The organism is Paenibacillus sp. FSL H7-0716, from assembly GCF_038002705.1.
GTDB classification, from domain to species: domain Bacteria; phylum Bacillota; class Bacilli; order Paenibacillales; family Paenibacillaceae; genus Paenibacillus_AQ; species Paenibacillus_AQ odorifer.
Window position 1 is genome coordinate 1 of sequence record NZ_JBBODA010000038.1, and the last position, 52,972, is coordinate 52,972.

The following is a 52,972-nucleotide window of genomic DNA, read 5'->3' on the forward strand; positions in this document are numbered from 1 at the left end:
TCTAACCTGTGACCGGTACATTAGAAACAAGAAATACGGAGCCCCAATCAGCATAATAATAAGGCCTGAAGGGATTTCTTTCGGCGCCATTATGGTTCTTCCGAGCGTATCGGCAATGACGAGCATCAAGCCGCCAAGTAATCCTGACAAAACAATCGAGCGTCTCGTATGATGACCAATCATCATCCGCACCGCATGCGGCGCCATGAGTCCGAGAAAGCCAATTGTTCCCACACTTGCAACGGCTCCCGCTGCAAGCAAAACGCCGATAATCATAGCCCAAAGCCGCGTTCCTCGAACCGGCAAGCCCAATCCTGTTGAACTCTCGTCACCAAATGCCAACAAATCGCATTTTCGACCCAAATAGTATGCAATCGGAACAAGTACAAGCAGGAATACAAATAAGATGTAAAATTGATTCCAGCTTCGTCCATAAGTCGAACCCGTTAACCAAATTAAGGAGCTACTGCTCCATAAACTTCCTTTGACGATCATGACCTGGATTCCCGCAGAGGCAATTGCAGAGACTGCGATTCCAAGCAAGATCAGAACCGATGGATTCAAGGACCTGCGCCAAGCCATAGAAAAGACAAAAGCTGCAGCCAGTGCCCCACCCACGATTGCGGCAAGCGGAACTGCGAATACCGTTAAGGCTGGCCAAACGATCATTACGGCCAAAGCACCAAAGCCAGCCCCTGAGGTCACACCAATAATAGAGGCATCTGCCAATGGATTTCGAACAGCACTTTGAATCAGTACACCACTGATTGCAAGTGCGATCCCTCCTGCAGCCGCTACGAGTGTACGGGGAAGTCTTAAATTCAGCAGGACGGAATAGGATTGATCCCCCCTATGGAACAGACTGCTCAGCAATTCGCTGATCGGTATTTTTGTTCCCCCAAACGATAAGCTTACGAGGATAATAACAATCAGCAGCACGGTCATAAATATAGCCGTCGGCACAAAGCGCAGACGCAGTCCCGCCCCACCGATACTCATCGATGATTGGCCAGTGCCTGAGCCCGATATATTTTTCATCTTGGTGAGTACCAGCCAAATGAGCCACGGAGCTCCAATAATCGCCATAACTGCACCAACAGGCATTTCACCCACACTGCTTCGCACTACACGCGCAAGCGTATCCGCTGCCGTGATGAGCAATGCTCCCCACAACGCGCTTGCAGGAATGAGCAGGCGATGCTTGCGAATCCCACTAAGTCTGACGAGATGGGGAGCCACTAAGCCGACGAAGCCAATCGGTCCAACTACGCTGACTACAACCGCAGCCATTAATACCGATAGGCCAAGTCCTGTCGCCCGAATTAACCCTACTCGCTGTCCAAGTGAACGGGCGGTTGACTCATCGAGCTCCAGCGCATCAAATTGTCTGCCGGCAAATATCGCTGCCAATAGCAGCACTACGACAAAAGGCCAGGCATATATAACACCGTCCCAATCCAACTGGATTAGGGAACCTGAACCCCATAAAAACAGATTTTGTGTTTCTGTTCTTTTAAAAATATGTATGGCCGATGTAAACGCTCCGAGCACCATGGAGACGATCATACCTGACAAAGCCAGCCGAACAGGTGTGGCCGCCTTGCCTCCACTCAATAAATAAGCGGCTAAAGCAGCAAGCAGTCCCCCTGCAACTGCGAGCAAAAATGGAAACTCATGCTGCAAAGCAGGAAAAGCTACCATACCAAGCACGACCATAAAGTATGCCCCGGCATTAATCCCAAGTGTATCTGAGGAAGCAAGCGGGTTCTTCGTTATAGTTTGCAATAATGCCCCAGCCACAGCCAGAGCAGCCCCGGCCAGCAGACCAATAACTGTACGTGGCATGCGGATATCCCAGAGCAGATTATGTTCCATTATATCTTGGCGATTCAGTAAGCCATCTATAACAGTAGCTGCAGGGATCTTGGCTTCCCCAAAGCCTAAACTTAAAACGAACAGAATGAAGAGGACGGCAAAGCCGCCCCCAAATATTCCAATGATCCGCCAGTTCATGCCGATAGAGGCTTCTTTGCTACTCTTTTCGTTCATAACCGCACTCATTTCGTTAATGTATTTACAACTTCATCCACGATAACTTTGGAGGAGATCGGGCCGCCGAACACCCAAGTAGTACTGCTCAATCCGAAGGTGCGATTCTCTTTCACAAAATTAAGGCCATTCCAAACGGAATTATCCTTCAGTTCTTTCGTGAAAATATTATCATCCTCTTGGACGATATAGATCAGATTTGTATCCTGAACCGCAGGCAATGCTTCAACTGTAGAGGTGCTGAATCCGTAAACTTCGAAATTTTCGGGTTTCCAGTCGTTTTTCAGACCGATCCGATCCAAAGTTTGTACCGCAAGTGAATTATCTGTAAAAAGACGCATCGTTGCCGCATTCTGGTAGCTGTATGCTTGTGTCAGTACATAGTTCAAGCCTTCTTTGCCTGCATCAGCCAGCTTTACTTTTGCATCTGCATAATGTGCATCCAAATCAGCAAGAACCTTATCAGCTTCTGCTGTTTTGCCTACTGCCGCTGCAATCGTTTTGAAAGTATCTTCCATCAGCGTGTACTGATTGCCTTCTCCTTCATTTGGATACAGGCCGAAAATCAGTGTTGGAGCGATACTTTTAAGTTGATCATAAATTCCTTCATGCCCACCCGTATTGGCAATAATCAGATCAGGCTTTAATGAAGCAATTGTCTCCAGATCTGGCTCGTCACGGGAACCAACATCAGTCACGTTTGCATCAAGTGGTGCTTCAGAAGTCACATACAGCTTATAGTTTTCGTTATCTGCGTTACCTACTGGCTGCACTCCCAGTGCAATAACATCCTCCGTAAAGGTCCATTCCAATACCACAACTTTTTGCGCAGGTTTGTCCAGCGTAATCTCGCCTTTAGAATCTTTTAATACAATAGGACCACTTGTAGATTCACTACCCGCGTTTTCAGCAGCTGGTTTGTCAGTTGCTCCCGCGTTCGATGTTGAATTATTCTTTTGGTTAGTACCACAGCCTGATACGACCAATATGATAGCAACAACCATAAATAAACTAATTAACCTTTTGTGCATTTACTTTATCCCCCTGGATTCAACGTTCGAAGTTGATTCTATGATAACAGTTATCAATCTATTGATAATGATTATCACAGAAAACATATTAGTAATCTTATACGTGATTCTCCCGAAAGTCAAAGTTAAAATTTAATGTTTAACCGTACCTACTCCATGATCTGGTTTGTAATTCTTTCAATGTGTATGGTCAGATACAGCATTTCATCATTTGTTAACTCCCGATTGTATGTTTTATCAATATAGATTTTAATTTTCTCAACGCTTGCGAAAGCTTCCCTATACTGCTGCTTTACCAAAATAAATAAACCATTCTCATTATCAGGAGGTGGAGTACCGTTGATGAGACGTTGTGCAAAAAATTTCAAATGAGTGATAAAACGGTAATAAGCAAGGGACTCCTCGTCGTACTCTAGCCTAAAATGGCGCTTCACGATATTTAGGATGTCGTTCATGATCTTGGTGATATTCACCATGTTAGGCATCTCTTCATTTAGTTCAGCATTCACCAGATGGAGAGCAATATGTCCAGCCTCATCTTCGGGAAGTCTGACTCCGAGCTTGGAATGTATTATTTGAAGCGCAGCTTTCCCAACCTCATATTCTTCTTTATAGAATTTTTTGATTTCCCAAAGCATGGCGTTTTTAATCTTCATCCCTTTTGAGAATCTCTCCAGCGCAAAACTGATATGATCTGTCAGACTAACATAAATACTGTCATCCAACATTTTACCAAGCTGCAGTTTGGCGAAGTTGATAATCTCTTCTGAGAGCTCCATGTGCTCGATTGGAATCTCGGAAAGCAGCGTTTTTAGCTTATCTGAAAGTTTTTGATTGCTTAAAGTGAATATCTTTTCAATTTTATCTTCTTCTAAAAAGTCTCAACGTTTTTTCTTAAAGGCCAGTCCTCTTCCCATGACTACTAGTTCAAAATTTTGGTCATCTATGACAGTAACAACATTGTTGTTTAACACTTTTTCGATCCGCATATTACAGCTCCTTACCTTTTCATTTTTACGAAGCTAGCACTTTTTTATAGTATTCTATAATAAAAAATCGATCTCTAAGTAGCAGTGCTAAGAGATCGATTCCATTCATACCTTATGACACTTCAATAGATCACACTACAACAGTCAGCAGATCTTCACCCGGTGTAATAGCTGTTTTATTGGTACCAATCACATCACTATAATTAGCCGTATTGGTAATAATTATCGGCGTTGTGCATTGATAACCTTCATTTTTTATTTGTTCAAAATCAAACTCAATCAATAGCTCACCCTGTTTAACTGTTGCTCCTTCTTGCACTTTCACATCAAAGTATTTACCTTTTAGCTTCACGGTTTCTATACCGATATGAATCAAGACCTCAACACCCTCATCTGATACTACCGCAATACAATGACCTGTTCTGAAAATAGTGGATACAACTCCACTTACCGGTGAATAAAGCTTACCTTCTGTGGGTTCAATTGCAATCCCCTTGCCCATTGCTTCAGAAGCAAAGGCAGCATCATCTACTGAGGTTAACGGGATTACGTTACCAGCCAGAGGGCTTACAACGGTTGAACTTTTAACGGCGTGAGGGAGGATAACTTCGCTTTTTTCAGTATTCGTTTTTTCTTCTACAATATTCACTTTCTTTTTATCTTCATAACCAAATACCATGGTAATTACCATAGCCAATACAATGGTCACTCCTGCTATAATCGCTTGAACGGCCAGCGGAGAGAATGCAGGAAGACTTAATACGCTGACAAATGCGAAGACTTCCATCTTCACTTTGAAAAGACCACTAAGTGCTCCACCTACTCCGCCGGCAATGGTTACATAAATGAAAGTCCGTTTGTAACGAGTCAGCAATCCGTAAATAATAGGTTCTGTTACACCTGAAAGCGCGCCTGGTATAAATGTACTGCCGGCCAATGTTTTCAACTGTTTGTCCTTTGTTTTCAGGAAGATCCCCAACGCTACACCCAGCTGAGCGAAGATGGCCATGCCGGCCATTGCATATATCGGATCTCCACCCTTAGCAATGTTCTCAAGAATAATTGGCACAAGTCCCCAGTGCAATCCGAGCACAGTCAAATACGTCCAAGCTATTCCCACAATTGCTCCCGTAACAATACCGCTTTTCGTACTGAGGAACAAAATAGCGTCTCCAATTAAATTCCCTACATTCACGCCAAACGGTCCGAACGCTAAAATAGTTAACGGTACAATCACAATCAAACATATCATAGGGACTAAGAACATCTGCAAATCCTTGTGTATAAACTTTCTTAGCTGCTTATCCAATAAAGCGTATATACAGATGGCGATAAAAATCGGAAATACGCTTGATGAATAGTCCGAAATTACTAAAGGAATACCTAAAAAATGTGGAGATTCAACACTTGCTAATCCCGTAATATTAGGCTCAAGTAAGGCCGCACCGATACTACCACCCACATAAGCATTCACACCCAACCTAATCGATAACGTAATTCCTAAGAAAATGGGTAGAAAATAAAACACGGCATTACTAGCGCCGGCTAATACTTTGTAAGTTTCACTATCCGCACTTAGAACATGTAACGAAGCAAGTACGGTTAATAGCGCTTTCAACATACCCGCACCTGCTAAAGCACCAATCAGAGGCGAAAAGCTTCTGGAAATAACATCAAAAATCAAAGTCCCTATAGGTTTCTTTACCTTGTTCTCGCCAGAGTCACTGTTAGGGGATATGGATTTGGCAATTTCTTTATACACATCAGCAACATGGGTACCCACTATAACTTGAAATTGCCCCCCTTTGCTAACTACCCCAATAATCCCTTTCATTTTCTCCAAATTTTCTTTATCAGCTTTTTGCTCATCGTTAAGTGTGAATCTTAGTCGCGTGGCACAATGAATCACATTGTTAATATTTTTCTCCCCACCGACAGATTGGATAATGTCTTTACTTAGCTGTTCATAACTCATTTTTATACACCCCTTTGTAACAGATCAATTAATTACGGATATCAGGGAACACAAAAAAACCTAAATCACATCTATGTACGAGAGAGATTATCCCCGTAATCATAAATGAAACTTAGGTTTTGCCTGCTATGCAGTAGCAATCCTGATATCCGATTAATTTATTATTTACAAATTAACATGTTCAATTAATGATGTCAACAATAAACCAAGGTCTGTATAATATTGGATAACAAAAAAAGGCCCTGATAGATCAAGAATAACTTGATTATCAGGACTTTTTTTATTAGAACAGGCTTTGTCCGTTAGACTCAATTACTTCTTTGTACCAGTGGAAGGACTTCTTACGGTATCTGTCCAGTGTACCTGAACCATCATCATGACGATCTACATAAATGAAACCATAACGTTTCTTCAGCTCGGCGCTTGTTGCGCTAACCAAGTCGATGCAACCCCAGCTTGTGTATCCCATAACTTCCACGCCATCGGCAATAGCTTCCGCTACTTGAACCAAATGATCTCGCAAATAATTGATCCGGTAATCGTCGTTTACTATCTTCTCACCGTTCCCGTCTACAACCAGCTGATCGACGGCGCCAAGGCCATTTTCCACAATAAACAGCGGTTTTTGGTATCGGTCATAGAACATATTCATCACATAACGCAAGCCCTGCGGATCGATCTGCCAACCCCATTCGCTCGCTTCCAGATACGGATTCGGCACCCCGCCCAGCAGGTTTCCTTCTCCTCTGATCTGTTTCTCCGGATCAGCCGTTTCACATGTGCTCATATAGTAACTGAACGATATGAAATCCACGGTATGCTTCAGAATTTCTTCGTCCCCTGGCTCGAAATGAATGTGAATTCCATGTTCCTTAAAGAACCGTTTCATATATCCTGGATAATAACCTCTGCTATGAACATCCGCAAAAAACATATTTTTGTGATCGCTTTGCATCACCTTGATCAAATCGTCCGGATGCGGAGTGAGCGGATAAATTGGCATGCTCAGTACCATACAGCCTATTTTAAAATCAGGATTGATCTCATGACCGATTTTTACCGCCAAAGCACTTGCAATGAACTCATGGTGAATGGCCTGATACAGATCCTGCTTACTCAATTTCTCCAATGGAGTATTGATTCCGCCACTCATAAATGGGAACTCTAGGATAGAATTGATCTCGTTGAAGGTCAGCCAGTATTTAACCTTGTTCTTGTAACGATTAAAGATCGTTCTCACATAACGCTCATAAAAATCCACCATTTTACGGTTGACCCATCCATCATACTCTCGTGCCAAATGTAGCGGAGTCTCATAATGGGAGATCGTAACTAGCGGCTCAATGCCGTATTTATGACACTCATCGAACAGGTCGTCGTAGAACTGCAAGCCTTGTTCATTCGGCTCCAGCTCGTCCCCTTTCGGAAAAATCCGGGACCAGGCAATAGACGTCCGGAATACTTTAAAGCCCATTTCCGCAAACAGCTTAATATCTTCTTTATATCGGTGATAGAAATCGATACCAATCAACTTCATGTTATCGTCGGTAGGAACTTCTGTAGGCGCAGACTTAATGCCATGCGGCATGACATCTTGAGTAGACCAGCCTTTGCCATCATCCTGATATGCCCCTTCAAGCTGGTTAGCGGCTACAGCCCCACCCCATAGGAATCCTTCTGGAAATTGTAAGTTCATATTTCTTCCCGCCTTTGCTATTGTGATAGTATAGGTTTACTGCTCTAATCCGAATCCTAAACCTTGGAACGCGTTACATGTCAAGGATTAATCTTGCAAAGGAGATAAGCCGATGTCCACACTTGACGAAATTGCTAAGCTGTCGGGCTTTTCCAAAGCTACGGTATCCCGAGTCCTGAACGATTCTCCCCATGTCAGCAAGGAAACTAGGGAGAAAATTCTCGCCATTATGAAAGAGACGGACTATGTTCCCAATCGGAATGCCATATCTTTATCCAAAGGCCAAACCCAGCAAATCGGCATGATTACCTTAGACCTCAACGAGCTTATTTTGTGCTTCATGAACAGCTTCGTCGAAATTTCCGGCCGTTACGGGTATCAGACGATTATTTATACCACCGGCGGTGATAAGCAAAAGGAACTTCAGGCCTTTGAGGATCTCAAACAAAAAAGAGTCGACGCTCTGCTTATTCTGACCGCTGTTAACGATAAAAATGTCATAACTTCCTACTGCAAATACGGCCCGATTGTGTCTTGGCAACGTATGGACCATCCTGAAATCCCGTCAGTTGCCATGAACCAATATGACGGATATGCACTCGCTCTAGAGCATTTAATAGAGCGGGGTTATACGCGTATCGCTAATGCTTTTGGCCGCCCAAGCAGCATAAATACCCAGAGTAGACGACTAGCTTATGAGCAAATCATGGCCAAATATAATCTTCCCATCGTTGAGAAATGGTATTACTCCACGATTTATGGAATCCGTGACGGAGAGCAATTGGTGCGAACCCTAATTGGACAACCCGATCAGCCGGATGCTATTCTGTGCTCCAATGATTTGGTTGCGGTGGGCGTTCTGAGCGAAGCGCGTAGACAGCAGCTGGATGTGCCCCATGATCTAGCCATCATTGGTTTTGATAATTCGGAGCTGTCGCAGACGCTCGGAATTACCACTGTTCGGAATCCGATTGCGGGACAGGCGGAGAACGCCTTTCTTCTGCTGGCTCCAACCCTGCTAGGACTGGATATGGAGCTGCAGCCCCTATCGTTCCAACTGATCAAACGGGAGACAACATAGGTTGCCCATTCTCAGAAGATTACGACTGTACATTCCATAAAAAAACAGTAAAATTGTATTGAAAATTATGATGAAGACGGGTGTTTTTTATGACAAATAAAGTATTGAATCCTAGGGTTGATAAATTCTTAAGTAAAGCGAAACAATGGCGGGAAGAATATGAGCAGTTGAGAACGATCGTGCTTGATTGCGAGCTGACCGAAGATTATAAGTGGATGCATCCATGTTACACATTTGATGATAAAAACATAGTATTAATTCATGGATTTAAAGAATATTGTGCGCTTCTCTTTCACAAAGGTGCCTTGTTACAAGATCCCAATGGGATTCTAATTCAACAAACAGAAAATGTGCAGGCAGCGCGCCAAATTCGGTTTACGAATGTGCAACAAATCGTTGAAATGGAAGCTGTTCTGAAAGCCTACATTCAAAATGCCATAGAAGTTGAAAAAGCGGGTTTGGAAGTCGAATTAAAAAAGAAAGAGGATTACCTCATTCCTGAAGAGCTTAAGAACAAATTCACTGAACTTCCTGGCTTAAAAACTGCTTTTGAAGCCTTAACGCCTGGACGGCAAAACGCATATATTTATCATTTTTCTCAAGCCAAACAATCCAAAACCCGCGTATCACGAATTGAAAAATTCATCCCGCAAATCCTTGAGGGTAAGGGTTTAAATGATTAGCGTTGCTGACAATGAGTCAATTAAGCCTTAGGGTTTATTGGCTCTTTTTTTAATTTGTCTTCTTTTAACTGCTTGTAATAATCCTCAACAAAGGCCTTGAACTTTTTAGCGACATTAGTCATGTACCGGTTGGTATACCATGAGATTTCAATGGTGCGGGTACTTATGGGTTCTTCAATGGGAAGAAGTACCACTGAGGATCCTTGAGAACCACCCCAAGTTACAGCGGGGATAAAAGAAACCCCTAGTCCCGAACGGACTAGACTGCGTACCATCGAAGGCTCATCGCATTCATAAATGATACGCGGAGCAAATCCGGCGGCGTGACAGAGAGAATCCGTCGTTTCACGCAGCTGCTTGCCTATTTTCAAACTAATAAAGCCGTCTTCCGCGAGTTCATTCAGACGTACACTTTTACGGGTTGCGAGCCTGTGCTCATTAGGAACCGCCAGCATGATTTCTTCCGTTAATACCGGTGTGGACGCTGTTCCTGGAATCTTAAGCGGAGTAGAAGAAATACACAAATCAAAAGCCGGATAACGTGAGATCTCCTGATCCTGCTGCAATAGCTTGAATTGAGCTTCCGGGTACTTCTGACGAAATAATGTGATCATATCCGGAAGCAAATAGGAACCCGCTTGGATAAAAATCACCACAGTTCCTGTCGGTCTCTCAGACAAGTCCAATAGCTCTGTTTTCCCCTCCTCTAACGTTTGTAGGGCTGAATCAACTTTTACAAGAAACCGCTTCCCATATTCATTTAATCGAATGTATTTTCCTGTGCGATCAAACAATTTGACGTTTAATTCGTCCTCAAGATTTTTGATCATTTTACTTATAGCAGGCTGTGAGATTTGGAGTATTTCGGCTGCCCGGGTCATATTCTCAAGCTTTGCAACCGTTTGAAAGTACCGAAGCGAAAGTAAATCCAACGAAACCACCCTCTTCTATAACCTTAGAGTTATGTATTTTATATATAATAATATATTTTTCATCATCATAGCAGAACACTATAATAAAGAGAATTAAAAATACATAAGAATCTGCAGGAGAAAGGGGAACTATAAATGAGCACACGAGAACCAATGGAAGAAATTATTACAGTCTCCAGCGGTCAGCTTAAGGGCATACGTCTGCCAGAACTTGGGGCGATCGCATGGTTAGGGATTCCTTATGCGGAACCCCCCATACATAAGCTCAGATGGAAGGCACCACGTGAGATAGAAGCTTGGACAGGTGTATTTCCTGCAAGCGATTTCAAGAATAACAGTGTCCAATTCATTCAAGGGGAACCTGACGGCAGTGAAGATTGCCTCTTTTTGAATATTTGGCGACCGGATCATACCGAGGCAGGCTTACCCGTATTCGTCTTCCTCCACGGCGGCGGAAATATTGGGGGTTCAGGACGGGATTTTCAAGGTGGAGAATTGGCGTGTAAGACAAATAGTATAGTGGTTACAGTGAACTACCGTTTAGGAGCAATGGGATTTTTCCGGCATCCCTCACTCCGAACCGGGGACCCCTTGGATGACTCAGGAAATTACGGTCTCCTCGATGTTCTTCATGCGCTAAAGTGGCTGCACAAAAACATTGTTTGCTTTGGGGGGAATCCAGGGAATATAACACTAGGGGGCCAGTCTGCAGGTGCAAGAAATGCATTAGCTGCTTACCTTTCACCGCTGGGCAGAGGGCTCTTTCATAAGCTCTTTATTATGAGCGGAGGTTTAACAACGGCTGTTACGGAGCAAAGCGAAGAAAAAGCAGATGACATTTTAACAGAGTTATTAATAAAAACAGGAACGGTCAGCACTCAAGATGAAACAAGAGAATGGATTTCCACACAATCTGCGGATAAGATTTCCGACTTCCTATATCGTCAGAATGCCTTTCACTTTGTCGAAATCATTCGTGAGACGGGGCTTCAGATGGCTGCTTTTCCCCATTTGATCGAAGATGGCACGGTCATTCCTATTGGTGGCTTCGACAATCTAAATAACCTCGATCACCCTTCCCTGCCGATCATCCTTGGCAGCACTGCCAGCGAATTCTCCGAGTTCACTTTAGGGGATACTCATTTCTTCTCCCTAGTGCAAAAGGAAGAGTTAGCCGGAAATATGGAAGAAAAGAAGCTCTATGAAGCAGCAGTCCAATACGGGAGCGATCTGTATGCAGAATTTAATGTAGAGCAGACTACAGAGATATTATTAAGCGCGATCCCAGCGATGCCCATTTATGCTTACCGGTTCGCCTGGGGGTTAAGAGACGGAGTGATCGATCCTTACATCCGTTTTCTTATAGGTGCCCCGCATGGTGCAGACATCCCCTTCTATACAGGTGACTTTTCCGGTGTCCAGGAAAGATTTCCTGCAGATGTAATTTCCGAGCATAACGAGCCTGGGCGTAACATGCTCTCTTCCCTAATGAGGGACTATTTACGGCATTTCCTATATACCGGTAATCCTAATACTGAGGGACAACCTGCTTGGCAACGATACACCCCTAATCCCCGGTCTGCGGAAATTCTCTGGTTAGATGCTAACCAGGATCAAACTATTGTTCAATCCGTCTGCAAACTTGTAAAAAAAGATATCCTGTCCCAAATGGACAATGATCCCCGTTTAGCAGCAGAACAGCGCAATTGGCTAAAAAACAATTTATTTGCGGGACGTTTTTTCTGGTAAGATAAATGATTGTAGAATTCTCGTAGAGGAAGGAACATGCTGTTGTGCTAACTTACTTACTGCTCTTAGTCATCGGGCTAGCAGCTGGCATTTCCGGTTCATTGGTCGGACTTGGCGGCGGGTTCATCGTTGTGCCTGCGTTGGCTTTCCTTTTTCCTGATATGGAGCCTTCACATCTGGCTGGCACATCAATGGCGATGCTGCTTTTCAACTCCATCTCAAGCACTTATGTGTACGCAAAGCAGAAGAGAATCGATTATCAAGCAGCGCTCACCTTTGCCGCCGTTTCGATTCCGGGTTCAGTAATAGGTGCACTCTTTACCAAGCAAATGGGCGGGAGAATGTTTTTCGTAAGCTTCGGGATTTTCTTAATCCTTGTCGCTTTATTGCTCTTGTTCAAGCCGAACAAACCCATCCATTGGCCTTTCAAACCAACCGTGAAGCGAAGCTTTTCCGATAATAGCGGTGCTCATTTCGAATATGCTTATCATATGCCTACCGGCATACTCATCAGTTTTCTTGTTGGCTTTGTAGCAAGCCTATTTGGGATTGGCGGCGGGAGTCTTATGGTTCCGACAATGACCTTACTTCTCGGCTTTGCCCCCCATATCGCTGTTGCAACTTCTATGCTTCAAATTTTCCTGTCAGCTATCGTAAGCACCACAACACATGCCTTTTTATTGAATGTTGAATGGTTTATGGTGTTAGCCCTAGCACCTGGCGCAATTATCGGCGGTCAAATTGGCGCACGCCTGGCAAAACGCCTCCCTGCCCAACTGCTTCTAAAGCTATTAGCCGTTTTTCTCATCATCGTTTCGCTTCGTTTGATGATGAAAGGGTAAGCCATTATGTAAAAAGTCCTGATGGATCAAGAGTTTCTTGATCCTCAGGACTTTTTTATTGTGACTGTGGGACTGATACTTGTCTAATTCTATCGAATTTTAAGTCCCTTCAGGATTTCTTTAGAATTCCCCCACCTAATTCCTCAGTTTTTTTAGTTAAGATTTCTGTATTGAAGTAAGCGAAGGAGGCGGCATATTGGCCAGTAATACCATCTTAGAGCTAATCAATCAGTATGGATATCTGATTTTTTATCTTGCTTTCACGTTAGGCCCTTTTGGAATTCCAATCCCTAATGAAATTACAATTCTCACTGGAGCTACCCTAAGCCACATGGGGATTATCAATTCCTGGATGACTTATTTCTGCATTTTATCAGGGCTATTAACGGCCTTTACGGTTGCCTACTTTGCAGGTAAATACTTTGGACAAAAGCTGAAGTGCAAATTTGAAGCTAATAGACATTTTAAAAAAGCAGAGCAGATTCTAAAAAAACGTGGGCGTACAGCTATGTATATCGGCATGTTTATTCCAGTTGTACGTTACATCATTCCCATGTTGATCGGGCTCAGCGGTACAAGCTATAAACGATTCGCCCTTATTTCATATCCCAGTGCTTTAAGTTGGACCTTACTGTTCTTTTTTGTAGGAACATACTTTGGAGATCACATCCTATCAAAATTAATAAACATCTAAATTAATTCTAAAATTATGGAGGAATTCCAAATGAGCTTCAATGAAAAACTCTTATTTCTAAGAAGTTTTATTCATGATCCAAAACAGGTAGGCAGTGTTACCCCGAGTTCCCGGTTTCTGGCACACAGCATGGTTAACCAAGCCCCTTGGCATAAAGTTAAAGCAGTCGCTGAACTTGGATCAGGTACGGGTGCAATCACCCGTGTAATCAATACTAAGGTAACTAGTACAACGAAAGTGTTACTATTTGAGATGGATAAAACCATGAGGAATAACCTAAAGACAAGCTATCCGGACTTTTCCTGTTATCATAATGCTGCTAGTTTAGTAGAAACAATTAAGAGTTCACATATTCATCAGTTAGATTGTATTTTTAGTGGGCTGCCCTTTTTCAATTTTGAGCCCGAATTAAGAAGTACATTGGTTGAACAGATCTACCAATCCCTTAAACCTGAGGGATTATTTATCGCCTTTCAGTATTCACTTCAAATGAAGAAGCAGCTCTCCGAATATTTTAATATTGATACAATAAAATATGTGCCATTTAATTTCCCTCCCGCTTTCGTCTACGTCTGTCGTAAAAGGGAAACATAATAAAATAAATATAGAAGAGGGGCAGCGTCCATTGAATACAATTCTTGTTGCAGATGATGATTCTGAAATTCGAGATGTGATTCATGTTTACTTAAGGAATGAAGGTTACCAAGTGCTTGAAGCCGCAGATGGTCAAGAGGCGTTGAGTACAATACAAACAACACCCATTCAACTGGTTATCCTGGATGTGATGATGCCTCAAATGGATGGTATCACAGCCTGTCTCAAAATTAGGGCAATATCAAATATCCCAATTATTATGCTCTCAGCCAAGCAAGAGGACATTGATAAAATCACAGGTCTAACTACCGGGGCAGATGATTACATGATCAAACCGTTTAATCCACTGGAACTACTGGCCCGTGTAAAAGCTCAGTTACGGCGCCAGTCCTTAATTGGAAAGGAAGAATTCAACTCTCTGCTTATAATTAAAAACCTAATCATAGATAAAAATAAACATTCCGTAAAGTTAAATGGAATTGAAGTTTCATTAACTCCGCTAGAGTTTGCGATTTTAACCCTGCTTGCAAGCCGGCCTGGGCAAGTTTATAGTTCGGAGCAAATTTACGAGAGTGTATGGAAAGAGCCTTACGGATATTCTGACAATACCGTAATGGTTCATATTCGTAACTTAAGAGAAAAATTAGAGGAAAATCCAAGAGAACCTCTGTATATTAAGACAGTCTGGGGAGTTGGTTACAAAGTTGATTAAAACCATACGAAATCTACAAATAAATAAACGCATTCAGTCCAATATTTTAATCAGGATGGTGTTGAGTTTCATAATTACCATTGCGATAAATACCTCACTTAGCATCTTGTTCTTTCATTTTGGAAATGCAACAAAATTGGATTGGGTGTTCAATTTTCTTGCCTACCTTCTTACTCCGATGTTTTTCATTATTTTCGTTATTACATTTTTTACATTGACCCGGCGAATCGTCAAAGATTTAATTGCGCTGGAACAAGGACTTCAAATTATATCCGAAGGTGATTTGAGTTATCGGGTAAATGTTGTTCGCCAAGATGAACTAGGACTGGTGGCTTTGAACATCAACCGGATGGCAGAGCGCTTAGAGCAACAGATCATCAAGGAACGCGAAATAGAAAAATCCAAGATGGAGATGATCACGGGGATTTCACACGACTTACGCACCCCTCTTACAAGTATTATCGGGTATATTGAGCTTTTACGTACAGAATCGTACCAAGATAAAAAAGAATATACACGTTTTATTCAAAACACCTATAACAAGGCGCTTCATTTGAAGAAACTCCTCGATGATTTGTTTGAATATACCCGACTTAATTCGGCTGACTCCCGTTTAAATCTGGAGAGAATCGATTTGTCGCAGCTTTTGAATCAATTGCTATTCGAATTCGAACCGATCGCTCAAGAAAACAATGTCCACCTTATAAAAGATATAGATAAGAGTCCAATCATCACCTTAATCGACAGTGAGAAAATAGCCAGAGCCATAGATAATCTACTTATGAACGCCTTAAAATATTCCATCAGCCCGGGAAGCATTAGCATACGAATGACAACCGATTCTGAACACTGTACCATTGAGATTGAAAATAAAGGGACTCCCCTCTCACAGGATCAAGAAAACCGTCTATTTGAACGATTTTATAAGGTTGACCACTCAAGAAAAAGTCAGGGAATTCAAACCGGGGCAGGACTTGGTCTTTCGATAGCTAGGAATATTGCTGAGTTGCACAAGGGTACTTTAACGCTTAAACACACTCATGACGTCTTCACATTCCAACTGAGATTGCCTTTCGGAGAGGATTACTAATTGATTATGTCTGAATACTTACTTTTCTTACAAGGCTTCCTCAAAGATCCAAAGCGGGTAGGAAATATTCTACCCAGTTCGCCATTATTAGCCGATAAAATAGTTCAGTCTGTACAATGGCATAATGTAAATGCCGTTGCAGAGCTTGGAGCTGGTACAGGTGCTATTACACGTCTCATGACATCACAATTAAAGAATTCTACAAAAGTGCTTTTGTTTGAGCGGAATAAAAAAATGAGAGAACACTTAAAAGCAATTTATCCGGAATGCATTTTCCATTCCAACGCCAGCTACTTACTCAAGAAATTGAATCAGGAAGGCATCCGTGAGTTAGATTGCATAATTTGCGGATTACCATTTTTTAATTTTTCAAGTGAAATGCGTGACAAAATCCTACATCAGATTGTTAAGTCACTTAAACCAGGCGGAATTTTAGTTGCATATCAGCACTCGCTGCACATGAAAAAAAGATGGGCTAAACAACTACTTATTGAGAAAATTGAATTTGTGCCTTACACTTTTCCTCCAACATTCGTATATATTTGTCGTAAAAAAGAATGACATATGAATATTCGAAAAATAGTAATTTCTAAAGAATATATAAGTATTGAGAATGGAAATGACCAGGCCAATATGCAGCCAATACTGTTGCAGGATTATAAAAAAGTCCTGATGATCAAGATTATCTTGATCATCAGGACGGGATTTACTGTGAAAAACTACGTTCCAAACGGTGATAAATTATCCCCGCTGTCTCATTCCCTCAAACAGCAAAATCGTCGCCGCCATTGCGGCGTTCAGCGATTCCGCGCGGCCTGCCATCGGGATGATGATACTCTTGTCCACGAGTCGCGCCGTTTCCTGCGAAATGCCTTTGCCTTCGCTGCCAATCAGCAACCACTGGCTGCCCTGAAAATCGTGCTCATAGCACGATTCTTCGCCCTGCAGCGAAGTGCTCACCAGCAGCGCCCCATTTTTCCGGGCCTGTGGCAAAATCTCACTTAACTCTCCCTCCACCACCGGAAGATGGAACATCGAGCCCATCGTGGACCGGATGGTCTTCGGATTATAGAGGTCGGCACAGCCTTGTCCGAGGATCACTCCGTCTGCTCCCGCTGCATCCGCACTGCGGATGATGGTGCCGACATTACCGGGATCCTGCACGCCGTCCAGCACAACCACAAGGCTATCCTTCTTCGCTAGGATAGCTTCTACAGCCTGCTGTTCCTTCCGCACGATGGCGAACACAGGCTGCGGCGTATTGGTGCTGCTGCATTTCGAAATGATCGCCGCCGAAACGCCAATCACTTCCATTCCCTGAACGGCCTGAAGCAGCCCCTTAAGTTCAGCAGGCATTCCTTTGTCGAGGTCATAAGCAAGGCATTCCACATCTGCTTCAGCCAGCAGTGCTTCCTGAACCAGATGAACGCCCTCTACGATATATTTACGAGCCTTGTCACGGTGCTTTTTCTCCTGTAACCCGGCCCACTCTTTAACCCGCGTATTTTGCGGAGACATGATTTCCATAAGGTCTTCCTTTCTTCTGCCTTGCCTTAGTCTATAACCATTAGTTTGTGTTTCTTCTTTATCTTGACGCCATACTCTTTATCTTTATCTCTGCCTTTGCTCTTCTTCTCTTCTACACCCTATAAACCTGATGAAAACGTTATGGAGAGGAAATTTGGAACTGTAGGAGCGAAGCGCTCAGCCGAAAGCTTTACGTAGTAAAGCTCGCTTCGAAAGCATAAGCTGTCTCCATATTTTATCCGCAACAGGCGGCTCAAATCAAAAAAATCTGGAGACAACAGTGACCGGAAGTCCAAACTTTCCTCGCAGTAACGCTTATCATCAGAACATTCCATCCTACTGATACGCCATCTCCAGCTTCGTCAAATTATCCTTATGCCCAACAATAACAAGGATATCGCCATCAATCAGACGATCCTCTGCACGGGGAGAGATGTTCATTTCTTCACCTTGGCGGATGGCCATTACATTGCAGCCAAATCTTGCGCGGATGTCGAGCTCCTGTAGATTTTTTCCGAGCATCGGTCCGGATACCTTCATATCCAGAATACTGTAGTCCGGCGACAGCTCAATATAATCCAATATATTAGGCGAAGCAAGATGATGCGCAACCCGCATTCCCATATCCCGTTCAGGATAAATCACCTTGTCTGCACCAATTTTGCTTAATACTTTGCCGTGCAGTTCACCTTTGGCTTTTGCCAGAATTGCAGGCACACCCAGGTCTTTTAGGATAAGTGTTGTCAGGATGCTAGCTTGAATGTCCTCGCCAATGGCTACAACCACCACATCAAAATTGCGAATACCAAGGGCACGCAGCGCCTCCTCATCCGTGGAATCTGCAGATACGGCATGAGTTACAATACTTGAAATTTCCTGTGTTCGCTGCTCGTCAGCATCAATCGCAAGTACATCAAACCCCATGCCGCTGAGCGCCTTAGCAACACTAGATCCGAAACGCCCCATACCGATGACGGCATATTGTTTTTTGGCCATGTCTATGTACCTCCCGTAGCATTCTATATCTCAAACAGTATAGCATAAGCCAAGAAGAAACGTCATTGCCGTCCTTATGGATGACAACCGTTTCTCGTAGAAATGTAAGGATAATGTATAGTGTTAAACTTATACTACCTTATATTTGGACAAAAACTTGAATTTCCAGCACCTTTGCAGGGCACATTATAACGAGGTCAATATCACTATATTTTCAAAAAAGGAGGTACATTATGCCCGTTACCATTGACTTGCGCCAGGCGATTCTTCATAAAGTGCACGGTCAATCTGAAGAGGATTTACGTCATATGATTGAAGGCTCTGTGGACGGTCCGGAAGCAGCACTCCCGGGACTTGGCGCCGTGTTCGAAATGATCTGGAAGGATTTAGATCCCGCTAAGCAAGATCGGTTGGTTACCATGCTGCATGATCACCTGGAGACCATTACCCCTGGGAATATCACATCGTAAACTGACCGCAACTAGTCAAAAACCTCCGCTCACCATGGTGTAACTTCACCTATGGAGGCGGAGGTTTTATTTTAACATTCAGCAAGTTATAGCGTCCTAATTATAGTAATGCTTTTGGAGCCATTTCCAGGAATTTAGCTGTCGGGTTCTTATCCATCGCTGTCCGCATAGCATATTCGTTCTCGAACAACACGACAAAATTGCCCTTCTTATCCGTCACCAACGTTGAGTTGATTCTGAATTTGCTCGCATCCGGCTTAGTATCATCTACGATCCAACGTGCAAACTGGTATGGCATTCTCTGCAACTGAACATCCACACCATATTCACCCTTCATGCGGTACTCAAACACTTCAAACTGCAGTTGTCCAACTACACCGAGCAAAATATCGTCAAAGTTGACCGTGCGGAACACCTGGATCATGCCCTCTTCAGTCAGCTGATCGACACCCTTCTGGAACTGCTTCGATTTCAACGCATTTTTAATACTCACTTTAGCAAAAATCTCTGGTGAGAACGTTGGCAGCTCATCGAATTCCATATCTCCTGCTTGGCTCAAGGTATCACCAATTCTAAAAATACCTGGATCAAACAGACCGATGATATCTCCCGGATAAGCTTCCTCTACGATATCGCGGTCTTGCGCCAAAAATTGCTGTGGTTGCGCCAGCTTGATATCTTTACCGGCACGTACATGCTTCACGCTCATACCCCGTTCGAATTTCCCGGACACAATACGCAGGAAAGCAATCCGGTCACGGTGAGCCGGGTTCATGTTCGCTTGAATTTTGAACACATAACCAGTGAATTTCTCATTCGTTGGTTCTACTACCCCTGTATTACTGCGGCGTGGTTCAGGCTTCGGTGCCAGATCCAAGAAATTATCGAGGAAAGTCTGTACGCCAAAATTGTTGATCGCACTGCCAAAGAACACAGGTGTGAGTTCACCACTTAATACTTTTTCATAGTCAAAAGCATCGCCTGCTACATCCAGCAGCTCCAGATCCTGACACAGTTGATCATGCAGATACTCTCCAGCCATTTCACGAATGATTGGATCACGGTATCCGTCAACCTTTTGAACCTTGATTACGGAGTGATCGTCACCTTGGAACAGCTCTACCTGATTTTTCATCCGGTCATACACGCCGCATAGCTCACGTCCACTACCGATCGGCCAGTTCATTGGCACAGAACGAATACCAAGAACCTGCTCCAGCTCTTCCATCAGATCAAACGGGCTACGTCCTTCACGGTCCAGCTTGTTAATAAAGGTAAAGATCGGAATGCCCCGTTTAGCACATACCTGAAACAGTTTGGTGGTTTGGGCTTCCACACCTTTTGCCACGTCAATAAGCATGACCGCACTATCCGCTGCAGTTAGGGTACGATAGGTGTCCTCACTGAAGTCTTGGTGACCCGGTGTATCCAAAATGTTCACGCGATGATTCAAATAATCAAACTGCATTACGGAAGACGTTACAGAAATCCCCCGCTGCTTCTCAATTTCCATCCAGTCACTCGTCGCATGTTTATTCGCTTTACGGGCCTTAACCGTTCCCGCCAGACGGATCGCACCACCGAATAACAGCAGCTTCTCCGTTAAAGTTGTTTTACCCGCATCCGGGTGAGAAATGATCGCAAAGGTTCTGCGTCTATCCACTTCCTTTTGCAGCTTCTGATCTATTGCTTTGTTCATTACACATATCCCTTCATATATAAAATTCCTGCTTCTGCTTCAATTACACTGGGGTTCATCAAATCGGTGCTCTGCTCATTGTTCATACCCCTTCATTTCTGAATGAATAGCTCTTAGGTCTAGCTCCAGTCCGCTTCAAGTGAAAGCATCCTCTAAAGTATATCAAAATCAGGCAGACATTATCTACTAAAAAGCGCGTGCCGCAAAATATCTCCCGAATGGTTTGGATTATGATCCCCACATATCATCGCTCAAGAAAATAGATGTATTTCCTACACTTACTTGAAGTATTAGCATTTTCATTAGCCTTTAGTTGCATTTGATGCAATTAAAAATAAGTTGTGCACGCTTTTCCGCCTTATCCGGTGATTATAGTTGCAGAAAATACATCTAAAAGACTAATCACAACGAGATAAGCGATTTTAATTGTACAAAGTGCAGTTATTAGAAACGTGCCCAGATCCCCCAAACACCGTCTGAAGTCCAATCTTTTAGATCTTAGCATTACAAAAAATCCCCCTGCATCCTCTGCAGGGAGATAGCATTAACTCAAGGTTTAGTTATTCTTCAGCCAAACCACATTATCTTCATCTTGGCCGTTTACAGGCCACCAATGGAAACCTTCTTTAGCAAGCAGTTCATCTGCTTCCACTGGACCCCAAGAGCCGGCAGGATAAGAAGATAAGTCGCTAGACTCTTCGCTCCACGCTTTCGCAATACGATCCACGAATGACCATGCCGAGGATACCTCATCCCAACGAGTGAAATAAGTTGAATCGCCGCGTGCGGCATCATGTAGCAAGCGCTCATATGCTTCCGGAGAATTGATTCCAACCAGGCAGCTCTGACAGAAGTCCATAGCCAGCGGTTGAATCTCAGACTCTGAACCCGGCTTCTTGGCATTAATCTTTACGTAAATGCCTTCCATTGGGTTCACACGGATTACAAGGAGGTTAGGCTCAAGTTTATGCTTTTGTCCCAAATAAACGTTGGTTGGCATTCCTTTGAACTCAACTACCACTTCCGTCGTCTTCACCGGGAGACGTTTACCTGTACGGATGTAGAAAGGAACTCCAGCCCAGCGGAAGTTATCTACAAATACACGGGCAGCAAAATACGTCTCTGTATTCGACTCAGGGTCAACCTTATCTTCCTGACGGTAAGCAGGAAGGGTTTTGCCTTGGTGTAGGCCTTGAATATATTGAGCTCTTACGACATTCTCACGCACCTCATCAGATGTCGCATAAGGACGAAGGGAACGAAGTACCTTCACTTTCTCATCACGAATATCTTCTGCGAGCAGACGGCTTGGTGGTTCCATAGCAATCATAGTCAGCAGTTGCAGTATATGATTCTGGCCCATGTCCCGTAAGGCTCCCGCATGGTCATAGTAACCACCGCGTTCTTCTACACCTACGGTTTCGCCAAGTGTAATTTGAATATTGGCAATATGTTTATTATTCCAGAGCGGTTCGAAAAAAGCATTAGCAAAACGAATCACTTCGATATTCTGTACCATTTCTTTACCAAGATAGTGGTCAATCCGGTAAATTTCCTCTTCTTTGAAGACCTGACGAATCTGTTCGTTCAGCTGTTCAGCCGACTCCAGATTATAGCCAAAAGGCTTCTCAATTACGAGGCGATTCCAACCCGTACTATCCAGCATCCCGCCAGCTTTAAGATTGAAGGAGACACTGCCGAACAATTCAGGCGCCAGCGCAAGATAGAACATCCGATTGCCCGGAATACTGAATTTCTCTTCAAGAACTTCAGTTTGTGCTCTTAACTCGCGGAAACCATCAATATTGTTAATGTCCAGAGATTTGTATTCGAAATGCTGTACAAACTCATTCCATTCACTTTCTTCTCCCGCTTTGTAACGGCAGAATTCAAGGATGGATTCCTTCACATCACTTCTAAATTCTTCCTGAGTACGCGGGCGCCGCGCCACGCCAATTACCGCAAAATCTTGTGCCAGCTTACCTTCACGGTACAAGCTGTAAATCGCCGGGAAAAGCTTACGCCGGGCTAAGTCTCCGGTTGCCCCAAAGATAAAAAAGACAGCACCGGGTGTGTGCAGTGCATCAAGGGTTTGATTTTCAGCCATGGCTCCTCATCTTTCTGTATGTAATATAGTTTATTGACATGCTCAGCGTCGATACTAACATAAGGTGAATAACGACGTTATGTCATTTTAGCATATTCCTAAAAAGGATGCTATCACATTCCTGACAAATACTCTCGGGATTTCGCAAATTTCAATTAATATTTCTTATTATTAACTATATCTGCGCTTATATAAGAGAAAAATGTCAATATTCGATGGTTATTAAAGGAAAGCCTATAGTTACGCGGTTTGTCCCCTTCTGATCTTCATGATGCACTGCGATTTGGGCAGAAACGGACTGATTTCCACTCATCACAGAGCGCTTCAAATTAGGAATCGAATACGTACGGCTAACCGTTGAGATATCCTTGTAGCTTTCTCCTCCGGTCACAGCTTCAAACCGGTCATGCATCAATGACTCCGTCTGTGCTAGAACTTTTTCAGGTGCTCCCTGTTCTTGCGCGCTTCCTTGAAGGGATACATTCCATTCGGCCTTAATTTTATGCTGTTCAAGAATCATACTTACTTCACGAGCAGCCGCTTGAAAGCCAGCTTCATTTTGCAGATCAGCCGTATCTAACGTTACAATCACATAACTGTTTCCTGCACTAAGCTCACTCCAAAATAAGGAAAGCCGCGATTCATATGGTTTGGCAGCTTCTGTACGATAAGTCATATGTCCATCTTCCTCAGTACCTGACGGTACATTCAATCCGAGACTTGTACTTAACTTAGCAACTTCGGCAGACAGATCCGCGTAATTGCTGCTTTCTCCCTGCCACTTTAACACTAAACGCAGCGGTGAATCAGAAACGGTTGTTTCTTTTCCGAGATCTATTAAACTCACAAGAGCATGATTCAGTTCGGCTCCTGTTGAAGCTTGGTTAACGCCCTCATCAAGAACGGTTGAATTCGCTTTAACACTTTGCAGATTAACTAGCAGAGCCGCAGCGCAGCACACGATTATCATTATAAAAAAAGTCCCTTTTTTTGTTCCGTTGTTCAGCTTCATCTTCCGCATATGTCATTCTCCCTTCGAACCTCTCTAGCAATCTACTAGACAGTATGTTCGAATTAGGAGATTCTATACCTGAAATATTCCCACAAAGAGAGGGATTTGCTTCAATGCGTACTCAGATACTTTGCGGAGGCCCCAAAACTACTTTCTTATATTATAAAAAAAGACTGAAGCAGAGGCTTCAGTCCTTTGTTGTTATTCAGCTAGTCCATTTTTATATGCATAAATTGCTGCTTGGGTCCGGTCTTCCACGCCCAGCTTCGCGAGAATATTCGTCACATGAAATTTCACAGTTTTGATTCCAATAATTAGTTGATCGGCAATATCCTGATTGGATTTACCTTGCGCCAACAGACGTAATACTTCCATCTCGCGCTCCGTAAGCTCTTTATAAGCAGGTGATTCTCCTTTTGCATTGTTTCGAAAACGGTTCATCATTTTAGAGGCCACCTGTGACTCAAGCACGGACTGTCCTCTTGCCGCAGCGCGGATCGCATCCGCCACTTCACTAGCCCGCGAAGTCTTCAGCAGATAACTAAAGGCGCCCGCTTCAATAACAGGATACATCTTTTCATCGTCCAAATAGCTTGTAAGAACAATAACTTTGATCTCTGGGTACTGCTTCATCAGCTGTTTAGTCGTTTCTATGCCATCCATCCCATCCATTACGAGATCCATTAAGACCACATCGGGATTGTACTCTTGAGCCAGCCGAATGCCTTCTTCTCCACTTCCAGCTTCACCTACGACCTCAATTCCATCCTCGGTACCTAAAACTGCTGCTAGCCCGATCCGTACCATTTCATGATCATCTACGAGTAGTACTTTAATTGCTTCCTCCATCTCCATGGTTACTCTTTCCTCCTATTATTCATTGACTAACGGAACGGTAATTTCAATACGCATCCCTTTACCCGGAGCGGTAATGAACTGAATGGAGCCTCCGATTTCATTAATCCGCTCCTGCATGTTCGACAAACCATAGGAAGCTTGTTTGGTGTCGTCCATCTCAAAGCCGATCCCATCATCACGCAACGTCAAGCGAACTGTATCTCCCCGTCTATGCAGCCGAATTTCCATTTTTTCTGCTTTCGCATGACGAAGTGTATTAGAAATCGCCTCTTGGACGATACGGAACAAGTGATTCTCTACCCCTTTTAACAGCTGCACATCAGGGTCCATCTCAAATACAATTTCGATCGGTACCTTGACCTTAAGCTCCTTGATCAATTCCTGCAGACCTTGTTCGAGGCCCTTTCCTTCCAAATAAACAGGTCTCAAATGCAGCAGCAATGCCCTCATCTCCGATTGGGCTACGGCAGACATTTCTTCTATAAGCGCAATTTGCCGCTGGGCTTTATCGAAATCCTTCTCCAACGTCCGGCCTACCGCCGTGGCAGTCATGGAGATTGCAAATAGCTGCTGGGAAACAGCGTCGTGCAGTTCACGCGCAAGCCGCTGCCGTTCCTCCATAATAGCAGATACCCGCGCCTGCTCCGCAAGCTTCGCGTTATTCGTGGACAACCGCTGCAGCGTCGTTACTTGATTCTCCCATTTACCGCTAATCCGGCCAAGCTGTTCTCCGAGCCTTCCCAGCTCATCATCACCTAGATCCGGCATGGACAGCGTCAAATTTCCCTTTTCCCATAATACGAGGGTCTGCCTAAGACGTTCCAACTGTCGCTTCACACGAAAGCTCTGATAAAAGCCATAACCAATCCCAAAGCCCATCGGCAGAAGAATTAGGGTGACGGCTGTCCGCACGCCAAACTTCCAGCTTTCAAAAGGCTTCAAATAGCCATATGTATACATGACATACATTATCACAAGCAGCATGACAAAAGAGAACAGAGCCCCCTCACCCATGCTGCGTGATATCATGTTTTTGTTCTTTTTTTCCATACGGGGGACTCTCCCTTCTCTATCAAGCTTATCAGGATAATCGTACATCTAGATCTCCCATTAAATAAGAAACACTAAATTTCACTTTATATTCACTGCTGTCATAATTGGCTGATTTCCAATTCAGACGGTTTAACATCCCTGTATCTCGCTGGTTGCCGAATTCAATGGACCCAAAGAGCACAAAAGCTTCAATTTCCACGCCGTAATCATCGGACAGGTTAATGTCCATATCGCCAAAAATCCCTTGAAACAGCATGACCGTTTCCTTATGATCCGCCATAGCTAATGAAAGATCCACATCGGCCTCACCCAGTACATGCCAAGAGCTAAGGCTGTGCATCACCCAAGGTGAGCGGTCCCAGTCAAATCTGGATGAAAAGTTCTGCTTCTGCATAAACCCTTCCTTGCGCTGCACTCTTTTGGATTTAGTAAAAAACATCCCAAGTGAGATTAAGCAAATCCCCAGCACGAGCACCAAATGGTCCAGCAAAAGCAATACAGCACCTATCCCGAGCAGTTTATAGCCCTGCTTTACTTTGCCTGATGTCGTACGGTAGACTCCCAGCAGCAGGAACAGAAGCGCGACAATGGAGAAAAAGCCGAGCCATCTACCAAAAATCATCATGCAGCCAACAGCAATCAGTCCGATGGCAATCAAACGGTTTCGTTTATCCATTTCGCACCTCCTAAACGTTTTGCGAAGCAAAACTCATTTTATACTATTGGTTAGATATCCGTCACTATGATGAGGAATATTATCACCGTTAAATATTATAGCTAGCCGCTATAAAAGCCATATCGGTATGGAGATCCATACCGTATGGCTTCTTCTTGTCCAGCATATCATATCCGTCCAAGTTTTAGGAACAGGATTTATTGTTCTTTTTTGTTTAGAGAAGGAGCCGCGGGTGTATCATTGAGCTTGTTTTTCAGTAGCGCCAATTGCTCATCCACTTTCAGTTGCTTCTCAACATCAACGGGTTTGCTATAAGCAGCGGATGGGCTGTAAGGTGCACGCATTACATCTGCTTCAGCCTCAAGCTGCATAATTTTCTCTTCCATCCGGTGGAATCCGAGTGATGCACTGCCACTTTCAATGGAATGTACGCTGCTGATTTGTGACATTTGTTTTTTAGCCTTAGCCATTTGAGCACGGGATACAAGCTCGTTACGTTTGTTGCGCAGCTTGTAGAACTCATCCTTCATGTCATGCAGTTGTTGCACCAATTCCTTAGCGTGTACTTCAGCTTGTGCGTGAAGATCACTGTATTCCACTTGCTTTTGGTCAAAGTAGATTTTTTCTTCCAACAGCTTGCGAGTTACTTCTTCTTGGCCATTTTTCAGTGCCAGTTCAGCTTGTGATCCACGTTGTGCAGACATTTTTGCTGCTTCTTCCACACGTTGCTTCATACGGCGTTCGTTAGCCATTTGTTTAGCAACTGTTACTTCCGCTTCGTGAATCTCAGCCTCCATATCGCGCAGATATTGGTTAAGCATTACGATTGGGTCCTCTACCTTATCCAACAAGTCATTTACCGACGCTTTAGTCATATCTTTAATTCTTTGAAATACTCCCATGATTTACAATTCCCCTTTCTCATATTTAGACAGTTTTTGTTTGAGTTCTTCTACTTCTTTTTGCAAAGCCTTTTTCTCAATATCCTTCATCATCGCATCCAAACCGGAGTCCGGTGCGGAATAAGCGTTGTTCTTCTCAAAATTAGGATTGTAATTTGGCTGGCGTCCATAAGGTCCATATCCGCCAGTAGCTTGTGGTCCGTGTCCATGTTCCGGTCTGCCTGAGTAGGGTCCGCCGTATGGGCCACCCGGTGCCCCAGGCCCTGGTCCAAAAGGATTATAATGCGTCGGTTCCTTAGGAATGACCATTGCTGCAATGAAGTATACCGGAATCACCGCACCACCTGTGAACGGAATGCTGACCAGTAATAGAATCCGGAATAACGTGGAATCAATACCGAGCGTCTCAGATAATCCACCTGCAAGACCCGTCATCACTTTATCTCTAGTTGAACGATACAATCGACTCATAGCGTTACTCCTTTCCACCATTGTTCAGTTTCTCCTTTAGGCGAGCCATTTCTCTTTCAAGTACGGTCGCTACGGTCTCACCCGCTTGCACCGCATATTCCTGTCCCATGCGCCGCAAATCACGCAAGCTCTTTGCTTCTAATTCCCAATCCGACATCTGATCTTCCAGACGACCGAACATTTTGGGAACATCACCACCATTGCCATAAGCACTGGCTCTTTGATTCATCCGTTGCTGCAATCGCAGCGACTCCATTCGTGCCGAATAATACTGACGTTTGCTGTACACCGTTTGATACTCTATTTTCAGCTCATTCAGCTGTGCTTCAAGTTCAAACAAGGATTGCTTGCTCTGTTCTAACAGCCCGCTATATTGCTCCAGTTTTTCCTCGTGAATGATCTTTTCTTGTAAAGCCAGCTTCGCGAGATGATCCTCGCCTGCTTTCAGTGCCAACAACGCCTGCTCTTCACGTTTGTTTCTCATAGCAGTTGCTTGGTTCACTTGCTGCTGCAATTGCTTCGTGTGGGAAGCATATTGCTGGTACAGCCTTTCAGCTTCACTGATTTCCTCACGGGTTGAATGTAGAAATTGATCAATTAGTTTCACGGGATCTTGGCTTTGCTCCAGACGTTCGTTTAGATTAGCTACAGTAATATCCCTCATGCGACGAAAAACACTCATGATCTCCTGCTCCCTCCCTGCTTCTTGTTTAAGTACATTGCTTCTTAATAAGTACCATTGTTACTTCTGCCCTTTAATGCTGATACGCCCCAGACGATCAACGCCACTCCTAGAAGTGGTCCAATGATCCAGGAAAGCTTTGCGATCAGGGACATCACACCAATGAACATCAGCACCCAACCGATAATCTTGCGTCCGCTCTTAATCCCGTAGTACCCGAGAACAACCAGCAATACCGGGAAAAGTAATCTGAACATTCCGTGGATCAGAGGAAGCGCAATGCCGAGCAGCATAACCGCACCAATCACAATCAGTACAACCGCTAATCCGTTTCCTTGTCTTCTTTGCATTTTTTCTCACCGCCTTTCGTTGTCCTTAACCTTATAGCCTTATTCTAGGGTAAATCGCAGACTTTCAAAACAGACCAACGACGGTTTTTCGTACTGGACCTTAGTCGAGGTAGCTGTACGACTACAGACCACTGTTGGGCTAGTTGTAGGTCATAACCAACCTTTGCACATATAAATGGGAATGCTACCCATCAAAAATTGAAAGGACACCACCCTATTTAGGTGATGCCCTTTTGAACTTTCCTTTAGGATTAACTATGTGGCTCCTTATCAAAAAACCTCGCTCCGTAATCTTTCAATAATAGTCTTCTTAGATATGCTGTGGTAACACAAAACGGGTACTACAATAGAGACCAGCATAAAGGGGATTATACTAAGTAAAATAGGGGTTAATGTAAAAGTCCAAGTAAAATAATCAAGTTCTGCTCCCATTGCGGGTACTAGGGTAGTATTTGCCAAGCTTCCTAGCACAATCGAAAACATCAGCCCTAGCAAGGCATACCCAACCCCCTCAAAGATAAGCATTTCTTTTACCTGCTTATCCGTCATGGCTATTGATTGCAGCATGGCAATTTCTCGTTTTCTGGTTAAAATAGAAGTTTGCATGGAATTTATGAAATTCAGAATCCCAATAACACCTAGCAGAATACAAAATGCACCTCCTACCACCTCATACATAAAGATTAAACTACGAAAGGTTTCTCTAGAAGTATTCTTCGAATAGAAATCCAATCCGGTATCCGTATGTAAGCAATAGTCCTCCAGCCATTTTTCTGTCTGAGTTAAATGTTCATCATCTACATTAAAGATTGTATACATTGGCAGCATGGAATCTGCATGGGCAAGCAGTTCATCCGACGGCAACAAATACTCTAATCCTATATCATAATATGCCACTGAGTGAATAGCTCCCGGAAAATCAACAATGGCAAGCACTTCATATTCCTTTTCCTTTCCGTTTCCAAAACTAACTTTAACTTTATCTCCCGGATGATAAATGCTGCTTGTACCATCTAGAAATTTCTTACAGTTAGTAACGTAGATTCCCTCTCCGTTCTCCCAGCGTTTTTGATCCAAAGCTCCTTCCTTTACTTGAATCATCTGTGCCGGCCACTCACTAAAACCAAATGTATTCACTAATGATCTCCGTTTCACCATCTCCTGAGAACTCAGAAATTCCTCTTGGTCCTTTTCATTCATTAAGCCGACTTCTCTTTTCAGCGCAGACATTGCCTGATCACTTAAATTTTGTGTTAAAGGGAGTACATAAACATTGCCGCTATCTTCAAGCCCGGCCAATGACTCTACTTGTTTTATGAACTCATTGCTTACACCGGAAGTATCAAATGGAGGCGAATTATTTATGATCGAAGTATCAGCAACCGTAAAGTCCGAAACAGACTGAAACTCAATGAACTTATTAAAATCAAAAGAATGCACAAGACCATAAGTACTATTAAGAATAACTAAACTAAGTGTAAAAGAAAGCGTGACGATGATCACTTTTCGGGGGTTCCTCTTTAAATTAGCCATTGCTAGACGAACGGATGTTATTGGATGAGCTTTTTTCTTTTTTCTTCTTAGTTCTCCCGTCTGTTTTCCTTCAACATAACTTAGAGCTTCTATTGGAGAAACCCCGGATGCAACCTTTGCTGGCCCTAAGCAACTAAATAACACTGTGCAGAGACTGAATATAGCGGCAATAGCAAAAATAAGCGGGTGTACACTTGTTACGACGCGCATATCTTCACCAAAAATATCGATAATAGCCGGAACAAAAAAACGACCGATTGTCCAACCTATCACTAGTCCAAAAGGAATACCGATACAAGCAAGATATATTGCCTTATAACGAACCATTCTTTTGATTTGTTTTGAAGTTGTCCCAATGACTTTTAATAAACCATAAGATTTAATTTCTTGTGCAATTGAAATATAGAATATATTGTAGATTAACAAATATCCAGCTAAGGAAATCACGGAGATTACAAGGAAACCTAGAAGTATATTTTGAGGTTCAGATCCTAGAATATCATAAGAAGCGTTAACAGTTATTTGACCATTAAAATCACTTCTGCTGGCAAGTTGTTCAGATTTCGTTTCAATATCCCACGTATTCGAAAACCAAAATTGACTATTGATATAGCCTGAGTACACCTTGGAACGGTTGTTCCAAGGTTCACTTGCCACAGGAGCTACTAAATCTGCATATTCACGAGAAAGCCAAATATTTTGACGCCAAGAGAGCGGATTTCCATCCCAAATTCCACAAACGGTAAAGGTATCTGTGATTGTTTTTTTATCTGTTTTGAAGGTTAACGAAATGGATTGACCTAATGTATGGGGAAGACCCAGCGCATCCAATACCAAGGTGCTTACACTTATGTCTTTCTTTTGCTGTGGCATGTTTCCAAGCTGTGGTAAGCTATACGCCCATTTTGCATACTTTTCCTCACCATACCTCACTTCTGTAGGTAACTTAGAAAAGGCAGCCCCCTGTGCATCACCGATAAGAACCGAATAGGAGATATCCTTAATCTTTGAATCTGAAGAGACCCTTTTATACTCAGGCATAGACATTTGATGAAATCCACCATGAGCATTGCTCCCCACGATTCTCATCTTGTTGTCTTTCATTGACTCTAACAAACTCCCTGCAATAGTAAATACACTGGTGAACATAATCGCAGCCAAGGCTATTGCCAGAATAGCAAAATAATTTTTGCTAGATTTAAGAGAGCGCTTTGCCAATTTTTTCACAGTTTTTCCACTATTGTATTTCAAAGTTCCCACCTCCCTTGCATTATTATTCTGCTTGTCTTAGCTGTTCAATAACATTTGAACGGGAAATAAATTTGTACAACAAACCAGGAATTATTGAACAGATCAACAAGACAACCCCCGAATATATGATTAAAGAGGTAACCGGATATCTAAACACTCCATAGCCTATATATTCATGCAATACATTAAAGATCAAATAACTAATGCCACTACCCACTGTTAATGTAAGAACAAAAGCAATTAGAGCAAACCAGATTCCTTCAAAGGTGATCAGCCATTTAATTTGCTTCTTCGTCGCGCCAATAGACGCTAGAACAGCAAACTCCTGTTTTCTGGATACAATGCTTACTAATATAGTGTTAATAAAATTCAAAACACCGATGCTGCTTAAAATGATAATGATAACAATTGAAAGATTGGAAAAAGACTGCTTTAAGTCAGCAAACGCTTTTGCTTGTTCAATTTTTGAGGTGCGTGAAATGCTGCTGTCTCCGCTTGTAAGGAGTTTGACCTCGTTCAACACATCCTGTTCTTTTCCTTTTTGCGCATTAATCTTAATAGAGTAAATCACAGCATCAGAATGATATTTGTGGATAACATTATTTGACACAATTAGCCATGGAGCAGCACCACTATTCATAGCATCACGTTCAAACGTCATTTGACCGCCAATTTTCACCTTATAGCTCTTTTTGTTGTCAATTACCGTAAAGGGTATCTGTGCACCTATTGGAATGCCATTCCCATTAATATCAGTTACCAATGCTATCTTCCCTTTGGAAAATTCGCTTACATTAATCGGGTTCTTAGCAGTACGGTTATACTCCTCCAGTTTTTTATCATCAATGCCGATCAATAAACCCCAAAAGTTGGTTTTAGGATCTTCCTCATAATGTTTTTTATCTCTGAGTTCCTCATTCACACCTGCACGAAATTTATTGTAATTTCGCAGCCACTCACCATGAGTACTATCTGAATAATGCTGGAAAATAGATACTACCGTCGTTCGTTCGAGTTCACGGATCCCGTTTATTGCGGAAATTTGCGACAATAACTCAGGAGTAAAGTGCTGCTCCTCTGTTGGATTAAAACTGGCTCTGGTCATTTGGTTATACATAGCAATGTCGTATTTAACCTCTGCATTGATGTATTCCTCGGCACTGAAGGATTTTAGAAATGTGGAAAGCACGACAAGCGCAGTGCTGCCTAAGAAGAGCGTTAACACAACGAAAAGCAATCTTTTTTTACTACGGAGTATATTTTTTAACGACATATACGGTATTTTCGCGCCATGTCTACCTCTTGATTTTTGTTTTCCGGATTGTGTATCAGTATGTTTCGACGCTTCAATCGGAGAAATTCTCCCTGCCTTCTTTGCAGGTGCTCTATAGCTTAAAAATAGAGTTAACGCTGAGAAAAATAGGGCCAAGAGCAACACCCATAAGTTGACTTGCCTATCTATGGATGAGAAACCCTCATACGAAGATAAGGCAAGCGGCACTACGTAAAATGAAAGCCCCCATCCCAACAACACCCCCGCAGGCAGGGCAAAAAAGGCTACTTTAGCAACACTGTAATAGACAATTTGCTTGATTTGCGCACTAGTCATTCCCAGCATTTTCAGCAGCCCATAAAATCGTACGTCTCGAGTAATAGAGATATACGCAACGTTGAAAATAATAAGGTATCCATCAAACATAAAAAACAAAACCATTATTACTGCAACCAGTGAATCCTTGACATTCATATTCAATTTACCGTCATATGAAGGAATTAACTGCTGATTTCCATCCAAATCAATGGAGGCTCGAATCTGCTCGATTTTATCGTGATAATGTCTGGTATCTTTAAATAATAACCCTACAAGATTCGGCACTTCCTGCGGATGTTCTCTTAAAAATGTTTCTGAAAAAAAGACAATTCGATTGTTTTCAGAATTGATATTTGCCGTGTCCTCATAGAATCCAGACAGAGTAAAGGGAAGGATCTGAACCTCTGCGTCGCCGTTTTTTGAAATATCACTGATAGCAACAGACAATGAAACCTCCATTCCAGTCCGCGGCTTTGAGTATCCCAGCCTGTCCCTTATTATTGACAAGTGATCCCATTTTGGTTTGAATATTCATTTCAGGCTTTAAAATATCGATTTTACTTAATAAATCTAATTGATTCTGTGTAGGACGACTCAAAATAACATTAGCACTTGTCCCGGTTTCTTTCATTTCTTGATGTTTAGATAATTTCAGGTAACTGTAAAATGTGCTGCAAGCTGCTGTAATCAGAATGGTCGTAAGAATGATGGCGCATGCCAATATAATATTTCTGGTTTTGTTTGCCTTATAGTATCTCTGAAATAATTTTCGGATGACGGATGAAGAATGATCTCTATACATTTTTTCCCCATCCTCCATACGGAGAATCCGATCAGCACGCAAGGAAATTTCGTTGTTATGTGTAATCATAATGATTGTTTGATTTAGTTGGTGACTAGTCATTTCCAGCAGCTTGATTACCTCTTCACTTGTTTGACTATCCAAATTTCCAGTGGGCTCATCGGCAAGGATAATAGCGGGCTTCATCGCTAAAGCCCTTGCAATTGCTACACGCTGTTGTTGGCCCCCAGACAAATTGTTGGGTAAATTATTCAGCTTCTCCTTCAGTCCTAACATCCTTACAATGTTGTCCACATACTCCTTATCCACCTTGTTTCCATCAAGTTCAATCGGCAAAACGATATTCTCGTAGACATTAAGTATCGGCATTAGATTATAATTTTGAAAAATGAACCCGATATTTTTACGTCTAAAAATCGTAAGCTGATCACTGTTCATCTTTGACAGTTCTTTCCCATTCACTTCTACGGTGCCAGAGGTAGGATTATCAAGGCCCCCGAGCATATGCAGTAGCGTAGACTTACCGCTGCCGGAAGTCCCAACGATAGCCACAAATTCACCTTGCTCCACACTCATTGTTATGCCATCCAACGCTTTGACAGGGTTAGGTTCACTACCGTAATACTTTCTCAAGTCGTTAGCTTTTAATATACTCATGCACAACCCCTCTATTTCTTTAGAATATCTGATTCTTCATGTGTCATACCGTCGTGAAATTTCTTGCAATACCCATAACTAGAATAAATAGTGTATACTTCGACATTTTTTCTAAGCTCCACTTTATTCCAATAATTTACTATTTTATATAAAAAAATTCGTTTACAATGTTTTTTTTTGAGGACTATACCAACTATTTGTTCTAGGAAATTACATTTAATATAAAATAAAACATTTTTAAAGATTATAAAGAAAAATTCACTTTCAAGTGCCTACTAAATATAAATCTCGCTTTCGAATAAATCCCGAGAATGTATAATGATCAAATAAGAAACAAAGGAGAATTACTATGAACATACTGATCGTTGAGGACGACCGTAGTTTAAATAAAGGGATCGCTCTCACTCTTTCTCAAAACAATGTTGTAATCCATCAAGCCTACGATATTGCCGTGGCGGAGCATATCTTCGCAGTTAACCCTATTGATCTCATCATTCTGGACATCAATCTGCCAGACGGCAGTGGGCTGGATTATTGCGAGCAACTACGCAAGACCTCACGCGTACCCATTATTTTCCTCACCGCCAATGATATGGAGTCCGACATTATCACCGGTTTTGCATTGGGGGGCGATGACTATATCACCAAACCATTCAGCCTAATGGTGCTTCGCGCCAGAGTAATGGCAGTGCTCAGAAGAACGGAATCGCTAGGGACTGGAAAAATAACATTGGGTCCGTTAGAACTCGATTTTGAGAAACTGGAGTACAGCAAAAATAAACAATCGCTCCAGCTGAGCAAAACTGAGCAAAAACTGCTGCGGCTGCTGGTGACGAATACGGGCAATATTTTGACCCGAGAACAGCTGATAGATAAGATCTGGAGTAAGGATGCCGAATTTGTGGATGAAAACGCATTGACAGTAGCCATCAAACGGCTGCGTGCTAAACTTGAGGATGACCCGGCAGCGCCTAAATATATCAAGACCATTTACGGACTTGGATACATGTGGACTGAAGGGCAAAAACCATGAAAACCAATAGCCCACCTGCTAATTTTAAGCACATTCATAGGCTCTTTTTACTGATCATCCTTATACTAGTGGCCTGTTTTATCGGCCGTATAATGTTTCTGTACGGGTTCGACCCCACTCTGCTCCAACTGACTTCTCTATTCATCATCTGTCTATTAGCAACAGGAGCCGTATGGGTCTGGTTATGGAACCGCCAGATCGCAAACTATATACAGACCTTGGATACAGCGATTGAGCGGGCAATACATGACCAGCCGCCACTCACTAACTATGAAGAAACCGCTCTATCTTCGATGGAACATAAACTAAAGCGGTATATAGGGATGGCTAAGGCGAATGAGCGAAATATTCAAACAGAGAAAAACAAAATAAAAGAGCTGATCTCGGATATCTCCCATCAAACCAAGACCCCCCTCTCTAATATCATGGTATTCAGTCAGTTGCTGGAAGAGATGCCCGGACTAAATGAGAATGTCCGGCACTACATACAGCATATTAAAGCGCAGTCAGATAAGTTGGATTGGCTGATCCAGTCTCTAATCAAATTATCACGTTTGGAAACAGGAATGATCTCCCTACAGCAGATTGAGGCGAAACCGCTCATACAAACTCTGACGCAGGCTTTATCCCAGATTTATGCACAAGCGGAAAACAAACAAATTACGATCAATATTGACTGCGGGACACACATCTTAGCCTGCCACGATGTCAAATGGACAAGTGAAGCGCTATTCAACCTGCTCGAGAATGCTGTGAAGTACACGCCGCATAGCGGACAAATCTCCGTTCTTGCTGAAAGCAATGAGATGTTCACCTGTATTCACCTTACCGATACTGGGCTTGGAATCCCCAGCGAAGAAATCCCTCACATCTTTAAGCGGTTTTACCGAGGGAAGCAAGCGCGTGAATTCGAGGGGGTCGGCATCGGGTTGTTTTTGTCCAGAGAGATTATCACGGCGCAAGGCGGCCATATCAACGTCATTTCTGAAACTGGAAAAGGTACAACTTTCTCTGTTTACCTGCCCCAGCGCTGAAATAGAATGTGTCATTATGGTCAGAATTCAGACACTCTCCTGTCAGATTGATTTGCTACCCTTAAATTATGGACAAACAGATCTCATTGGAGGGGAAGAGTTATGCCGATTCTACAGACTGAAAATTTAAAAAAACACTATGGAATGGTGGGCTCAAGCGTTAAGGCTTTGGACGGCATATCACTGTCAGTGGAAAAAGGGGAGTTTGTCGCCATTGTCGGCACTAGCGGCAGCGGCAAAAGTACCCTTCTCCATATGCTTGGCGGATTAGATCGGGCAACAGAGGGCAAGGTTTACGTGGACGGGAACGATATTTTTGCGATGAGTGATGAGAAGCTGACCATTTTTCGGCGCAGATCGGTGGGGTTTGTTTTTCAGAACTACAATTTGGTACCCATACTAAATGTGCGGGAGAATATTGTGCTGCCCATTGAGCTGGACGGTGGCAAAGTTGACGAAACTTATCTTGATCTGATCATCCGCACTTTAGGCTTGCAGGAAAAGATGAATACTCTACCTTCTAATCTGTCTGGCGGACAGCAGCAACGGGTGGCAATAGCCAGAGCATTGGCGACCAAACCTTCAATCATCTTAGCAGATGAACCTACAGGTAATCTGGACAGCAAAACAAGCCAAGAAGTGCTGATTTTACTTAAACAGATGAGCGAAAAATTCAACCAAACCATTGTGATGATCACACACAATGAACAAATCGCTCAAACTGCTGACCGTATTATCCGTATTGAAGATGGCATCATTTTCACTGGACAACCCCGTAGCTCCGGAGTGAGCCAGCCATGATCAGCACGAATAACCATAAGACTATTGCTACTTTAGCCAAAAAAAGCCTCAAAGCCAACCGTGCTCGCAATTTCACTATCATCTGTGCCATCGTACTGACTACGCTTTTGATCACCACCGTGTTTACCTTGGCGCTCAGTATTAACAAATCGATGCAACGCGCACAAATGCAGACTACTGGCAGCGATTATCATGGAAGCTTCAAATATCTGAATCCTGCCGAGTTGGAGAAGCTGAAGAATCACCCATCCATCAAAAAGTATGGCGTTTTTCTTAAGGTTGGCGATATAAGCACCAGTCTATTCAAGAATAACCGGGTAGAGGTTCTTCGAATTGACGACAATTATGCCAAACATGGATTTATCAACTTTATAGCTGGCGGACTGCCCTCCCAAGAGAATGAAATCGTCCTAAATACTTGGGCACTTGACTTGCTTGGAGCAAAACATGAGTTAGGCCAGACTGTGAAGCTGGATATAGACATTGGTGAAAAAGTCATAAGCCAAGACTTTAAGCTCTCCGGGTATTACGAAACCGATCAAAATTTGGCGATGTCAGGATTAGCTTTTGTATCCGAAGCATTTACACAGAAGAACATTTCCCATATTGACCCGGATATCTCTGAGGCAACGGGTTCTTATGTAAACACCGCAGGTCTAGGGGTGATGTTTAACAATTCTTATAATATTGAAAAGAAGGTACAAAAGATTTTGACGGACACCGGCCTGGATGTACCTTATGGTGTCAATCCGGCTTATACAAGTGTGTCTCTCTCCGATAATCTAATGAATATCATTCCTTATGCAGTTGTCATTCTTATCACCATGCTGAGCGGCTATTTACTAATCTACAATATCTTTTTTATTTCCGTCGTGCGGGATGTCAAATTTTATGGCCTGCTAAAGACCATCGGTACCACACCCCGACAACTAAAAAAGATCATCTCCATTCAGGCCCGCTCACTTTATCTCGTCGCATTGCCTTTTGGATTGGGGTTGGGATATCTGCTAGGTCTGCTGATTCTCCCTATGACCTCCTCATTTTTAAACGGTTCTACTGATAATGTCTATTCTGCTAGCCCGTGGATATTTATTGGTGCAGCAGCATTCTCGTTTATGACCGTATGGATCGCCGCAAGTAAACCGGGCCGGATGGCTTCGCGAACCTCGCCGGTAGAGGCTGTAAAATTTGCCGGAGTCAGCAGCGGCGGAAAACGGAACGCCAAAAAATCAAAACATGGCGCAAAACTTCACAACATGGCGTTCTCCAACCTGTTCAGAAGCAAAAAGAAGATGATCCTGATGCTCTCTTCACTCTCCTTGAGTATCATCTTGTTCAGTACCATTTTCACAGTAATTTCCTCACTGGATGTGAACAAATATCTGGCTTCCTTTATCTCCGGTGATTTTTTGGTTCAGAATGAAGTGTTAGTCAGTATTACAGGGCCTCGAGACGGTGATCCATACAAGCTTTCAGAGGATTTCGCCAACAATCTAAGTAAAATTGACGGTGTAGAAAGTGTTGATAAGGTTTACCACAGATATGTTCCATCTCCTGTCGATGATGCTGTCCGGGCTATTTTGGAGCCAATGGCAGCTGCTGATCCACATCCCTATCTTCTCTCCACTTTAGATAAGAGGGGGGTGATCTACAATAATTTATATGGATTAGATCCGGGCTGGTTTGATCTTGTGGACAAGGATATTATTGAAGGGGAGTTTAACAGGCAGAAGTTTGCTTCAGGAAAATATGCGGTCATAGCTGAGGCCATGTTTATAGAAGAAGATAGCTACCGCGCCTATTATCATCCTGGAGATACAGTCACTTTCGAGAAGTCGGGTAAATCTTATGAAGTGATGGCAGTAGTAAAAAATGATGCAGTATATGCTGCCACAACAAAATCTTTCTCTTTGTTAGGGTACAACGTCTTCCTCCCTGCTTCGGAGCTGCAGAAGGAAATGCCGCAAGGTACAGATCCAGCCAATATTGTTTCAGCCACACTACATGTCGATCCAGCTAAAATGGATTTAGTAGAACAAGCAGCCAAGGCTCTAACAGATTCGACAAATGAATTATCCTTGAAATCCAGGGAGGATTATAAAGATGAGCTCGGTGGATTCATTCGCATTTTTCAAACCGTGGGGTATGGGCTTAGCCTGGTCATTGCTCTAATCGGGGTGCTGAATTATATCAACACTGTACTCACCGGGGTAGTCTCACGCCGCAATGAATTTGCCATGCTGGAGAGTATTGGCATGACCAAAAAGCAGCTAAAACGTATGCTGATCCTTGAAGGATTATACACCGTTTTGCTAACCGTCCTCATAACCTCAACATTAGGTGTATTGCTGACCTATAACCTTTCCAAAAGCATCACGGAAAATATGGCCTTTATGGTATTTCAGATGAGTTGGCTGCCGTTTATCCTCACCGTTCCTATTTTGTTAATTCTCGCTTACACAGTGACACTGAGAGCCTATAAAACGTTATCCCAAGCATCCATAGTGGAACGGCTGAGAGAAGCCGAGTAATGTAAGACACACCTAAATAGTCCTATTACAAAAAGGGCAGCCCGGTAAATATCGCCGGGCTGCCCTTTTTTATAGATCCATATTCAGCTTATTTAAACGCAGGCAACGCAATATCCGCGTAATTATCCTCAAGGAACTTCTTCACTTCAGGACCGCTGATCCGTTTAGCCAGCTTTTGAATGGCGTCAGAATCCTTGTTGTCTTCACGTGCCACCAAAGTAATTGTGAATTCGGAATCTTCGCCTTCCGTAATCAGCGCATCTTTCTTCGGTGTCAATCCTAGTGGGCTCGCATAAGCCGGAGTCATGGCTACTAAATCGCCATCATCAAGCATACGGGCCAGCATTAGGAGATCGACTTCTTCAAACTTGAATTTTTTTGGATTCTCAGTAATGTCTGCTTGTGTGGCTTGAATGCCTACGCCTTCTTTTAGCTTAATAAGATCAGCTGCAGCGAACATTTGCAATGAACGACCGATGTTAGATGGATCATTAGCCATTACAAGCGTAGCCCCTTCAGGAAGATCAGCTATAGTCTTGTAACGTTTGGAGTATCCGCCATAAATAGCGTCATAGACAGGCTGTACCTCTACCAGATTAGAGCCTTTGCTTTCATTATATTGCTTCATATAAGGAACGTGTTGGAAAAAGTTAGCGTCTACCTCTTTATTAGCTAAAGCCTCATTAGGCTGCACATTGTCAGAGAGAACAACGATCTCCAGATCAATGCCATCTTCCTTAAGGAGCGGCTTCACAATATCCAGAATTTCTGTCATAGGTGGGATCAGTGTAGCGATCTTTAATTTGGTTAACTCATCATTACTACCTTTTGCAGCATTATTCTCGGCTGCTTTATTAGAGCCACAACCCGCTACGACCAATACCATTAATGTAAGCACAAGTATCATTGATTTTTTCATTAGTACTACTAACCCCCAGTTTATATATTGAACTATTTTGTATTAACGCTTATCCAACAGCCTTGCGATAGTCCCCCCGGTGAACTGAACCAATTGGACCAATACAATCATCACAAGAATGGCATAGATCATCACTTCCGTCTCAAAACGCTGATAACCATAACGGATAGCGAAATCACCAACCCCTCCCCCACCAACAACTCCCATCACGGTCGAGAAGGAGATAAAACTAATTGTAGAAGTAGTAAGTCCAAGGACTAGACCCGAACGAGCTTCCACGTACAGAAATTTAAAGATCAAGCCCAGCTTCGAGGCTCCCATCGATAATGCTGCTTCAATGACCCCTTTAGGAACCTCCAGCAACGACTGCTCCACTAACCGAGCATAATAGGCAATAGCGATTATAGATAATGGAACCGCTGCTGCAATCGTCCCAATGGCGGTCCCGACCAGGAAACGAGTGACTGGAATTAGCGCAACGACCAGCAGCAGGAACGGAAACGAGCGGATAATATTAACGATACTGTTGAGCACCAGAGACAACGTTGTATTCTCATAAAGCTGCCCTTTTCGGAAAAAAAACAACAAGGTGCCCAGCGGAAGCCCCAGCAGCACTGCCGCTCCAACAGAAATACCAACCATCACAAAGGTTTCACCGATCGAATCCCACATCTGTGCCTGATATTGAAGTACACTGTCAAACATGACCTTCCCCCGCTTTACCAAGAATCTGATCGCGGTATGTCCCGGTGCTGGCTGCTGCTGGACGGAATTCACCGTCTTCACGAGAGAATGAATCTACAATGCGCCCTTTTTCCATCACCGATACATGAGTACATATGCTTTTGACAACATCCATCTCATGCGTAACAATCACAACCGTTACTCCAAGACTTGAATTCACATGCTTCAGCACGTTCAAGATATCAGTAGTGGTTCCTGGGTCCAGAGAGGACGTTGGCTCGTCACATAGCAATATTCCCGGACTGTTCGCTAGCGCGCGGGCAATCGCGACACGCTGACGTTGTCCTCCGCTGAGCTGTGCCGGATATTGTTTTGCCTTATCTGCCAGTCCAACAAAATCCAGACACTCCTTCACACGTTTCATTCGTTCATGCTTTGGGACATCTGCCAGCTCCAGCGGGATCGAAACATTCCGCTCTACTGTGACGTTATAAACAAGATTAAATTGTTGAAAGATCATTCCAATCTTTTGCCTTGCTTTACGCAGTGCTTTACTAGGCATTTCGGTCAGGTTGTGGCCATCTACAGTAACCGTTCCCTGATCCGGCTGTTCCAGAAGATTCATCAGTCGCAGCAGCGTAGATTTCCCCGCACCACTCTCACCAATGATCCCGTGAATGGATCCCTGCTGTACCTCCAGCGATACCTCATCCACAGCCTGATAGATGCCTTCCTTAAGCTTGAACCCTTTACTTACCCGACTCAGCGACAGTATTAGAAGCTCCCCCTTCCTTTCCCTTATATAATGAACCTCCATGAAGTGAGACATTGTATTACAATTTTCTAAAATCTGTTTTATTAAAAATCTCCTTAAATAATAAGACATTTCTTCTGCTGTGTCATCATTTTTATTTAAATGATATACCAGGAAGTTTGATAAAAACCTAAAAACCCTTTATACCGGGCTCTTTTTACACATTTATTAACAAAATAAAAAGGGTTAGCAAAGGTAATCCTTCCCTCTTGAAATCATGATTCTCCTATTGCCCCACCACTAAACGCTCCACTGTTAATATAGCCATATTTGGTTTTTTTAAGTGTATGAAATGCAGTTAAAGCTACATTTGGTTCGTTGGAGTGTGATTTTAAGACCTGCTGTACGCAAAAAAGGATGTCTAAGCCAATAGCTTAAGACATCCCATAATTCATATAGTAATCCCTGAATCAATGATCTATCGAGTCCCATACTCGCTAAATCTTTTATGCCTTCTCGCCAAGCTCTCTGCGAATCTTCAAGAACACTTGGTAGCTGCGTTCCGCACATTCCGAAATCGCAATCGGATGAAATCCGGGCAGATCCGCATATAACGTATCGTGAAGCGGTTCAATCCATGAAGCCGGCAACTTACTTGCTCCAAGCTTCGCTCCCATAATTGAGCCCACAGTTGCCCCGTTACAGTCTGTATCCATTCCACCGTATACGGAAGTGACGACTGTTTTTTCAAAATCATTCCCGCCATAAACAAGCGACGCAGCTACAAGAGCAGCATTATTATTTGTATGGACCGCATCATAGTGGCTAAAAGTATCCCAAATGTTACGAACCAACTCCCGCTCACTTTTAGCCTTCTGCGCAATATCTATCCCCCGCAAAACATCACTGGCCAGACGACTGGTACGCGGAATCTCGCTAAGGCCAATCTCTAGGATCCGTTCATTATCCTTCTCTGCAAAAGCTGCCGATATCATCGCCGCATTAAACATCTCACCGTAGATGCCATTTTTCACATGTGAAAATGAAGCATCACGCCAGCCTAATTCTGCCGCAAGCTCAGGATAACCTGCAGCACCATAAGCCAGTCCATCTGCGCGTATAGCGGCACCAATCCACTCGCGGTAAGGATTTAAGTGCATCCGCACTCTTTCCTGCCGCACCAGCCAATCCGCAGGCTTCTCGCCATGCAGATGAGAGGTCTCCTGCGCAAAATTCATATAGGACTGTGTCTCCGCCGTGCACACCTGACTATATGTTAAATGTGTATGCCACAGCTTTCCGATATCCCAAGAATCCCAGTTCAGACCTTTCTGTTCCAGCAGCATAAGACCCAGAACTGTGTAGCGAATATCGTCATCGCTTTCCATATACTTGATCGTCTCGCGGGTACTCGCATGTGTCCATTCACTTAAGCCAAGTCCATATTCAACCTCAGCCCGTGAATGCCCAGGTGTGTAGCCAGTAATAGGCCAGGCGTCCGCACCCTGAAACCATAGTTCAATATTCTCCCAGCCCGGACGGCCATCTTTCCCATAGAGATAGTCCCAATACTCCAGCGGTTTCCCGAGTGCGCAGCCGACACTTCTACCGAGCCAAGCTCCATAGAACTTATCTCTCCATTCCGCCTCGCTCCAGTCCGCCTCAAGCTTACGTGGGCCTTCTGGACGTAGTTGACGAATCTCCTCCAGAGAGGATGGCTCTTGATACGGAAAATCCTCACTGATCGTAAGCTCCATTAGCTCATTGTATACCTGCATCAGCTTGAGCTCATCGGCACCAGCAGCCGCTAGCTTATCCGCGAACACATCAATCTCGCAACCTTCTTCTCCACGCTGAGCAATTTCAAACTGCACGGTCTCTTGAAGTCTCTCCCATCCTGCCATAGGCTACTTCCCTTCAGCCGCTAGCAGCAGCTCTTGATCAAGCTTTTCCAGTGAATCAAAGATCAGCTTCATAAATGCTTCCCGGTCAACTCCCACCAATACTTGCACATTCGCTGGACGATCCGTCTTCTTCCGTCTGTCTGCAACTGTCATTCCCCGCGTCAGCTTGCCTTCTGTCTCCACCGTTACATATAGATGCTCAAATTCAAATAGTTCCGGATACAGCAGCCAGGCAACAGCACATGGATCATGCAGCGCACTACCGACATAGCCCATTTTTTTACCGTAAATCGAATAGAAATCCAGCAATTCTCCGACCATTGTAGACACTGGTCCCCGCTCTTTCAATGCTAGAATCTCATCTTCAAAAATAGCAGCCTTATCGGTCACATCCAGACCACTCATTGTGATTGGAATCCCCGACTCAAACACAATACGGGCTGCTTCTGGATCTACATAGATATTAAACTCCGCAGTAGAGGTGACATTCCCATAAGAGATACCTCCGCCCATCAGTGAGATTTTTTCAATTCTGTCTTTAATCTCTGGATAAGCCGTGATTAGCAGTGCAATATTTGTTAAAGGAGCCATCGGCACAAGCGTAATCTTCTCCTCTGAAGAACGAATGATATCCAGCATAAACTCCACAGCACCCTGCTCTACAGGGCGGAATTTACTTGGGGGCAAAAGCGGCCCATCCATGCCCGATTCACCATGCGCTTCCTCACCTGTAACAAGCTTGCCAAACAGTGGGCCAGCAGCCCCCTTAGCTACAGGAATGTCAGCATTCACGAAGCTGATCACCTTCAGGGCGTTATCCGTGATTTTATCTAAAATTTGGTTTCCACCAACCGTTGTAATCCCGCGCAGATCTAACTTCTCCGAATTTGCTATGGCAAGCAGTATCGCTATTGCGTCATCATGCCCTGGATCGCAGTCAATAATAATAGGTGTTGGCATAGTTACTCACTCCTTGTCTGTGTATCAATCATTTCAATCGCTATTTAACTAGCGGGCTTTTAAGTTTTTTATTCTTTTTTCGTGTCTCAGATACTGCGTAGATCACAAGTCCAATTACTGTGGCTACATAAGGAAGAGTAGCGATTAGCTCCGCAGGAATCTTCAACACCTGTAGCGCATTCGACAATGCATCTGCAGTACCAAATAATAAAGAGGTCAACGCCGTGCCTACGGTCGTACTTCTTCCCATCGACTCAGCGGCAATGGCAATCCAGCCCCGGCCAGCGATCATATCGCGGGTAAACAGTGACAAATACCCCATCGACATATAAGCACCGCCTAAACCGGCAAAAAATCCACTAAGCAGCAAAGCAATATACTGTATTTTCACAACACTTACACCCACGGATTGAGCCGCATGTGGATTTTCACCCACTGAACGAATGCGCAGTCCAAGCGGTGTACGGTTTAAAAGATAGTAGACAACAAACACAGCCACTATAGAAACATACGTCAGAATGTGATGTCCCGATAAAATAGGTCCAAGCACCGGGATATCCTTCAACAAAGGAATCTGGACACTAGGCAGAACTTTACTCGCCAGAGAAGTGGAAGAACCCTTGTCGCCACTAAGCAGATAGAGGATAAACACAGTTCCTCCAGAAGCAAACATATTAATGGCCACACCCCCGAGAATGATATGTGTTTTGAATTTCAGTGTGAAAAAAGCTAATATTCCAGCGATCAATGTTCCAGACAGCACCGCCCCCAGCAGACCTACCCACGCGCTATGTGTATAGCTGCTTATGATGACACCCGCTAAAGCGGCAACAAGCATGATGCCCTCCATCCCAATGTTAATGATCCCTGCGCGGTTGGAGATGAGTGCGCCGAGCGCGGCGAACAGAATCGGAGTCGTCACGCGAAGGACAGAGAACGCAAAGTCAGTTGTAAAAATTACATCAAACAAACTATTCACGCTTCCTTCGCCTCCTTCAAGAGCATCCGATTTTTCCAAAACTTCAGAAATTGCTCAGCCGAAATCAGAAGAATGATAATTGCCTGTATAATTGAGATCATCTCTGAAGGTACATCAGACAGACGCGCCATCATGTCAGCCCCAATTCGAATATACGCTAGGAACAATGCAGAGCCGATTACGGACAGTGGATTATTTTTGGCTAACATCGCTACAAGGGCACCATCCAAGCCATAACCAGGCAGTGACGTCCATTGGAAACGGTTATACATCCCCAGCACTTCTACGGAACCCCCCATACCTGCGATAAAACCTGCAATCAAGTGAACGAGAATAATAACCTTAGCTGTCTTCATTCCGGAATAACGGGCAAAGTCCCGGTTGATGCCTGTCATGCGCAGCTCATATCCCCATTTCGTTTTGTATAGGAATAAATGAGCTGCAATAATAAGCACGATAACGATAATAAGACCTGTATGAATACGGGTGCCCGAGACCATTTTACTCAGCAGTGCCGTTTTCTCGAATTTGTAGGATACATTGGCAAAAGCTTTAGCATCACGTAGATGATAGTTCAGTAGGTATAGCCCTACTCCGAACAAAATATTATTGAACATTAAGGATGTAACCAACTCATTAGCATTCCATTTTGCCTTCAGAATACCAGGTATTGCCGAGAGCAAGGCTCCAACAATTGAACCTGCAGCAATAGCTACCATCGGATGCAGCCAGCCGTCCAACGTTAAATGAATAGCCAATACGGAAGTTACAACACCGGAGAAATAGAAAATCCCTTCAGCTCCCAGGTTGAACATATTGGCTCGAAACAACAAGGATACTGCCAACCCAGTGAACATGAGCGGAATCGCCATCTCAATCACATTACCAATATGACCTTTACTGGATAACGGCTCTAATAGGAATATACCAATCGTCTTCACAGGCTGATTACTGACCAAAGAGATGATCAGAAAGGCAATAGCGAGTGCAATAACGATTACCGCCGATGTCCGAATGTACTCAAAATATTTAACTTTAAACATGATTTACGGCCCTCCCGATGTGCTCCTCGTCCTGTCGATGAATCCCCAGCATATAAAGACCTAATTCTTCCTCACTAACCTTAGAGGGTTCCTCGAAAAAGGCAACAATCTTACCCTCGTACATTACTAGCAGACTATCGCTGATCTCCAAGATCTCATTCAAATCTGCCGACACTAGCAAAATCGCGCAATCGTCTGAACGTAATTCCAACAACTTTTGATGTATGAACTGGGCTGCGCCTATATCCACACCCCGTGTCGGCTGTTCTGCAATAAGCAGCTGCGGTTCAGTCGAACACTCTCTAGCTACGACCACCTTCTGCATGTTACCACCTGACAACATTCCAATGGGCTGAGAAGGTCCTGAACAGCGGACTTTAAATTCCTCTACAAGGGATACTGCTAGCTTGGCAATTCGTGAGCCATTCAAAAAAAGACCTTTGTTCATTGCTTTTGTACGATACTGAGTAGATAGTAGATTATCAGCTATGCTTGCCTCACTAGCGATCCCTTGCCGCATCCGATCCTCCGGTATATAGGAAACGCCTAGCTTACGAATATCCAAAATATCCGATTCACGGATATCCTTTCCCTTCACTAGTACAGAGCCCTGACTTGAGACACCTCTCAAGCTACCTGTAAGAGCTTCAATGAGCTGTGTCTGCCCGTTACCTTCTACACCAGCAATCCCAACGATCTGCCCACCACGTACCGCAAAATTGATATCCGACAATAATGCTTTGCCATCTGCATCATTCACACCGAGTCCCTGCACCGTTAGTACTGGCTCACTAACAGCCAGAATCTCTTTGTCATATTTCAGCACGACGTCTCTGCCGACCATTAGTCGCGAGATTTCCTGTTCTGTCACATCCTGTGTTTGAAAAACACCTTCACTACGGCCGCTGCGCATAATCGTAATTCTGTCGCAAATCGCTTTGACTTCCTTTAATTTGTGCGAAATAAAAACTATCGTATGCCCCTGTTCCCTTAATTGCTTAAGCTCGCGGAACAATTCCTCTGTTTCCTGTGGAGTCAACACCGCAGTCGGCTCATCAAGCACCAGAATTTTCGCACCACGCAGCAGCGCCTTAAGAATCTCAACCTTTTGCTTCATCCCAACTGTTAGATCCTCTACTTTTGCCTTTGGATCCACGGCCAGATTGTATTTCCTTGCGGTCTCTTCCGTCATGCGCACAGCCTCGGCATAATTAATGCCAACTCCTCTGCGCGGCTCCATACCCAGCACCATATTCTCTGCCACCGTAAAAGAAGGTACCAACATGAAATGCTGGTGGACCATGCCGATGCCTCTATCAATGGCGTCCTGAGCGGATTGCAGCTTTACTTTTTCACCCTTGATATAGATCTCGCCTTCACTTGGCTCTTCCATGCCAAACATAATCTTCATTAAAGTCGATTTACCAGCACCGTTCTCACCTGCAATCGCATGTATTTCTCCCTCACGTAAAGAAAAATGCACGTCTTTATTTGCAACGACGCCATTGGGATATACCTTGGTAATTCCCCGCATTTCCAGCAGAGCTTTGTACATAGGTCTCAACGCCTTTCAACTTGGAGGTCTGCAAAAATATACAGCTGGAATTCCCCTGACTAGAAGAATCTCCAACTGTAGGTTTATCTCTATAGAGCTGATCTTACGGTTTAAAGCTTAAGGCTTAACTGCGTTACGAATAGCTTCTACCTCTGCGGTTTCCATCCCCATCGCATTATCCACTTTAATTTCTTTATTGATCAGCTTTTGCTTCACTTCTTCAACCTTGGCCTGAAGATCAGCCGGGAATACATTTTTATAAATATCATTCTCAGCAATACCTACACCATCATCTACAAAGCTCAACACATCACGTTTGCCCATTTCTAGCGTACCCTCTTGCAATCTTTTCACTGCACCTAGAATAGCCGTATCAATCTTTTTAATAGAAGAAGTAACAATTAGATTTGCTTTTTCACTATCCGTATCGTTAATCAACATTGCCTGATCGGAGTCTACACCGATTGCATATTTTTTCTTCTCTTTAGCTGCGTCAAAGATCCCAAGACCTGTACCCCCAGCCACGTTAAAAATAACATCCACGCCGGAGTTATATTGAATTAGAGACAGCTCCTTACCTTTTGCCGGGTTAACAAAATCACCAGCGTACGACACAGCCACTTTTACATCAGGATCAACGTACTGAGCACCTTGAATGTAACCGACCAAGAAAGCATTAATCCCCGGAATATCCATACCGCCCACAAACCCAATCACATTCTCAGGGGTAGCATTCGGCATATCCGATTGTGTAGCTAATGCTGCTACGGCACCTGCCAAGAAAGATACTTCATTTGTCGCATAAGACATGTTATACATGTTATCTGGTGCTTCATCGATGTCGGTATCATAATTAATGAATTTTTTGTCTGGATACAAGTCTGCCGTTGCATTAAACATCTCTGTAATTTCAGAACCGCCAGAAATAATTACATCCCAATCCTCGGAAGCGATATCGTTAAATGTTGGCTCCCATTTCGTTTTATCAACGCCCATTTCAACAACCTTTGTTACTGCACCTAGTTCATCCTTAACCTTTTGCAAGCCGTTATTAGCGGAATCAAAAAATGATTTATCCCCAAGTGTCCCCGGAATCAGCAATACAACCTTCAGTTTATCCCCTGAACCTGTTTCTCCACCCTCAGCAGCGTTTGATCCAGTATTCGCAGAAGAACCATTATTGGACGTGTTATTCCCACATGCTGTGACCAGAACCATCACCATTAATAACAACAAAGAAAGAACTTTTTTATTCATTACTCTATTCCACCCCTAATTTTAGTTGGTTAGTAATCCGCAGAATCCCCATCCTCACGCATTGTATAATTCACGGTTCAAATGGAAATTTTCTTTTTTCCAAATAAAGTATCATTAAAAGTAATAAATTTAACGTTTAGGCTCAAAAATAGCAATAAAAATACCATTATTATTAATAATCCGCTTTATTTCCGAACGAGATGGCCAGTCAGGTTGCGAACTTTCGGATTTATTGATACGATCATAACAAATATTATTAAAAATAATTATATGATTTCGGTCATAGTTTTGTACGATTCGGCTAAAACATAAGTATTGGAGGATCATCATGGATCGTGTTCTATATATTGTAAGTGCCACACATGAGCTAAATACTTATATCCCTCCACACCAGCATGAATGCTACGAACTAGTCTATTATTTACAGGGGGTAGGGACAACCAATGTTGGCCCCCGAAGTTACCATTTTCGCTCCTCTTCTTTCGCGCTTGTGCCACCCAATCATAAACATGACGAGCACCACCGTGAGGATGCAAATGTATTATTTGTAGGCTTCCACTCGGAACACCCTAATATGAGTAATCTGCTCGGCGTATATGAAGATGATAAAGATCAGACCGTTCTTCAAATCCTGCTGCGAATGAAAGCAGAGTTTACACGCAAGCAAGACGGATTCTCTGAGCTTCTAAACCTACAAATGAGCGAGATTACCGTCCATCTTATGAGGCTTCTTAGTGCCTCTGGATATCAATCCCCAACAGAAGACCGAGTACAATATGTCCTTAATTATATGAATGAGCATTATCGCCATAAATTGTCCGTCGAAACACTATCAGAAATGTCCGGATATAGTTACGATCGTTTTCGCCATCTGTTTAAAGAACGTTTCGGATCTTCACCTCTGCGGTATTTGCTGTTAAAACGCCTGGATTATGCAAAATCCCTATTACGTCATACTCAGATGCAAATCTCTGAAGTATCCGCTGCTGCAGGTTTTGTGAACGATGCCCAATTCTGCAATATGTTTAAACGAGAGATAGGTCTTACCCCGCGAGCATTCCGCATTAATAATCAATCAGGTTAATCACTAATCAGATTAAAAAAGCCGTTGATATAGAGAAACTCCTCTATTCAACGGCTTAATGCTGTAAACCCAAGAACATAAAGAAAAAAGGTTTGTAAGATTGCTTATAAAAGCATTCTTACAAACCTTTTTAAGATACCGGCGAGAGGACTCGAACCTCCACGGTTTCCCACTCGATTTTGAGTCGAGCGCGTCTGCCATTCCGCCACGCCGGCACATATGAACTAAATGGAGGCGCCACCCAGATTTGAACTGGGGATAAAGCTTTTGCAGAGCTTTGCCTTACCACTTGGCTATGGCGCCATGTAAATTTTGGAGCGGACGACGGGAATCGAACCCGCGACCCTCGCCTTGGCAAGGCGATGCTCTACCGCTGAGCCACGTCCGCATAAAATGGCTGGGGATATAGGATTCGAACCTATGAGTGACGGAGTCAAAGTCCGTTGCCTTACCGCTTGGCTAATCCCCAATAACATTTTAAAGTAAAATGGGGCGACTGATGGGTCTCGAACCCACGAATGCCGGAACCACAATCCGGTGCGTTAACCCCTTCGCCACAGTCGCCATATTAAGTTGAGATTGTTGCCATTATTCATTTTAAAGTAAATGGGGCGGCCGATGGGTCTCGAACCCACGAATGCCGGAACCACAATCCGGTGCGTTAACCCCTTCGCCACGGCCGCCATATTAAACTTTAGAAAGAACTTGGCAGGGGCAGCAGGAATTGAACCCACACCAACGGTTTTGGAGACCGTTGTTCTACCTTTAAACTATGCCCCTAAAAACTGGTGGAGGATGATGGATTCGAACCACCGAACACTCACGTGAGCAGATTTACAGTCTGATGCGTTTGGCCACTTCGCTAATCCTCCAAGGATGGTGCCGGCGAGAGGACTTGAACCCCCAACCTACTGATTACAAGTCAGTTGCTCTACCAATTGAGCTACACCGGCATGGCACTCATTCTTTTGTGATGATAAATGGTGGCTCGGGACGGAATCGAACCGCCGACACGAGGATTTTCAGTCCTCTGCTCTACCGACTGAGCTACCGAGCCATGATGAAAATGGCGGAACCGACGGGATTCGAACCCGCGATCTCCTGCGTGACAGGCAGGCATGTTAGGCCAACTACACCACGGTTCCAAAAGATATAATTGCTTAAGTTAATTGGTTGCGGGGGCAGGATTTGAACCTGCGGCCTTCGGGTTATGAGCCCGACGAGCTACCGGGCTGCTCCACCCCGCGTCAGTAAGAAAATGTTATGGTGGAGGCTGAGGGGATCGAACCCCCGACCCTCTGCTTGTAAGGCAGATGCTCTCCCAGCTGAGCTAAGCCTCCATAAACAACAATTGTTATTGTACCAAAGTCCACTAGGATAAATCAAGTGAAAATTTGGTGACCCGTATGGGATTCGAACCCATGTTACCTCCGTGAAAGGGAGGTGTCTTAACCCCTTGACCAACGGGCCATACTAATTAAAAATTTGTGGCGGAGAGAGAGGGATTCGAACCCTCGAGACGCTTGTGGCGCCTACACGATTTCCAATCGTGCTCCTTCGGCCAAACTCGGACACCTCTCCATATGGCTCCCCGAACAGGACTCGAACCTGTGACAACTCGATTAACAGTCGAGTGCTCTACCAACTGAGCTATCAGGGAATATTCATACCAGGCTTGAT

Annotated in this window: 43 protein-coding genes, 16 tRNA genes and 2 pseudogenes; 15 read left to right on the top strand and 46 right to left on the bottom strand. The window is 43.6% G+C overall.

Translation table 11 applies throughout. The features are described 5' to 3' along the window. From MHH60_RS28470 to MHH60_RS28490, 5 genes and pseudogenes are all read right to left on the bottom strand, one after another. The coding region (locus MHH60_RS28470; RefSeq protein WP_341161183.1) for an iron ABC transporter permease at window positions 1–2,049 on the bottom strand (2,049 nt) is incomplete at its 3' end. Window positions 2,050–2,057: 8 nt separating this feature from the next. Further along, window positions 2,058–3,080 (bottom strand): ABC transporter substrate-binding protein, encoded by a 1,023-nt coding sequence (locus tag MHH60_RS28475; RefSeq protein ID WP_076134123.1) that lies wholly within the window; start codon window positions 3,078–3,080, stop codon window positions 2,058–2,060. 149 nt (window positions 3,081–3,229) lie between these two features. After that, a pseudogene (licT, locus tag MHH60_RS28480) lies at window positions 3,230–4,069 on the bottom strand (BglG family transcription antiterminator LicT). Window positions 4,070–4,199: 130 nt separating this feature from the next. Next, window positions 4,200–6,044 (bottom strand): beta-glucoside-specific PTS transporter subunit IIABC, encoded by a 1,845-nt coding sequence (locus MHH60_RS28485; RefSeq protein ID WP_076134122.1) that lies wholly within the window; start codon window positions 6,042–6,044, stop codon window positions 4,200–4,202. 283 nt (window positions 6,045–6,327) lie between these two features. After that, complete coding sequence (locus MHH60_RS28490; protein ID WP_076134121.1) at window positions 6,328–7,740, bottom strand: glycoside hydrolase family 1 protein; 1,413 nt, start codon at window positions 7,738–7,740, stop codon at window positions 6,328–6,330. Between the two features lie 112 nt (window positions 7,741–7,852). On the opposite strand from MHH60_RS28490, the gene MHH60_RS28495 reads away from it, so the two are divergent. Together MHH60_RS28495 and MHH60_RS28500 are read left to right on the top strand one after the other, a co-directional pair. After that, window positions 7,853–8,821, top strand: a complete 969-nt coding sequence (locus MHH60_RS28495) for a LacI family DNA-binding transcriptional regulator (protein WP_076134120.1) — start codon at window positions 7,853–7,855, stop codon at window positions 8,819–8,821. An 89-nt stretch (window positions 8,822–8,910) separates the two neighbouring features. Further along, the gene (locus tag MHH60_RS28500; protein ID WP_076134119.1) at window positions 8,911–9,504 is read left to right on the top strand and encodes a YdeI/OmpD-associated family protein; all 594 of its coding nucleotides are present in this window, start codon (window positions 8,911–8,913) and stop codon (window positions 9,502–9,504) included. A gap of 20 nt (window positions 9,505–9,524) precedes the next feature. On the opposite strand, the gene MHH60_RS28505 is transcribed toward MHH60_RS28500, so the two are convergent. Next, window positions 9,525–10,436 carry a LysR family transcriptional regulator gene (locus MHH60_RS28505; RefSeq protein WP_076134118.1) on the bottom strand — a complete coding sequence of 304 codons (912 nt, stop codon included), beginning with the start codon at window positions 10,434–10,436 and terminating at the stop codon, window positions 9,525–9,527. Between the two features lie 135 nt (window positions 10,437–10,571). Between MHH60_RS28505 and MHH60_RS28510 the strand changes: the two genes are divergently transcribed. The 7 genes from MHH60_RS28510 (at window position 10,572) to MHH60_RS28540 (ending at window position 16,678) form a co-directional block, all read left to right on the top strand. Then, window positions 10,572–12,185, top strand: a complete 1,614-nt coding sequence (locus MHH60_RS28510; protein WP_076134117.1) for a carboxylesterase family protein — start codon at window positions 10,572–10,574, stop codon at window positions 12,183–12,185. 44 nt (window positions 12,186–12,229) lie between these two features. Further along, a complete protein-coding gene (locus tag MHH60_RS28515; protein ID WP_076134116.1) occupies window positions 12,230–13,027 on the top strand; it encodes a sulfite exporter TauE/SafE family protein in 798 nt (265 codons plus the stop codon). Window positions 13,028–13,223: 196 nt separating this feature from the next. Next, on the top strand, window positions 13,224–13,721 hold the full coding sequence (locus MHH60_RS28520) for a DedA family protein (RefSeq protein ID WP_076134115.1): 498 nt from the start codon (window positions 13,224–13,226) through the stop codon (window positions 13,719–13,721). A 30-nt stretch (window positions 13,722–13,751) separates the two neighbouring features. Then, on the top strand, window positions 13,752–14,315 hold the full coding sequence (locus MHH60_RS28525) for a class I SAM-dependent methyltransferase (protein ID WP_076134114.1): 564 nt from the start codon (window positions 13,752–13,754) through the stop codon (window positions 14,313–14,315). Between the two features lie 31 nt (window positions 14,316–14,346). After that, window positions 14,347–15,027 (top strand): response regulator transcription factor, encoded by a 681-nt coding sequence (locus tag MHH60_RS28530; RefSeq protein WP_076134113.1) that lies wholly within the window; start codon window positions 14,347–14,349, stop codon window positions 15,025–15,027. Window positions 15,028–15,082: 55 nt separating this feature from the next. Continuing rightward, complete coding sequence (locus MHH60_RS28535) at window positions 15,083–16,117, top strand: sensor histidine kinase (RefSeq protein WP_143761240.1); 1,035 nt, start codon at window positions 15,083–15,085, stop codon at window positions 16,115–16,117. 6 nt (window positions 16,118–16,123) lie between these two features. Then, window positions 16,124–16,678, top strand: coding sequence for a class I SAM-dependent methyltransferase (locus MHH60_RS28540; protein ID WP_081383878.1), 555 nt, complete (start codon window positions 16,124–16,126; stop codon window positions 16,676–16,678). 180 nt (window positions 16,679–16,858) lie between these two features. Here MHH60_RS28540 and MHH60_RS28545 read toward each other — a convergent pair whose 3' ends face one another. Both MHH60_RS28545 and MHH60_RS28550 read right to left on the bottom strand, forming a co-directional pair. Beyond that, window positions 16,859–17,644: a TrmH family RNA methyltransferase gene (locus tag MHH60_RS28545; protein WP_076134110.1), complete on the bottom strand. Its 786-nt coding sequence runs from the start codon at window positions 17,642–17,644 to the stop codon at window positions 16,859–16,861. 336 nt (window positions 17,645–17,980) lie between these two features. Further along, window positions 17,981–18,640 (bottom strand): potassium channel family protein, encoded by a 660-nt coding sequence (locus tag MHH60_RS28550; RefSeq protein WP_036685517.1) that lies wholly within the window; start codon window positions 18,638–18,640, stop codon window positions 17,981–17,983. A gap of 233 nt (window positions 18,641–18,873) precedes the next feature. On the opposite strand from MHH60_RS28550, the gene MHH60_RS28555 reads away from it, so the two are divergent. Then, a complete protein-coding gene (locus MHH60_RS28555) occupies window positions 18,874–19,110 on the top strand; it encodes a small acid-soluble spore protein SspI (protein WP_036685520.1) in 237 nt (78 codons plus the stop codon). A gap of 100 nt (window positions 19,111–19,210) precedes the next feature. Here the strand turns inward: MHH60_RS28555 and MHH60_RS28560 are convergent, their stop codons facing one another. The 13 genes and pseudogenes from MHH60_RS28560 to MHH60_RS28620 all read right to left on the bottom strand — a co-directional run. Further along, window positions 19,211–20,809 (bottom strand): peptide chain release factor 3, encoded by a 1,599-nt coding sequence (locus MHH60_RS28560; RefSeq protein ID WP_076134109.1) that lies wholly within the window; start codon window positions 20,807–20,809, stop codon window positions 19,211–19,213. 556 nt (window positions 20,810–21,365) lie between these two features. Continuing rightward, window positions 21,366–22,916 (bottom strand): glucose-6-phosphate dehydrogenase, encoded by a 1,551-nt coding sequence (gene zwf / locus MHH60_RS28565; protein ID WP_036685526.1) that lies wholly within the window; start codon window positions 22,914–22,916, stop codon window positions 21,366–21,368. A gap of 205 nt (window positions 22,917–23,121) precedes the next feature. Next, window positions 23,122–23,937 (bottom strand): YwmB family TATA-box binding protein, encoded by an 816-nt coding sequence (locus MHH60_RS28570; RefSeq protein ID WP_076134108.1) that lies wholly within the window; start codon window positions 23,935–23,937, stop codon window positions 23,122–23,124. 192 nt (window positions 23,938–24,129) lie between these two features. Beyond that, complete coding sequence (locus tag MHH60_RS28575; RefSeq protein WP_036685532.1) at window positions 24,130–24,783, bottom strand: response regulator; 654 nt, start codon at window positions 24,781–24,783, stop codon at window positions 24,130–24,132. Window positions 24,784–24,801: 18 nt separating this feature from the next. Next, window positions 24,802–25,836: a sensor histidine kinase gene (locus MHH60_RS28580; protein WP_038573283.1), complete on the bottom strand. Its 1,035-nt coding sequence runs from the start codon at window positions 25,834–25,836 to the stop codon at window positions 24,802–24,804. Window positions 25,837–25,867: 31 nt separating this feature from the next. Then, entirely contained in the window at window positions 25,868–26,515 is a 648-nt protein-coding gene (gene liaF / locus MHH60_RS28585; RefSeq protein WP_036685537.1) for a cell wall-active antibiotics response protein LiaF, read from the bottom strand. Between the two features lie 197 nt (window positions 26,516–26,712). Next, entirely contained in the window at window positions 26,713–27,417 is a 705-nt protein-coding gene (locus MHH60_RS28590; RefSeq protein WP_036685540.1) for a PspA/IM30 family protein, read from the bottom strand. Window positions 27,418–27,420: 3 nt separating this feature from the next. Next, complete coding sequence (locus MHH60_RS28595; protein WP_036685653.1) at window positions 27,421–27,888, bottom strand: PspC domain-containing protein; 468 nt, start codon at window positions 27,886–27,888, stop codon at window positions 27,421–27,423. Between the two features lie 4 nt (window positions 27,889–27,892). Then, entirely contained in the window at window positions 27,893–28,570 is a 678-nt protein-coding gene (locus tag MHH60_RS28600) for a PspA/IM30 family protein (protein ID WP_036685541.1), read from the bottom strand. A gap of 44 nt (window positions 28,571–28,614) precedes the next feature. Next, the gene (locus tag MHH60_RS28605) at window positions 28,615–28,920 is read right to left on the bottom strand and encodes a LiaF transmembrane domain-containing protein (protein ID WP_036685544.1); all 306 of its coding nucleotides are present in this window, start codon (window positions 28,918–28,920) and stop codon (window positions 28,615–28,617) included. A gap of 270 nt (window positions 28,921–29,190) precedes the next feature. Next, entirely contained in the window at window positions 29,191–31,704 is a 2,514-nt protein-coding gene (locus MHH60_RS28610) for an ABC transporter permease (protein WP_076134107.1), read from the bottom strand. A gap of 22 nt (window positions 31,705–31,726) precedes the next feature. Continuing rightward, a complete protein-coding gene (locus MHH60_RS28615; protein WP_081388903.1) occupies window positions 31,727–33,754 on the bottom strand; it encodes an ABC transporter permease in 2,028 nt (675 codons plus the stop codon). A 346-nt stretch (window positions 33,755–34,100) separates the two neighbouring features. Continuing rightward, window positions 34,101–34,754, bottom strand: a pseudogene (locus MHH60_RS28620) (ABC transporter ATP-binding protein); the annotation flags it as partial. A gap of 349 nt (window positions 34,755–35,103) precedes the next feature. On the opposite strand from MHH60_RS28620, the gene MHH60_RS28625 reads away from it, so the two are divergent. The 4 genes from MHH60_RS28625 (at window position 35,104) to MHH60_RS28640 (ending at window position 40,153) form a co-directional block, all read left to right on the top strand. Further along, window positions 35,104–35,787, top strand: coding sequence for a response regulator transcription factor (locus tag MHH60_RS28625; RefSeq protein WP_076134105.1), 684 nt, complete (start codon window positions 35,104–35,106; stop codon window positions 35,785–35,787). After that, window positions 35,784–36,821: a sensor histidine kinase gene (locus tag MHH60_RS28630; protein ID WP_076134104.1), complete on the top strand. Its 1,038-nt coding sequence runs from the start codon at window positions 35,784–35,786 to the stop codon at window positions 36,819–36,821. The genes MHH60_RS28625 and MHH60_RS28630 overlap by 4 nt, the downstream gene beginning before the upstream one ends. A 102-nt stretch (window positions 36,822–36,923) precedes the next feature. After that, the gene (locus tag MHH60_RS28635) at window positions 36,924–37,622 is read left to right on the top strand and encodes an ABC transporter ATP-binding protein (protein WP_076134103.1); all 699 of its coding nucleotides are present in this window, start codon (window positions 36,924–36,926) and stop codon (window positions 37,620–37,622) included. Beyond that, the gene (locus MHH60_RS28640) at window positions 37,619–40,153 is read left to right on the top strand and encodes an ABC transporter permease (protein ID WP_076134102.1); all 2,535 of its coding nucleotides are present in this window, start codon (window positions 37,619–37,621) and stop codon (window positions 40,151–40,153) included. The genes MHH60_RS28635 and MHH60_RS28640 overlap by 4 nt, the downstream gene beginning before the upstream one ends. Window positions 40,154–40,241: 88 nt before the next feature. Here MHH60_RS28640 and MHH60_RS28645 read toward each other — a convergent pair whose 3' ends face one another. From MHH60_RS28645 to MHH60_RS28685, 9 genes are all read right to left on the bottom strand, one after another. Next, window positions 40,242–41,072, bottom strand: a complete 831-nt coding sequence (locus tag MHH60_RS28645; RefSeq protein WP_036685556.1) for a MetQ/NlpA family ABC transporter substrate-binding protein — start codon at window positions 41,070–41,072, stop codon at window positions 40,242–40,244. A gap of 42 nt (window positions 41,073–41,114) precedes the next feature. Beyond that, window positions 41,115–41,777 (bottom strand): methionine ABC transporter permease, encoded by a 663-nt coding sequence (locus MHH60_RS28650; protein WP_036685560.1) that lies wholly within the window; start codon window positions 41,775–41,777, stop codon window positions 41,115–41,117. Next, window positions 41,770–42,531, bottom strand: coding sequence for a methionine ABC transporter ATP-binding protein (locus MHH60_RS28655; protein ID WP_081388913.1), 762 nt, complete (start codon window positions 42,529–42,531; stop codon window positions 41,770–41,772). The genes MHH60_RS28650 and MHH60_RS28655 overlap by 8 nt, the downstream gene beginning before the upstream one ends. Window positions 42,532–43,016: 485 nt before the next feature. Then, complete coding sequence (locus MHH60_RS28660) at window positions 43,017–44,414, bottom strand: ADP-ribosylglycohydrolase family protein (RefSeq protein ID WP_076134101.1); 1,398 nt, start codon at window positions 44,412–44,414, stop codon at window positions 43,017–43,019. A 3-nt stretch (window positions 44,415–44,417) separates the two neighbouring features. Then, complete coding sequence (locus tag MHH60_RS28665) at window positions 44,418–45,374, bottom strand: nucleoside hydrolase (RefSeq protein ID WP_076134100.1); 957 nt, start codon at window positions 45,372–45,374, stop codon at window positions 44,418–44,420. A 40-nt stretch (window positions 45,375–45,414) separates the two neighbouring features. Beyond that, a complete protein-coding gene (locus tag MHH60_RS28670) occupies window positions 45,415–46,353 on the bottom strand; it encodes an ABC transporter permease (protein ID WP_076134099.1) in 939 nt (312 codons plus the stop codon). Then, complete coding sequence (locus MHH60_RS28675) at window positions 46,350–47,396, bottom strand: ABC transporter permease (RefSeq protein WP_036685569.1); 1,047 nt, start codon at window positions 47,394–47,396, stop codon at window positions 46,350–46,352. The genes MHH60_RS28670 and MHH60_RS28675 overlap by 4 nt, the downstream gene beginning before the upstream one ends. Next, entirely contained in the window at window positions 47,389–48,951 is a 1,563-nt protein-coding gene (locus MHH60_RS28680) for an ABC transporter ATP-binding protein (RefSeq protein WP_076134098.1), read from the bottom strand. Before MHH60_RS28680 ends, MHH60_RS28675 begins: the two co-directional genes overlap by 8 nt. 117 nt (window positions 48,952–49,068) lie before the next feature. Further along, the gene (locus tag MHH60_RS28685; protein ID WP_076134097.1) at window positions 49,069–50,208 is read right to left on the bottom strand and encodes a BMP family ABC transporter substrate-binding protein; all 1,140 of its coding nucleotides are present in this window, start codon (window positions 50,206–50,208) and stop codon (window positions 49,069–49,071) included. Between the two features lie 328 nt (window positions 50,209–50,536). Between MHH60_RS28685 and MHH60_RS28690 the strand changes: the two genes are divergently transcribed. After that, a complete protein-coding gene (locus MHH60_RS28690; RefSeq protein WP_076130295.1) occupies window positions 50,537–51,292 on the top strand; it encodes an AraC family transcriptional regulator in 756 nt (251 codons plus the stop codon). A 136-nt stretch (window positions 51,293–51,428) separates the two neighbouring features. On the opposite strand, the gene MHH60_RS28695 is transcribed toward MHH60_RS28690, so the two are convergent. From MHH60_RS28695 to MHH60_RS28770, 16 genes are all read right to left on the bottom strand, one after another. Continuing rightward, window positions 51,429–51,507, bottom strand: a tRNA-Leu gene (locus tag MHH60_RS28695). A gap of 14 nt (window positions 51,508–51,521) precedes the next feature. Next, window positions 51,522–51,595: transfer RNA gene (locus MHH60_RS28700), tRNA-Cys, on the bottom strand. 10 nt (window positions 51,596–51,605) lie between these two features. Continuing rightward, window positions 51,606–51,680, bottom strand: a tRNA-Gly gene (locus tag MHH60_RS28705). A gap of 6 nt (window positions 51,681–51,686) precedes the next feature. Then, window positions 51,687–51,761: transfer RNA gene (locus tag MHH60_RS28710), tRNA-Gln, on the bottom strand. Window positions 51,762–51,780: 19 nt separating this feature from the next. After that, window positions 51,781–51,856: transfer RNA gene (locus tag MHH60_RS28715), tRNA-His, on the bottom strand. A 43-nt stretch (window positions 51,857–51,899) separates the two neighbouring features. Further along, window positions 51,900–51,975 (bottom strand) — tRNA-His (locus tag MHH60_RS28720). A 23-nt stretch (window positions 51,976–51,998) separates the two neighbouring features. After that, window positions 51,999–52,072 (bottom strand) — tRNA-Trp (locus MHH60_RS28725). A 6-nt stretch (window positions 52,073–52,078) separates the two neighbouring features. Then, window positions 52,079–52,164 (bottom strand) — tRNA-Tyr (locus tag MHH60_RS28730). Window positions 52,165–52,169: 5 nt separating this feature from the next. Beyond that, a tRNA-Thr gene (locus MHH60_RS28735) sits at window positions 52,170–52,245 on the bottom strand. A 28-nt stretch (window positions 52,246–52,273) separates the two neighbouring features. Continuing rightward, window positions 52,274–52,349 (bottom strand) — tRNA-Phe (locus tag MHH60_RS28740). A gap of 10 nt (window positions 52,350–52,359) precedes the next feature. Then, a tRNA-Asp gene (locus MHH60_RS28745) sits at window positions 52,360–52,437 on the bottom strand. Between the two features lie 25 nt (window positions 52,438–52,462). Then, window positions 52,463–52,539, bottom strand: a tRNA-Met gene (locus MHH60_RS28750). A gap of 17 nt (window positions 52,540–52,556) precedes the next feature. Next, a tRNA-Val gene (locus tag MHH60_RS28755) sits at window positions 52,557–52,632 on the bottom strand. A 55-nt stretch (window positions 52,633–52,687) separates the two neighbouring features. Next, window positions 52,688–52,762 (bottom strand) — tRNA-Glu (locus MHH60_RS28760). An 18-nt stretch (window positions 52,763–52,780) separates the two neighbouring features. After that, window positions 52,781–52,873, bottom strand: a tRNA-Ser gene (locus MHH60_RS28765). Window positions 52,874–52,876: 3 nt separating this feature from the next. Then, window positions 52,877–52,952 (bottom strand) — tRNA-Asn (locus MHH60_RS28770). Between the last annotated feature and the right edge of the window lie 20 nt (window positions 52,953–52,972).

Excerpts from the sequence above, each read along its gene's own strand:
- MHH60_RS28475 (WP_076134123.1), bottom strand. The coding sequence starts at position 3,080 with ATGCACAAAAGGTTAATTAGTTTATTTATGGTTGTTGCTATCATATTG.
- MHH60_RS28485 (WP_076134122.1), bottom strand. The coding sequence starts at position 6,044 with ATGAGTTATGAACAGCTAAGTAAAGACATTATCCAATCTGTCGGTGGG.
- MHH60_RS28490 (WP_076134121.1), bottom strand. The coding sequence starts at position 7,740 with ATGAACTTACAATTTCCAGAAGGATTCCTATGGGGTGGGGCTGTAGCC.
- MHH60_RS28495 (WP_076134120.1), top strand. The coding sequence starts at position 7,853 with ATGTCCACACTTGACGAAATTGCTAAGCTGTCGGGCTTTTCCAAAGCT.
- MHH60_RS28500 (WP_076134119.1), top strand. The coding sequence starts at position 8,911 with ATGACAAATAAAGTATTGAATCCTAGGGTTGATAAATTCTTAAGTAAA.
- MHH60_RS28510 (WP_076134117.1), top strand. The coding sequence starts at position 10,572 with ATGAGCACACGAGAACCAATGGAAGAAATTATTACAGTCTCCAGCGGT.
- MHH60_RS28525 (WP_076134114.1), top strand. The coding sequence starts at position 13,752 with ATGAGCTTCAATGAAAAACTCTTATTTCTAAGAAGTTTTATTCATGAT.
- MHH60_RS28535 (WP_143761240.1), top strand. The coding sequence starts at position 15,083 with ATGGTGTTGAGTTTCATAATTACCATTGCGATAAATACCTCACTTAGC.
- MHH60_RS28540 (WP_081383878.1), top strand. The coding sequence starts at position 16,124 with ATGTCTGAATACTTACTTTTCTTACAAGGCTTCCTCAAAGATCCAAAG.
- MHH60_RS28545 (WP_076134110.1), bottom strand. The coding sequence starts at position 17,644 with ATGGAAATCATGTCTCCGCAAAATACGCGGGTTAAAGAGTGGGCCGGG.
- MHH60_RS28550 (WP_036685517.1), bottom strand. The coding sequence starts at position 18,640 with ATGGCCAAAAAACAATATGCCGTCATCGGTATGGGGCGTTTCGGATCT.
- MHH60_RS28555 (WP_036685520.1), top strand. The coding sequence starts at position 18,874 with ATGCCCGTTACCATTGACTTGCGCCAGGCGATTCTTCATAAAGTGCAC.
- MHH60_RS28560 (WP_076134109.1), bottom strand. The coding sequence starts at position 20,809 with ATGAACAAAGCAATAGATCAGAAGCTGCAAAAGGAAGTGGATAGACGC.
- zwf (WP_036685526.1), bottom strand. The coding sequence starts at position 22,916 with ATGGCTGAAAATCAAACCCTTGATGCACTGCACACACCCGGTGCTGTC.
- MHH60_RS28570 (WP_076134108.1), bottom strand. The coding sequence starts at position 23,937 with ATGCGGAAGATGAAGCTGAACAACGGAACAAAAAAAGGGACTTTTTTT.
- MHH60_RS28575 (WP_036685532.1), bottom strand. The coding sequence starts at position 24,783 with ATGGAGATGGAGGAAGCAATTAAAGTACTACTCGTAGATGATCATGAA.
- MHH60_RS28580 (WP_038573283.1), bottom strand. The coding sequence starts at position 25,836 with ATGGAAAAAAAGAACAAAAACATGATATCACGCAGCATGGGTGAGGGG.
- liaF (WP_036685537.1), bottom strand. The coding sequence starts at position 26,515 with ATGGATAAACGAAACCGTTTGATTGCCATCGGACTGATTGCTGTTGGC.
- MHH60_RS28590 (WP_036685540.1), bottom strand. The coding sequence starts at position 27,417 with ATGGGAGTATTTCAAAGAATTAAAGATATGACTAAAGCGTCGGTAAAT.
- MHH60_RS28595 (WP_036685653.1), bottom strand. The coding sequence starts at position 27,888 with ATGAGTCGATTGTATCGTTCAACTAGAGATAAAGTGATGACGGGTCTT.
- MHH60_RS28600 (WP_036685541.1), bottom strand. The coding sequence starts at position 28,570 with ATGAGTGTTTTTCGTCGCATGAGGGATATTACTGTAGCTAATCTAAAC.
- MHH60_RS28605 (WP_036685544.1), bottom strand. The coding sequence starts at position 28,920 with ATGCAAAGAAGACAAGGAAACGGATTAGCGGTTGTACTGATTGTGATT.
- MHH60_RS28615 (WP_081388903.1), bottom strand. The coding sequence starts at position 33,754 with ATGGAGGTTTCATTGTCTGTTGCTATCAGTGATATTTCAAAAAACGGC.
- MHH60_RS28625 (WP_076134105.1), top strand. The coding sequence starts at position 35,104 with ATGAACATACTGATCGTTGAGGACGACCGTAGTTTAAATAAAGGGATC.
- MHH60_RS28630 (WP_076134104.1), top strand. The coding sequence starts at position 35,784 with ATGAAAACCAATAGCCCACCTGCTAATTTTAAGCACATTCATAGGCTC.
- MHH60_RS28635 (WP_076134103.1), top strand. The coding sequence starts at position 36,924 with ATGCCGATTCTACAGACTGAAAATTTAAAAAAACACTATGGAATGGTG.
- MHH60_RS28640 (WP_076134102.1), top strand. The coding sequence starts at position 37,619 with ATGATCAGCACGAATAACCATAAGACTATTGCTACTTTAGCCAAAAAA.
- MHH60_RS28645 (WP_036685556.1), bottom strand. The coding sequence starts at position 41,072 with ATGAAAAAATCAATGATACTTGTGCTTACATTAATGGTATTGGTCGTA.
- MHH60_RS28650 (WP_036685560.1), bottom strand. The coding sequence starts at position 41,777 with ATGTTTGACAGTGTACTTCAATATCAGGCACAGATGTGGGATTCGATC.
- MHH60_RS28660 (WP_076134101.1), bottom strand. The coding sequence starts at position 44,414 with ATGGCAGGATGGGAGAGACTTCAAGAGACCGTGCAGTTTGAAATTGCT.
- MHH60_RS28665 (WP_076134100.1), bottom strand. The coding sequence starts at position 45,374 with ATGCCAACACCTATTATTATTGACTGCGATCCAGGGCATGATGACGCA.
- MHH60_RS28675 (WP_036685569.1), bottom strand. The coding sequence starts at position 47,396 with ATGTTTAAAGTTAAATATTTTGAGTACATTCGGACATCGGCGGTAATC.
- MHH60_RS28680 (WP_076134098.1), bottom strand. The coding sequence starts at position 48,951 with ATGTACAAAGCTCTGCTGGAAATGCGGGGAATTACCAAGGTATATCCC.
- MHH60_RS28685 (WP_076134097.1), bottom strand. The coding sequence starts at position 50,208 with ATGAATAAAAAAGTTCTTTCTTTGTTGTTATTAATGGTGATGGTTCTG.
- MHH60_RS28690 (WP_076130295.1), top strand. The coding sequence starts at position 50,537 with ATGGATCGTGTTCTATATATTGTAAGTGCCACACATGAGCTAAATACT.